Below are 56,027 nucleotides of genomic sequence, written 5' to 3' on the forward strand. Positions count from 1 at the left end.
ATGGGCTTTTTGCGTTTCTGTCGTTCGGCCAGCGTGCCGGCATGTCCCCCCGGTGGCGCTGCGCTTGCCGGGGCTACGGATCCGACACGGGGCTACGTCCCTGTGGCCGGACAAGGTGCGCAGCACCGCCTCCGGGAAAATCCCTCCTATATCACCGTCGATAAATGACTATTGCCTCTCTAACCAACTCACAATAAATGTCGCGATCTGTGGTACATCATTTAAATCCAGCAGCGGAAGTGAGGTCGCGATCGATACATCGCTGGCCACGGCGATGGTATGCTCATCAATTACCAGCTCTTCTACACGATGGCCGCTGTTTTGCCGAAAAAGCAGGATCTTCGGCACGGGTTCATGTTTGAACCCCTCCACTAAAACCAGGTCCAGTTTGCTGGCATCCATTCGACTGACCAGCCACGTGAGATCTAATTCCGGCTTCTCTGGCGTCTCGGTCATCAATGCCCACCGCTGTTCGCTGGCGACAATAGTTTGCGCAGCGCCCGCCTTACGCAGTTCATAGCTATCTTTGCCCGGCTTATCCACGTCCATATCATGATGGGTGTGCTTTATCAGTCCCGGGCGTAATCCTAGAGCGCAAAGCTCAGGGATAAGACGCTTTAATAATGTTGTTTTTCCGGTACCGCTCCATGCGGCGATCGCCAGTAATGGGATCATGATGGCTCCTGCATCTGCTGCAAATCTTCGAGCGTATTTACATTAATGAAAGCAGTTTTCACATCGCTGAAATTCACCGGGCGCCCACCCATTTGTCGCATAAAAACCATCACCCTGCGCTCTCCATGTGCCAGATAAGCCTCCAGTTCCGGAATGATTTGACGATGAACTAATGCAACGGCAGGATGATCCCGTTCGCCGTCATGGGCCCAAACGACCGGTGCGTCCCCTCTCTGCTGGATAAAGCGCTCCACCAAAAAGGACGGAATGAACGGCGTGTCGCAGGGGCAAAAAACAAACCATGGGCTCGCGACCTGCTGCATCACAGCAAGCATTCCGGCCAGCGGCCCCTGATAACCCTCCTGTATGTCTCGAAAGACCGGATATCCGCTGGCACGCCACTGTTCAAGATGACGATTGGCGCTAATGACTAACTCATCTACCTGCGGGGCTAATGCTTCCGCGACGTGTCGCCAGAGAGGGCGACCATTTAGCGCCTGTAATCCTTTATCAATGCCGCCCATCCGCGTGGCCCTGCCGCCCGCCAGCACGACGCCGGTTATCGCCTCGCTTTGCATATGAATATCGCCTCTTTCATTGTGGGATTGACCCTGTTAACTTGTCCCTATCAAGAGTAAGGAGCATGACCATGAAATGTAAACGTCTGAATGAAGTAATTGAACTCCTCCAGCCAGCCTGGCAAAAAGAGCCTGAACTGAACCTGATGCAATTTTTGCAGAAGCTGGCGAAAGAGGCCGGCTATGATGGCGAACTGAGCGATCTTTCCGACGATATTCTGATCTATCACCTGAAGATGCGCGACTCTTCCAAAGATGCTGTCATCCCGGGTATTCAGAAGGATTATGAAGAGGACTTTAAAACCGCGCTGCTGCGCGCCCGCGGGGTAATAAAAGAGTAAAAGGTTGTAAGCGCTACCGCGTAAAGTGCAATGAGATGATATCCTGAACTATTCGTACGATTATCGGATGTCAGGATGCACGATAAGGCTTTTACTTTTCAGACGCTTCGCCCGGATACCATTATCGATGGGTTATTCGATCTGGGTATGCGGGTGGACTCCGGTCTCACCCCGCTAAACAGCTATGAGAACCGCGTTTATCAGTTCCAGGACGAAGAGCGCCATCGCTATGTGGTAAAGTTCTATCGTCCTGAGCGCTGGTCCGCAGAACAGATCCTTGAAGAACACCAGTTTGCGCTTCAGCTTGTAGAAGATGAAGTGCCCGTTGCTGCGCCGCTCTTATTTAATGACAGCACGCTTCATCAGCATCAGGGATTCTACTTTGCCGTTTTCCCAAGCCTTGGCGGTCGTCAGTTCGAAGCGGATAACCTTGATCAGATGGAATGGGTTGGCCGCTATCTGGGGCGCCTGCACCAGACGGGCTGCAAACAGCGCTTTACTGCCCGCCCGGAAATTGGCGTGCAGGAGTACCTGCTGGAACCGCGTCAGGTGTTTGAGCAGGCGACGCTGATCCCCTCTGGCCTGAAGGCCGATTTCCTGAAGGCGACCGATAAACTCATTGCTGCCGTCATGGAGCAATGGCACGGCGGTGGGAACACGTTGCGCCTGCACGGTGACTGCCATGCCGGTAATATCCTCTGGCGCGACGGACCACTGTTTGTCGACTTAGACGATGCGCGTACCGGCCCGGCGATTCAGGATCTGTGGATGCTGCTCAACGGCGATAAGGCTGAACAGCGTATGCAGCTGGAGACTATTGTCGAGGCCTATGAGGAATTCAGCCCCTTTAACAGCGATGAAATCGCGCTGATTGAACCTTTACGCGCTATGCGACTGGTTTATTATCTGGCGTGGTTGCTCAGACGCTGGGACGATCCCGCTTTCCCGGTCAATTTCCCCTGGTTAACCGGGGAGGATTACTGGCGGGGGCAGACGTCGACTTTTCTTGAGCAGGTGAAGGTTCTACAGGAACCCCCGCTTCAGTTAACGCCAATGTATTAATGTGATATATCCAGGAGAGAGTAAATCATGAAAAAAGTTTGGCTGGCGCTGGCTGGTATGATTCTGGCTTTTAGTGCATCCGCTGCCCAGATCACCGACGGCAAGCAGTACATCACCCTTGATAAGCCGATTGCTGGCGAGCCGCAGGTGCTCGAGTTCTTTTCGTTCTACTGCCCGCACTGCTACCAGTTTGAAGAAGTGCTGCATGTCTCTGACAATGTGCGCCAGAAACTGCCGGAAGGCACTAAAATGACCAAATACCACGTTGAGTTCCTGGGTCCGCTGGGCAAGGATCTGACGCAGGCATGGGCGGTGGCCATCGCGCTGGGCGTTGAAGACAAAATTACTGCGCCGATGTTCGAAGCCGTGCAGAAAAACCAGACTGTGCAGAGTGTGGCTGACATTCGTAAAGTGTTTGTCGACGCTGGCGTGAAAGGGGAAGACTACGATGCCGCATGGAATAGCTTCGTGGTGAAATCTCTGGTCGCTCAGCAAGAGAAAGCGGCAGCCGATCTGCAGCTGCAGGGCGTACCGGCTATGTATGTTAATGGTAAATACCAGCTGAATCCGCAGGGGATGGACACCAGCAATATGGATGTCTTCGTCGCTCAGTATGCGGATACCGTGAAGCAACTGGTAGAGAAGAAATAAAAAAAACGCCGGTCACTGACCGGCGTTACTTTATCTGTTTTGCAATAGCTACCGTTCTTTGTCCCTCATGATGTCAGTCAACTGACGGTCTTTCTCTTCCCATAGGCCATTCAGCCAGCGCTGGAAGCTGCGCTTAAAGTTCTTATCGTTAACGTAATCGCCGTGCAGCTCTTCGCCAATAGGGACCAGATTGATACGGACCACAATGCGCGTCAGGCGGCCGCTTAACATATCGTAAAATGGTCTTGTATGATTATCCGGGTAGCACAGCGTGACGTTCAGCAGTTTATCGAACTGCGAACCGAGTACGTTGAGCGCCATGGCGATACCAGCGGCTTTCGGCGGTAACAGGTTGTGGTAAGGAGAGCGCGTTTCGCGCTTTTTTTCTTCGGTAAAACGCGAGCCTTCCACAAAATTGACGATAGTCGTCGGATGCGCGCGAAATTTTTCACACGAACGGCGGGTGGTTTCGACATCTTTACCGCGGCGCTCCGGGTGACGAATAAGATAGCTGCGCGAGTAGCGGCGCATAAAAGGCATATCCAGCGCCCAGCAGGCGAGGCCAATGAAGGGTACCCACGCCAGCTGTTGTTTAAGGAAGTACTTATTCATCGGAATATGCTTGCGGAACAGCACGCACAGCACCACGATGTCTGCCCAGCTGTGGTGGTTGCTGATCAGCAGATACCAGTTCTTTTTGTTCAGGCCTTCCAGACCCTGGACGTCCCATTTTAGCCAGGGATTGAGATGCAACAGCAGCGCCAGCCCTTCGCACCAGCAGTACATCATAAAATTGCAAAAAACGGATATAGAGCGCCATACCGCTGGAATGGGGACCAGCAGTTTAATCAGCCCGGCGACGATGATCGGTACAGAGCAGATAATGGTGACTAAGATGGTTAAGGCGATACTCAGCGGAAGTGTTATCGCAGCGAGTAATCTCGACATAGTTAGTTTATTCAGAAAGTTAGGCTGACAAAGAGCGCCTTTAAGCTGCGCAAGAGGCTGATTTTACCAGAAAACGCGGCAAATGACGGGTCTTACCAGAACAGAAAAAAACAAGGATCTTCTATCCACATGGAAGATTAGGTCATCAAATTAATGCCAGGATCGTTGATCTGTTTTTAAGTGGTTGATAAATAGTAAATAATACTATTTATTCATTTATTTTCAGGGGCGGATAAGCTGACGTTGTAAAACTATACACAAAGTTATCCACAAGCTAAGTTGTCGCGCGATCGCGACGATCGTTGAATCTTTTCCGCGAATTGCGGGAAAAATTCAGGATTTCATGCCCGTCTGTGGCATCCTTTATCCATAATCTGATAAACAGGCACGGAAATTATGGTTCAGATCCCAGAAAACCCTCTCATCCTCGTTGACGGCTCCTCCTATCTTTATCGGGCGTATCATGCGTTTCCGCCGCTGACTAACAGCGCAGGGGAGCCCACCGGGGCTATGTACGGCGTACTGAATATGCTGCGCAGTTTGATACTGCAGTATCAACCGACTCATGCCGTCGTGGTCTTTGATGCGAAAGGGAAAACCTTCCGTGATGAATTGTTCGAGCATTACAAATCTCACCGCCCGCCGATGCCGGACGATCTGCGCGCGCAGATTGAGCCGTTGCATAAGATGGTGAAAGCGATGGGGCTGCCGCTGATGGCTGTCCCGGGCGTCGAAGCTGACGATGTGATTGGCACCCTGGCGCGGGAAGCGGAAAGGGCAGGTCGCCCAGTCCTGATCAGCACCGGCGATAAAGACATGGCCCAGCTGGTGACGCCGGGCATCACCCTGATCAATACCATGACCAACACTATCCTCGGACCGGATGAGGTGGTTACTAAGTACGGCGTCCCGCCGGAGCTGATTATTGATTTCCTGGCGCTGATGGGCGACTCCTCGGATAACATTCCCGGCGTGCCGGGCGTGGGCGAAAAGACCGCCCAGGCGCTGCTGCAAGGCCTCGGCGGCCTTGATACGCTGTATGCGGAACCGGAGAAGATCGCTGAACTGAGCTTCCGCGGCGCGAAAACGATGGCGGCGAAGCTCGAGCAGAACAAGGACGTGGCTTATCTCTCTTATCAGCTGGCGACCATCAAAACCGACGTCGAGCTGGAGCTCACCTGTGAAGAGCTGGAGGTGCAGCCGCCGGCGGCAGACGATCTGCTGGCGCTGTTCAGACAGTATGAGTTTAAGCGCTGGACTACCGACGTTGAGGCCGGAAAATGGCTGCAGGCTAAGGGGGGCAAACCGGCTGCGAAACCTGCAGCGCCTGCAGCAGCGGCAGAAGCGGAAGAAGAGGTTGAAGCCGCTACTGCACTTTCAGCAGAGCATTATGTCACTATCCTTGATGAGGCTACGCTGCTCACCTGGATCGATAAGCTGAAGCAGGCGCCGCTCTTTGCCTTTGATACGGAAACCGACAGCCTGGATAACATCTCCGCCAACATGGTTGGTCTTTCATTCGCTGTTGAGCCGGGCGTGGCCGCCTATGTCCCGGTAGCGCATGATTACCTTGATGCGCCGGATCAGATCCCGCGCGAGCGCGTGCTGACGCTGCTTAAACCGCTGCTGGAGGATGAGAAGGTGCTCAAGGTCGGGCAAAATCTCAAATACGATCGCGGCATTTTGGCTAATTACGACATTGAGCTGCGCGGGATTGCGTTCGATACCATGCTCGAGTCTTACATTCTCGACAGCGTGGCGGGCCGCCACGATATGGACAGTCTTTCCGACCGCTGGCTGAAACATAAAACCATTACCTTCGAAGAGATCGCTGGCAAGGGTAAGAATCAGCTCACCTTTAACCAGATTGCGCTGGAAGAGGCTGGTCGCTACGCGGCGGAAGATGCCGACGTTACGCTCCAGCTGCATCTGAAGATGTGGCCGAAGCTACAGCAGCATGAAGGCCCGCTGAATATCTTCCAGCACATTGAAATGCCGCTGGTGCCGGTGCTGTCTCGCGTTGAGCGCAACGGCGTTAAAATCGACCCCGCCGTGCTGCATGCGCACTCGCAGGAAATTGCCCAGCGCCTGGTTGAGCTGGAGCAGCGAGCACATGAGATCGCCGGGGAAGCGTTTAATCTCTCCTCCACCAAACAGCTGCAAACGATCCTGTTTGAAAAACAGGGTATCAAGCCGCTGAAGAAGACGCCGGGCGGTGCGCCGTCCACCTCTGAAGAGGTGCTGGAAGAGCTGGCGCTCGATTATCCGTTGCCGAAAGTGATTCTGGAGTATCGTGGGCTGGCGAAGCTGAAGTCGACCTATACCGATAAGCTGCCGCTGATGATTAACCCCAAAACGGGCCGCGTGCATACCTCCTATCATCAGGCGGTCACCGCCACCGGCCGTTTGTCGTCTACCGATCCAAACCTGCAAAACATTCCGGTGCGTAACGAAGAAGGGCGCCGTATTCGCCAGGCGTTTATCGCGCCGGAAGATTACGTCATTGTCTCGGCGGACTACTCGCAAATCGAGCTGCGCATTATGGCGCACCTGTCGCGGGATAAAGGCCTGCTGACCGCCTTCGCGGAAGGGAAGGATATTCACCGGGCGACGGCGGCTGAAGTATTTGGCTTACCGCTGGACAGCGTCAGCAGCGAACAGAGGCGCAGTGCGAAAGCCATCAACTTCGGTCTGATCTACGGCATGAGCGCCTTTGGCCTGGCCCGCCAGCTGAACATCCCGCGTAAAGAAGCGCAGAAGTACATGGATCTTTATTTCGAACGTTATCCGGGCGTCCTGGAGTATATGGAGCGCACCCGCGCACAGGCGAAGGAGCAAGGGTATGTTGAAACGCTGGATGGCCGTCGACTCTATTTGCCGGATATCAAGTCCAGCAATGGCGCTCGTCGTGCCGGCGCGGAGCGTGCGGCGATTAACGCCCCGATGCAGGGGACGGCTGCGGATATTATCAAGCGGGCGATGATTGCCGTTGATGAATGGCTGCGGAGCGAGAAACCTCGCGTGCGGATGATCATGCAGGTTCACGATGAACTGGTCTTTGAAGTGCATAAGGATGAGCTCGATGCCGTATCGAAAAAAATCCACGAACTGATGGAGAACAGTACTACGCTGGCGGTACCGTTGCTGGTGGAAGTGGGCAGCGGCGAAAACTGGGATCAAGCGCACTAAGTATACAAAGCGCAACGCGATTTTCTGTAAGTAAGCAACATAACTTATAGAGTTTTGTGAGGATCATTTGAATTTGCTATGTACATAGTGAAAAAAAACTACAAAAAATGCTTTATCCGTGAGCGAAAGAAGAGTAAAGTTATTCGCGTAGGGTACAGAGGTAAGATGTTCTATCTTTCAGACCTTTTACTTCACGTAATCGGATTTGGCTGAATATTTTAGCCGCCCCGGTCATTTATGACCGGGGCGTTTTTTATTGCGCGAAAGAAAAGTTTTACGCTGTGAAAACAACGTAGTATGAACGTCCGGATAGGGCGCTACGCGCCGTTATCCGGAAAAAGCGGGGGTTACTCGGCGTCTTCGACGGCTTCTTGCGGCGGGATTTCGTTAAACCAGCTATCCAGCTTCTGTCGCAGCTTATCGACGCCAGATTTTTTCAGCGAAGAGAAGGGTTCAACCTGGACATCGCCATTGAAGGCCAGTACCGCTTCACGCACCATATTCACTTGCGCTTTACGCGCGCCGCTGGCGAGCTTATCGGCTTTGGTGAGCAGTACCAGCACCTGAATATCGCTCTCTACCGCCCATTCGATCATCTGCTGATCGAGATCTTTAAGCGGATGACGTATGTCCATCAGCACCACGAGACCCTTCAGGCACAGACGTTTTTCCAGGTATTCCCCCAGCGCGCGCTGCCACTTGATCTTCATCTCTTCGGGTACTTGCGCATAACCATAGCCGGGCAGGTCGACAAGGCGCTTGCCCTCAGCGACTTCGAACAGGTTAATCAGCTGCGTACGCCCCGGGGTTTTGGAGGTACGCGCCAGGTTCTTCTGATTAGTCAGCGTATTCAGCGCGCTGGATTTTCCCGCGTTGGAGCGGCCGGCGAACGCCACTTCAATACCGGTATCGGCAGGAAGATGGCGGATATCTGGCGCGCTAGTGACAAAGTGCGTCAGTTGATAATTCCAGTTGGTCAAGACGGTCGTCTCCGTTAAAACAGGCTATGGCAGGGATTATACCTGAACAGCAGAAAAAGGCTGTTTTTACCGCACGCCGTTCCTGTAAGTAAAAACCATATGGTTTGTGAGACATTGACTATTCTTTGTATAGGACATACCTGAGGAAAATAAGACAAAACATATTTAAAATATTGAAAATTAATCAATTATAGAAATAGAGAATTCTGAAAATAGATTTTTAACTGCCAGACTGGTTGTCGATTTTTGTCAACAAGGTAAAGTAATACACAACGGCGGGGATGCTGAAAGGATTAGGACTCAGGACGAGGAGTCAGGAAGCGCCAGGAGGCGAAGACCACAGGATAGTCAGGATGACGCGCGTCTTGGAGACGTTTTACAGGGAAAAGGAAGAAACAGGGACCGTTGGACGCTAAGGGAAAGACAGGGTGAGTCGTTAGCGAACAGGGAAAGAAGCGCCCGTTAAGGGTGGTCAGTGAGGAAAAAGGCGACAGAGTAATCTGTCGCCTTTTTTCTTTGCTTGCTTTCTGCTAGATTCCGCCTCAATTCTATACTGAATACTACTGTCTGAAGATTACACATCATGAAAAAACCGACATCCGCCACCCGTGGCAAATCCGGCCGCAAGTCGCGTGAAGAGTTAAATCAGGAAGCTCGCGATCGCAAACGGCAGAAGAAACATCGTGGCCACGCGGCAGGCAGTCGCGCGAACGGCGGCGATGCGGCTTCAGCGGGTAAAAAACAGCGTCAGGCGCAAGATCCGCGCGTGGGTAGCAAAAAACCGATCCCGCTGGGCGTGAGCGAAAGCAGCGCTCCAGCCCCCAAGCAGCATAAACCAAAGAGCGAGAAACCTATGCTTTCACCGCAGGCTGAGCTGGAGTTGCTGGAGAATGATGAGCGCCTGGACGCGCTGCTGGAACGTCTGGAAGAGGGCGGCACCCTGAATGCTGAAGAGCAGAGCTGGGTGGACGCCAAACTGGATCGCATTGATGAGCTGATGCAGCAGCTCGGCCTCTCTTACGATGATGAAGATGAAGAAGAGGAAGAGCGTCAGGAAGATATGATGCGTCTGCTGAAGGGTGGAAACTAACATTTGCATCCCATCGGATTCCCGGTACTCCTTATAATCCTTCTGGTTATATGTTATCTGCTGTGGTTATTCGTTAAACTACGACGGTTGTCGCGGCGTCAGAAATGGCTGCGCAACCGGCTCATGACCCGCGGTGCGGTGGGGCCGGGACGGCGTACCCGTCGGCGGCACCATCGGAAGGAGTGAGCATGTCTGAGCAGATAATCGACTGGGATCTGGCCCTGATCCAGAAATATAACTATTCCGGGCCGCGCTATACCTCGTATCCCACCGCGCTGGAGTTTTCACCGCAATTTGGCGCGGCGGAATTCGATGCCGCTGTGGCCCGTTACCCACAGCGTCCCCTGTCGCTGTACGTGCATATCCCGTTTTGCCATAAGCTGTGTTATTTCTGCGGCTGCAATAAGATAGTCACCCGCCAGCAGCATAAGGCCGATCAATATCTCGATGTCCTTGAGCAGGAGATCATCCACCGCGCGCCGCTGTTTGCCACTCGCCAGGTGAAGCAACTGCACTGGGGGGGCGGCACGCCAACTTATCTCAATAAGGCGCAAATCAGTCGCCTGATGGATCTGTTGCGCAGCCATTTCCATTTCAGCGCGGAAGCCGAGATCTCCATAGAGGTCGATCCGCGTGAGATCGAACTGGATGTCCTCGATCATTTACGCGCTGAGGGTTTCAACCGCCTGAGTATGGGCGTACAGGACTTCAATAAAGAGGTTCAGCGTCTGGTTAACCGTGAGCAGGACGAAGCGTTCATCTTTGATTTGCTCAACCATGCGCGGGAGATTGGTTTTACCTCGACCAATATCGACCTCATTTATGGCCTGCCGAAGCAAACGCCGGAGAGCTTCGCCTTTACCCTGCAAAAGGTCGCCGAGCTCAATCCTGACCGCCTGAGCGTGTTTAACTATGCGCATCTGCCCACGCTCTTTGCCGCTCAGCGGAAGATTAAAGATGCCGATCTGCCCTCCGCTGAGCAGAAGCTGGAGATCCTGCAGGAAACCATCGGCTCGCTGACGACGGCAGGCTATCAGTTTATCGGCATGGACCATTTCGCCCGTCCCGATGATGAATTAGCGGTCGCGCAACGTCACGGCGTACTGCATCGTAATTTCCAGGGCTACACCACTCAGGGCGATACCGATCTGCTGGGGATGGGCGTTTCGGCGATCAGCATGATTGGCGACAGCTACGCCCAGAACCAAAAAGAGCTCAAGCAGTACTACCAGCAGGTAGCAGAGCAAGGGAACGCCCTGTGGCGCGGGATCGCGTTAACTCGCGATGACTGTCTGCGTCGCGACGTGATTAAAGCGTTGATCTGTAACTTCCAGCTGGATATCGCGGCGGTCGAGGCGCAGTGGGACGTGGATTTTGTGTCTTATTTCGCCGAGGATCTGAAGCTGCTGGCGCCGCTGGCGCATGACGGGCTGGTGGCTGTGGATGATAAGGTCATTCAGGTGACGGCGAAAGGCCGCCTGCTGATCCGCAACATCTGTATGTGCTTTGATGCCTACCTACGGCAAAAGGCCCGGATGCAGCAGTTCTCACGGGTTATTTAATATTTTCCCCCTCTCCCGCAGGAGAGGGGGAACAATTAGCTGAACAGCCCGACCAGCGCAGCGCACAGCACGGCAGCGACTGCCGTTTGTGGCGTGTGACTCGCAGCGGCGCCGCTCGATATCATACTCACCAGTGATTCAAACATGATGCTCTCCCCTAATGCCGGGCACGATCATACTCAACTCATCGGAACAGTAAAGTACAAAATAGCAGCACTTTGCGCCGATCGGCTATTTTTCATCATGCTGTTGAACCCTACTCCATACCCAACTCTTTTAGCTTACGCGTCAGGGTATTACGTCCCCATCCCAGCAGGCGCGCAGCCTCCTGCTTGTGCCCCTGAGTATGGCGCAGGGCGGTCGTTAGCAGCGTGCGCTCCATTTCGGGTTGCGCTTCTGAGAGCAGGTTTTGATGACCGGATCGCAACGCCCGATCGGCCCACTGACCCAGCAGCGTAGCCCAGCTGTCAGGCTGCATCTGCGTTGGGCTATCAGGAATCGTGGTCTCAAACAGTTCGCTCGGCAGATCCTGCGTCAGCACCTCCTGGCCGGCGGCCATGACGGTGAGCCAGCGACAGGTGTTTTCCAGCTGACGGACGTTGCCTGGCCACGCCAGGCGGGTCAGCGCTGTCTCCGTTTCCGGATGCAGCTGTTTGGCTTCAACGCCGAGCTCGCGGGCGGCTATCTGCAGAAAATGGCGGGCCAGGCGTGGAATATCTTCCCGGCGCTCACGCAGCGGCGGTAAATGCACCCGGATGACGTTCAGGCGGTGGAACAAATCTTCACGAAATTTCCCCTCCTGCACGCGCTGTTCCAGGTTCTGGTGGGTAGCGGCGATGATCCGCACATCGACCTTCACCGGCGCGTAACCGCCCACGCGATAAAACTGACCATCCGCCAGCACGCGCAGCAGACGAGTCTGGACATCAAGCGGCATATCGCCAATTTCATCCAGGAACAGCGTACCGCCGTCAGCCTGTTCAAAGCGACCCTGACGGACGGTATTGGCGCCGGTAAAGGCTCCTTTTTCATGGCCGAACAGCTCGGACTCAATCAGGTCCTTGGGGATCGCCGCCATATTCAGCGCGATAAACGGCGCTTTTGAGCGTGGACTATGGCGATGCAGGGCATGTGCGACAAGCTCTTTACCGGTACCGGATTCGCCATTGATCAGCACGCTGATGGATGAGCGCGACAGGCGGCCAATAATGCGAAAGACATCCTGCATAGCTGGCGCTTCGCCGATGATGTCGGCAGTTGGGCTACTTATCGGCGCATTTCGCGGCTGCTGCTGCTCTTGATAGTGGCTTATCGCCCGGTCGACGAGGGCGACGGCTTCATCGATATCAAAAGGTTTGGGCAAATAATCAAAAGCGCCCTGCTGATAAGCGCTGACCGCGGCGTCCAGATCGGAATGCGCGGTCATTATGATGACCGGAAGCATTGGATGGCGCTGCTTAATCTGTTTGAGCAGCGCCAGACCATCCATTCCCGGCATACGGATATCTGACAGCAGTACATCCGGGGTTTTGGTGGTGAGGGCATCTAGCACCTCATTGCCGCTTTCGAACGTTGTGCAGCTCAAGCCGGCTCCGGTGAGCGCGCGTTCAAGCACCCAGCGGATGGAGCTATCGTCATCAACGATCCAGGCTATCCCTCGTTGCATAAACACCTCTACTTCCGAATAGGCAGGTATACCGAAAATTCGGTATGACCCGGCCAGCTGGTGAATTCAATTTTGCCGGAGTGCTGATCGATAAGGCTACGGGCGATAGATAAGCCCAGGCCGGTACCGCCTTCGCGGCCGCTGACCATCGGATAGAACAGCGTATCCTGGAGATGGGGCGGAATACCCGGGCCATTATCTTCAACGTCGATGCGGGCGGCGAGGCGATAACGCACCCCGTGCAGCGTCAGCTGGAAAGCGGTGCGGGTGCGAAGAATAATTTCGCCCCCTTCCGGCCCCAGCGCCTGCAGCGCATTACGGACGATGTTCAGCAACACCTGTTCAATTTGATCCGGGTCGTGGGGTAGCTCTGGTAGGCTGGGGTCGTAATCGCGGATCAACTTCACGTTGTCCGGCAACTCCATGGAAACCAGTTTAACTACCCGTTCGGCGACTTTGTGGATGCTTTCGGTAACGTGCATGCCCGGATGCTGTGGTCCGAGCAGGCGGTCGACCAGATTTCTTAGCCGGTCGGCCTGCTCAATGATCACTTTGGTATATTCCGTTAGCGCCGGGTCGGGCAGCGCTTTGCTGAGCAGCTGGGCCGCGCCGCGCAGGCCGCCTAACGGGTTTTTTATCTCATGCGCCAGGCCGCGGACGAGGTCGCGAGCGGCGACCTGCTGCGCATGCTGCAGCTGCTCCTGGCTCAGGCGGCGCTGATTATCCATCGGCGCCATTTCCAGCAGAATAAAGCCTTCCGGCAGCCGCTGGGCGGTCAACGACAGGATGTGCGAACGGCCATCGATAACCAGCGTCACTTCGTTATCGGTAAACCCCTGGCCCGCCTGCAGACTCTCCTGCATCAGCCCGATATTCAACGAAAAATAGCTCAACAGCTCAGGTAATGGGGTGCCAAACAGTTTGCGCGAGCTCTGCGCCAGCAGCTGCTGCGCCGCAGGGTTGGCAAAGTGCACCGCCAGGTCATCATCGACCAGTAAAATACTGTTGATAAGGGAGTTAAGGATCTGCCCAGCATCGGGCAGTGTGCCTGTTGCCATTCGACAGTCTCCTGAAAATGAGTGCACCAATTTAGTGCAGTATAGCTTTTTATCGGTAAAAAGCTCGCGAGATCAGCGTGTTGGTGGAGAAAAAAGCCCATCCTGAGATGGGCTGAAAGTTTCCACGGCAACAAAATATCCCGGGCATCTCGCGCCACAACACGACATACCCTGGATTTACAGCAAAATTAGACGCTGTAGTACAGTTCGAACTCAACCGGATGCGGAGTCATGCGTACGCGGTCGTTCTCTTCCATACGCAGGGCGATGTAGGCATCGATAGCGTCATTGGTGAACACGCCGCCAGCGGTCAGGAACTCGCGGTCAGCATCCAGGGCCTGCAGGGCTTCTTCCAGAGAACCGGCAACCTGCGGGATCTCTTTCGCTTCTTCCGGCGGCAGGTCATACAGGTTTTTATCCATTGCTTCGCCCGGATGGATTTTGTTCTTGATACCATCAAGGCCAGCCATCAGCAGCGCCGCAAAGCACAGGTACGGGTTGGCAGCCGGGTCCGGGAAGCGCACTTCGATACGACGCGCTTTCGGAGAGGTCACCACCGGAATACGGATAGAGGCAGAGCGGTTACGGGCAGAGTAAGCCAGCATAACCGGCGCTTCGTAACCCGGGACCAGACGCTTGTAGGAGTTGGTGGTCGGGTTCGCCAGGGCGTTGATGGCTTTAGCGTGTTTGATTACGCCGCCGATGTAGAACAGCGCCTGCTCAGACAGACCGGCGTATTTGTCGCCGGAGAACAGGTTGGTACCGTTTTTCGCCAGAGACATATGGCAGTGCATGCCGGAGCCGTTGTCGCCGAACATCGGTTTCGGCATAAAGGTCGCGGTTTTACCAAAGCGGTGAGCGACGTTGTGAACAACGTATTTGTAAATCTGAATTTCATCCGCTTTTTTGGTCATGGTATTGAAGCGGGTTGCCACTTCGTTCTGACCTGCGGTTGCTACTTCATGGTGATGGGCTTCAACAACCAGACCCATCTCTTCCATGATCATACACATGGTGGAACGGATGTCCTGAGAAGAGTCTACTGGCGGAACCGGGAAGTAACCCCCTTTCACGCCCGGACGGTGACCTTTGTTACCGCCTTCGTATTTGGTGGAGGAGTTCCACGCACCTTCAATGTCATCGATCGCGACATGGGAGCCCGAGATAGAGGCGCCAAAACGGATGTCGTCGAACAGGAAGAATTCTGGTTCTGGCCCGAACAGGACGGTATCAGCGATGCCGGTGGCGCGCAGGTACTCTTCAGCGCGTTTCGCGATGGAGCGCGGGTCACGGTCATAGCCCTGCAGGGTGCCTGGCTCGAGGATATCGCAGCGGATGATCAGGGTCGGTTCTTCGTAGAACGGGTCAATGACCGCGGTGGACGCGTCCGGCATCAGGACCATGTCAGATTCGTTGATACCTTTCCAGCCACCAATCGAGGAGCCATCAAACATTTTGCCTTCTTCGAAGAATTCGGCATTTACCTGATGAGACGGAATCGTGACGTGCTGTTCTTTACCTTTGGTATCGGTGAAGCGCAGATCGACAAACTTCACTTCGTGCTCGTTCAGCATCGTCAAAACGTGTTCAGCGGACATACTTAAACTCTCCCGGATTGGTCATTGTCGTCGTGGTAACGAAAACTTCATACTGCTTAAAAGTGGCGTTGTTGCCTTAAAAAATATAAAGCGAAATCTGTGCCAACTTTTAAATGCCCTATAAAACGCTGTATCATGCGCACCATAGTGCAAAAGGACTGCACCATGATGGAGATAATGCACCAAAATAGTGCTTCAGTGTGAACATTGAGCACCATTTTGGTGCAATTTTTGTTACGGTGCCCTTTTATCGCTCCGTGAAAGCGGTCACAAAGAAACTCTGCAATACTTGTTTGCGGAGGATGTTTGTGATCCTGTTCAGTCCTTCGCTTAATACGTGTACAATAACGCGCTATTTCTAATGCCTGAGGCAAAGTTGTGATCGAAAATCTGCGTAATATCGCCATCATCGCGCACGTTGACCATGGTAAAACTACCCTGGTTGACAAGCTGCTACAGCAATCCGGTACGTTCGACGCACGTACTGAAGCACAAGAACGTGTGATGGACTCCAACGATTTGGAGAAAGAGCGTGGGATTACCATCCTCGCGAAAAACACCGCAATCAAATGGAATGATTACCGTATCAACATCGTTGATACCCCAGGGCACGCCGACTTCGGAGGTGAAGTTGAGCGTGTTATGTCCATGGTTGACTCTGTGCTGCTGGTGGTAGATGCCTTTGATGGCCCGATGCCGCAAACGCGCTTCGTGACCAAAAAAGCTTTTGCCCACGGTCTGAAGCCGATCGTGGTCATCAACAAAGTTGACCGCCCGGGCGCGCGTCCGGACTGGGTTGTCGATCAGGTGTTCGACCTGTTCGTTAACCTCGATGCGACCGACGAACAGCTGGACTTCCCGATCGTTTACGCGTCCGCGCTGAACGGTATCGCGGGTCTGGATCACGAAGACATGGCTGACGACATGACCCCGCTGTACCAGGCGATTGTCGATCGCGTGCCGGCGCCGGACGTTGATCTTGACGGTCCGCTGCAGATGCAGATCTCCCAGCTGGACTACAACAACTACGTTGGTGTTATCGGCATCGGCCGCATCAAGCGCGGTAAAGTGAAGCCGAACCAGCAGGTCACTATCATCGATAGCGAAGGCAAAACCCGTAACGGTAAAGTCGGTAAAGTGCTGACTCACCTGGGTCTGGAGCGAATTGAGAGCGACGTAGCTGAAGCTGGCGACATCATCGCGATCACCGGTCTGGGCGAGCTGAACATCTCCGACACCATCTGCGACCCGCAGAATGTCGAAGCGCTGCCGGCCCTGTCCGTTGATGAGCCGACCGTTTCCATGTTCTTCAACGTCAACACCTCTCCGTTCTGCGGTAAAGAAGGTAAGTTCGTTACCTCTCGCCAGATCCTGGACCGTCTGAATAAAGAGCTGGTGCACAACGTGGCGCTGCGCGTTGAAGAAACCGAAGACGCTGATGCGTTCCGCGTTTCCGGCCGTGGTGAACTGCACCTGTCCGTTCTGATTGAAAACATGCGTCGTGAAGGTTTCGAGATGGCGGTTTCCCGTCCGAAAGTTATCTTCCGCGAAATCGACGGCCGTAAACAAGAGCCGTTCGAGAACGTGACGCTGGACGTCGAAGAGCAGCATCAGGGTTCTGTCATGCAGGCGCTGGGCGAGCGTAAAGGCGACCTGAAAAACATGAATCCGGACGGTAAAGGCCGCGTACGTCTCGACTACGTGATCCCAAGCCGCGGTCTGATCGGCTTCCGTTCAGAGTTCATGACCATGACCTCCGGTACCGGTCTGCTGTACTCCACCTTCAGCCACTACGACGACGTTCGTCCGGGCGAAGTGGGCCAGCGTAACAACGGCGTACTGATCTCCAACGGTCAGGGTAAAGCGGTAGCGTTCGCGCTGTTCGGTCTGCAGGATCGCGGTAAGCTGTTCCTCGGCCACGGCGCTGAAGTTTACGAAGGCCAGATCATCGGTATTCACAGCCGTTCCAACGACCTGACGGTAAACTGCCTGACCGGTAAGAAACTGACCAACATGCGTGCGTCTGGTACTGACGAAGCCACGGTTCTGGTTCCGCCGGTTAAGATGACCCTGGAGCAGGCTCTGGAGTTCATCGATGACGACGAACTGGTAGAAGTTACTCCGACCTCTATCCGTATCCGTAAACGTCACCTGACCGAGAACGACCGTAAACGCGCGATGCGCGGTGCAAAAGAAGAGTAATTTTTTCTTCTTGTTGTTCGCTAAACCCCGCCTCTCCGGCGGGGTTTCTTTTTTTCATTCCTGCATCACACGCCAATAGTCAAATCCAGCCTTTCCCGCTAAAGTTAATTTTCCACGGCGCGGAAGGAGACAAAAATGCTCTATATCTTTGATTTAGGTAATGTGATTGTCGACATTGACTTCAACCGGGTATTGGGAGCCTGGAGCGATTTAACCCGCATCCCGCTGGCGACGCTGAAGCAGCATTTCACCATGGGTGAGGCTTTCCATCAGCATGAGCGCGGCGAGCTCAGCGATGAAGACTTTGCCGCCGCCATGTGCCATGAAATGAATATGCCCCTCAGCTATGAACAGTTTGCTCACGGCTGGCAGGCGGTGTTTGTCGCGCTGCGCCCGGAGGTGATTACCATCATGCATAAACTTCGTGCCCAGGGGCATCGGGTGGTGGTGCTCTCCAATACCAATCGTCTGCACACCACGTTCTGGCCCGATGAATACCCGGAAGTGCGCGCGGCCGCCGATCGCATTTATCTGTCGCAGGAGATGGGATTGCGTAAGCCTGAAGCGCAAATTTATCTTCGAGTACTGGAAGAAGAGGGGTTTTCCGCCGCAGATACGGTCTTTTTTGATGATAACGTCGATAATATAGCAGGGGCCAACCGGTTGGGGATCACCAGTATCCTGGTGACTGGTAAGGAGACCATCCCTGACTATTTCGCGAAACAGCTATGCTAAAAACCGTTCATCAAAAATTACTCCACCATACCCGGCCGCTGCTGGCGTGGCTAAAGCTGCTGTGGCGGCGCATTGATGAAGACCATATGACCACTCTGGCGGGGAACCTCGCCTATGTGTCATTACTGTCCCTGGTGCCGCTGATTGCCGTCGTGTTCGCGCTGTTTGCGGCCTTTCCTATGTTCTCCGAAGTCAGCGTGCAGATCCGTCATTTTATCTTCGCCAATTTTATTCCGGCGACCGGGGATGTAATCCAGGGATATATCGAGCAGTTCGTGGCCAACTCCAGCCGCATGACCGCCGTAGGCGCCTTTGGCCTGATCGTCACCTCGCTGCTGCTGATGTACTCGATCGACAGCGCGCTAAACACCATCTGGCGCAGCACGCGCAGCCGCCCCAAAGTTTATTCCTTTGCCGTTTACTGGATGATCCTGACCCTCGGCCCGCTGCTGGCGGGCGCCAGCCTGGCGATCAGTTCCTATCTGCTGTCGCTGCGCTGGGCAAGCGACCTGGACGGCGTAATTGATAATCTGCTCCGCCTATTTCCGCTGATCCTCTCCTGGGCAGCGTTCTGGCTGCTCTATAGTATTGTACCGACTACCCAGGTACGTAACCGCGACGCGGTGATCGGGGCGCTGGTGGCGGCGCTGCTGTTTGAGGCAGGTAAAAAGGCGTTTGCCCTCTATATCACCACCTTTCCGTCCTATCAGCTAATTTATGGCGTGATTTCGGTGGTGCCGATTTTGTTCGTCTGGGTGTACTGGACCTGGTGTATCGTCTTGCTTGGCGCTGAAATTACTGTCACTCTCGGTGAATACCGCAAACTTAAAACAGAAGAAACAGAACAACCATGATTGCATTAATTCAACGCGTATCCCGTGCAAGCGTTACCGTGGCGGACGAGGTGACGGGCGAAATTGGCCCGGGGCTTCTGGTGCTGCTGGGCGTCGAGAAAGACGATGATGAACAAAAGGCGAATCGCCTTTGTGAACGCGTGCTGGGCTACCGCATCTTCAGCGATGCGGAAGGGAAAATGAACCTGAATGTCCAGCAGGCGGGCGGCAGCGTGCTGGTGGTTTCGCAATTTACGCTGGCGGCCGATACCGAGCGGGGGATGCGACCGAGCTTCTCGAAAGGCGCTGCCCCTGACCGCGCTGAGGCGCTGTATGAGTATTTCGTCGCCCGCTGTCGCCAGCAGGAAATGCACACCCAGACCGGAAGATTCGCTGCGGATATGCAGGTTTCTTTGGTCAATGATGGTCCCGTGACCTTTTGGTTGCAGGTATGACCCAGCTTCCGGGCAGGCTGCGGGTAACAAAAGAGAGTACGACTATGTATCACCTTCGTGTACCGCAAACAGCAGAAGAGTTAGAGAGCTACTACCAGTTCCGCTGGGAGATGCTGCGTAAGCCGCTGCATCAGCCTAAGGGATCGGAACGTGACGCCTGGGATGCGATGGCGCATCATCAGATGGTAGTGGATGAAGAGGGCAACCTGGTTGCCGTCGGCCGGCTATATATCAATGCGGAGAATGAAGCCTCCATCCGCTTTATGGCTGTGCATCCCTCGGTGCAGGATAAAGGGCTGGGTACGCTGATGGCGATGACCCTGGAGTCCGTCGCGCGTCAGGAAGGGGTTAAGCGGGTTACCTGCAGCGCGCGCGAAGATGCGGTGGAATTTTTCGCCAAGCTCGGATTTGTCAATCAGGGTGAGATCACCACCCCGACCACCACGCCGATCCGTCATTTTCTGATGATCAAACCGGTCGCGTCGCTGGACGATATTTTGCACCGCGGCGACTGGTGCGCACAGCTCCAGCAGGCGTGGTATCAGCATATTCCGCTGAGTGAAAAAATGGGCGTACGTATTCAGCAGTACACCGGGCAGAAATTTATTACCACCATGCCGGAGGCGGGGAACCAGAATCCGCACCATACGCTGTTCGCCGGCAGCCTGTTTTCGCTCGCTACCTTAACCGGATGGGGGCTTATCTGGCTGATGCTGCGCGAGCGGCACCTGGGAGGCACCATTATTCTGGCGGATGCGCATATCCGCTACAGCCAGCCTATTAGCGGCCGCCCCAGCGCCATCGCCGACCTCGGTTCTCTGAGCGGCGATCTCGACCGACTGGCGCGCGGGCGTAAAGCCCGCGTGCAAATGCAGGTGGAGCTTTTTGGCGACGATAAACAGGGCGCCGTTTTCGAGGGGATCTACATCGTGCTGCCGGCGAAGCCCTTTGGCTCGTACGAAGAGGGCGGCAACGAGGAAGAGTAAGCGTCTGCGGCAGTTATCGTCCTGGCGATGCCACACGCCAGGCGATATCCCGCATGGCATCACGCGCGGCGTTGCTGACGCCTCCCAGCTGAAAGAAGCCGTGGATCACCCCCAGATAGCGCTGACAGGAACTCTCCACCCCTTGCTCCGTCAGCCTTCGGTACAGCACTTCGCCCTCATCACGTAAAGGATCGAACTCCGCCGTCAGGATGTGGACCGGTGGCAGACCGTGAAAATCTTCGCGCCACAGCGGACTGGCATCCGGATGGGTAGCGGGTGTGGCCGCTAAATACATTTCGTAGCCGCTAAGCAGCGTGTCTCGGGTAATGATGTAATCCTCGCCGTTGCTGGCGTAGCTTGCCATGCTGGCGGTAGCGTCGAGCATCGGGTAAATCAGGATAAGCTGTGCAGGCTGCCATGTTCCCGCCGCTTTCAGGCGCAGAGCCGTGACCAGGGCGAGATGCCCGCCGGCGCTGTCGCCGGCCAGGGTGATGCGCGAAGCATCCACGCCAAGCTGTTTTGCGTGCCGGTGGATAATCATGGCACCTCGTTCTGCATCATCGTGCGCCGCCGGAAAAGGGTACTCCGGGGCCAGACGATACTGCACGGCGATCACCCGGCACCCACTGAACCAGGCAAGCTGGCGCAATTGATTGTCATGGGTGGCAAAGCCGCCGCTGACAAAACAGCCGCCGTGGTAGTAGATAAGCGTGGGTAGCAGGCCGTCGGCAGTGGGCGGTGAAACGACGCGGAAGTGCATACCCTCCAGGGTGATATCCTCCACCCGCACTCGCGTTTCCGTCTCCCCGGCGAGTACCGCACTGGCGATATAGCCGGCCCTCCGATCATCAATATGCTGATCGCGTGATGACGGACGACCTGCCGCAATAAATGCCTCAACCAGCGAAGCAATCCCTTTTTCCAGCGCCATATGAAGTTCCTTATACTGTTTTAATATCCAGTGTTATAGCCTGGATTATGGCGAAAAGACAGGCCTGTTGAGGTCGCCTGTGCATTATGGAAAGCGGCTCGCAAAAAAGAGTTTACCTGACAAAATCCTGTTTGTTTCCGATTCCAAAAGCTCTAGATTGCTCATAACTTCATCACTGGTGATATACTTGAGGTATATATGAGCATGATGGCTGAAAGGGATATGGGCAGAATTCTTCTCGATTTATCAGACGATGTCATTCAACGTCTCGATGACCTCAAAGTGCAGCGTAACATTCCGCGAGCGGAACTGTTACGTGAAGCGGTTGAACAATATCTGGAGAAACAAGATCGAGCTAAAGATACCATCTCCAGTGCGCTGGGTCTGTGGCAAGACTGCGAAGAAGACGGCATGGAATATCAACGTCAGCTACGCAAGGAGTGGTAATGACCTCCGGATCTGCGCTTTTTGATACCAATATTCTTATTGATTTATTTAGCGGGCGTCGCGAAGCCAAACAGGCGCTGGAGGCCTGGCCACCGCAGAATGCGATCAGTCTGATTACCTGGATGGAGGTGATGGTTGGCGCTAAAAAATATCACCAGGAGCAGCGCACGCGAATGGCGCTGAGCACCTTTAATATCATTAACATCTCACAGGATATTGCAGAGCGAAGCGTTGCGCTGCGGCAGGAGTATAAGCTTAAGCTGCCGGATGCCATCATTCTGGCGACGGCGCAACTCCATCGTCTGGAACTAATTACGCGGAATACGAAGGATTTTGCCGGTATTCCTGGCGTAGTCACGCCGTACGAAATCCACCCTGAATAATTCGAGTGACAGGAGGACGACAAGTGAGCGATAAACTCGTCTGAAACGAATATCTCCAGCCAAAGGTTGGCCTCTGATAACGGTCAGTGACGCGTGTGAATAATCCCTGCGCACGTTCGTGTCACAAGAAGGAAAACGGGCGACAAGAGCCGCCCGAAATCATACTGCAGAACTTACTCCCCTTCGCCGGGGAACATGAACGGGTTAATTGAGCTTCTGGCGAAGCCCTCCTGTTCCATGCGGGCGTCGAGCACCAGGGAGGCCAAATCGTCGGCGACGGCTTCGACTTTCGGATCCTTTTCCTGATACATAATCTTCAGGTAGGTTCCGCAGTCGCCGCAGCTTTCGGCTTTCACCGCCGCCTGCTCGTTGTCCAGCGACCAGTAGTGCAGGTCGCGGCTCTGCTCGCAGTTGCTGCACTTGACGCGTACTACGTGCCACTCAGTTTCGCACAGGTTGCAGTGCAGATAGCGCAGCCCCTGAGTGGTGCCGATTTGCACGATGCTGGAGACCGGCATCGAGCCGCACACCGGGCAGAACTGGCGCTGTTCGCCGTATTCGGCGCGCGCTTTTCCTGGGATCAGACTGGCCATCTGCGCCCAGTAGAGCGACAGCGCAGCCCAGATAAACGGCGCTTTGTCGCTACTGACGGAGGCGAAATCGGAAACAAACAGCGCGCTGGCCATCTGCTCCAGCTCCTGCTCAGAGGCTTTTTCCAGATTCTCAATGACCGCCAGCGCCGGGCCGCTCATCTCCGGCTTCAGCTCGGCAATCAGCGAGTGCAACAGCTTGTGCCAGTGCTTGTCGCGCGGCAGGACGTGGATATCCAGCGGCGGCTTGCCCTGTTCGCTGGCCGCTTTAATGCGGGCGGTGAGATCCATCTGCAGCGGATGGTCGTACAGCACTACTTCCTGGGCATGGGCAATCAGCGCGGCAAAGCGCAGGTAATCGCCTAGCGGGTTATTAGCGGCCAGCTCGCGCAAGCGTTCAGCGCGGCGGTTATACAGATTTTTCAGCCTGGGGAACAGTAACGGCGGAATTGCTTCCGCCGTGCGTTTCTCGCTCGAACCCAGCTCGTCTTGCGGGATTATGCGAATACTCATTCAGATGACTTTTCCTGTTTCTGGCGGACCTCTCGGTACCAGCGCGGGTGATGTTTCTTCGCCCACGTTTTGGTAACCCAGCCTTCCACCATCGCGGTAATGGTGCCTTTCACCCAGAGGGCGGCGTAGATATGCACCATGATAACCACAATTAACGCCACTGCGGCAAATGAATGCAGCATCAGCGCAAATCGGATCACCGGGATTGAGAAAGCCGGCGCAAAATACGGACGCCAGATGATCACACCGCTCACCAGCAGCAGTACCAGGAAGATAATCGCCGCCCAGAATACGCATTTCTGGCCGAAGTTATAGCGCCCGGTATCGCCCACCTCCTCGTTGACGACGATCTTACGAATATTCTTCGCCCAAAAGATATCATCCCGATTGATTAGGTTGTGATGCCAGTAACGGAAAAACATGATGATAAACGACGCGAACATCACTACCCCGACGAACGGGTGGAGAATTCGCGCCAGCTGCGGCGTGCCGAGGATATGCATCAGCCAGTTAAAGGACGGGAAGAAAAAGCCTAACCCGCTCACCGCCGCCAGGACGAAGCAGAAGGCGGTGACCCAGTGGTTGATGCGTTCCGGCGCCGTGTAGCGCACGATGGTGTCACGTCTTTTCATTTGCGCACCTCGTCTTTCTCTTCATGCAGATTGTCCTCTTCCTCTTCCGCGCGGTTCGGACCGACGCCGACGTAGTGGAAGATACTGGCTGCGAAGGTCGCGGCGAAGCCGACGGCCGCCAGCGGTTTCCAGATGCCTTTCCAGAACTTGACGGTCTGGCTGATCTCCGGGTTTTCCGGCAGGCCGTGGTACAGATTCGGCTTGTCGGCATGGTGCAGCACGTACATGACGTGGGTGCCACCGACGCCGGCCGGATCGTACAGGCCCGCATTGTCATAACCGCGGGTTTTCAGCTCAGCCACGCGTTCGCCGGCCAGCGTTTTCATATCCTCTTTGGAGCCAAAGTGGATTGCGCCGGTCGGGCAGGTTTTCACACAGGCTGGTTCCTGGCCGACGGTCACGCGGTCTACGCACAGGGTACATTTGTAGACGCGGTTGTCTTCCGGGTTCAGACGCGGTACATCGAACGGACAGCCGGCGATACAGTAGCCGCAGCCGATGCACTGCTCGGACTGGAAGTCGACAATACCGTTGGCGTACTGAATGATCGCGCCTTCTGACGGGCAGGCCTTCAGGCAGCCCGGGTCCGCGCAGTGCATGCAGCCATCCTTGCGGATGAGCCATTCCAGCTTGTCGTTTTGTTCCACCTCCGAGAAGCGCATGACCGTCCATGACTTGGCGGTCAGGTCCGCCGGGTTGTCATACACCCCGACATTGTGACCGACTTCATCACGAATATCGTTCCATTCGGAGCAGGCCACCTGACAGGCTTTGCAGCCGATACAGGTGGTGACGTCGATAAGCTTCGCCACCTCCTGCTGGTGGTCCCGCGCCTGAGGCGCGGGGGTGAAACCGTTAGTCGCGGAACGACGAATAATATCTTGCGATTGGTAAGCCATAAGTCGTCTCCGTTACACCTTTTCCACGTTCACAAGGAAAGCTTTGAACTCCGGCGTCTGCGTATTCGCATCACCGACGAACGGCGTCAGGGTATTGGCAATAAAGCCTTTTTTCGCCACGCCCTCATAGCCCCAGTGAATAGGAATGCCGATGGTATCGATATCCTTACCGTCAACTTTCAGCGTGCGAATACGTTTGGTCACCACCGCCTTGGCTTTGATATAGCCGCGGTTGGAGGAAACTTTCACGGTATCGCCGTGGCCGATGCCGAGCTTATTCGCCAGTTTTTCCCCGATCTCCACGAACTGTTCCGGCTGGGCGATGGCGTTAAGTAGCGCATGCTTGGTCCAGTAGTGGAAGTGCTCGGTTAGACGGTAAGTGGTGCCGACGTACGGGAACTTCTCGGCCTTACCCATCTGCTCGAGATCGCCTTTGAAGACGCGAGCGGCCGGGTTAGAGACCACGTTCGGGTGCAGCGGGTTGGTTCCGAGCGGCGTTTCAAACGGCTCGTAGTGTTCCGGGAAAGGTCCTTCCGCCATCTTGTCGATAGCGAACAGACGGCCCATCCCTTCCGGCTGCATGATAAACGGACCGACGTCGCTGCCAGGCGCGGCGGCGCTGTAGTCCGGAATATCCACGCCGCCCCATTTGGCGCCGTCCCATTTCAGCAACTGACGCTTCGGATCCCACGGTTTACCCTGCGGGTCCGCGGAGGCGCGGTTATACAGGATGCGGCGGTTGAGCGGCCAGGCCCAGGCCCAGCCCAGGGTATTGCCGAGACCGGATGGATCGGCGTTATCGCGGCGCGCCATCTGGTTACCTTCCGGCGTCCAGCTCCCGGCGAAGATCCAGCAGCCGCTGGAGGTGGTGCCATCATCTCGCAGCTGCGCAAAGGAGCTCAGCTGTTGGCCTTTCTTGACGATCACCGCGCCGGTTGCCGGGTCGGTGATATCCGCCAGCGCTTTACCGTTGCTTTCCATCGCCACTTCTTCCGATGCCGGCTCGTGTGGCGTGGAGTAGTTCCACGTCATGTTGAGCACCGGCTCCGGCGCCGGGCCACCCTCTTCGGCATACATCTTACGCAGGCGAGTGAAGATACCGGCGAGAATTTCACCATCGGTGACGGCGATCCCCGGGGCGTCCGCGCCTTTCCAGTGCCACTGCAGCCAGCGGCCGGAGTTGACGATAGACCCATTCTCTTCGGCGAAGCAGGTGGAGGGCAGACGGAACACTTCGGTCTGGATTTTCGCCGGATCGACATCGTTCGACTCACCATGGTTTTGCCAGAAGGTGGACGTTTCGGTATTGAGCGGGTCGATAGTCACGAGGAACTTCAGCTTCGACAGGGAAGCGACGACCTTGTTTTTATTCGGGAACGAGGCGACCGGGTTAAAGCCCTGGCAAATATAGCCATTCACTTTGCCCTGATTCATCATCTCGAAGTACTGCAGAACGTCGTAGCTCTTATCCCACTTCGGCAGCCAGTCATAGCCCCAGCTGTTTTCCGCGGTGGCTTTGTCGCCGAAGAAGGCTTTCATCATGGAGACGAAGAACTTCGGATAGTTGCCCCAGTAGTTGACCTGGTCTTTCAGCAGCGGCTTCGGCGTGTTAGCCGTCAGGTAGGTCTGCAGGTCGGCCTGTTTTTCGTTCGGCAGCGACATGTAGCCTGGCAGGCTGGTGGAGAGCAGGCCGAGGTCGGTCAGGCCCTGGATATTGGAGTGGCCGCGCAGGGCGTTGACGCCGCCGCCCGCCATCCCCATGTTACCGAGCAGCAGCTGGATCATCGCCATGGTGCGGATATTCTGCGCACCGATGGAGTGCTGGGTCCAGCCGAGAGCGTACAGGAACGATGCGGTCTTATCCGGCGCGCTGGTTTCAGCAATGTATTCACAGACTTTGAGGAAGTCGGCCTTCGGCGTACCGCAGATGTTTTCGACCACATCCGGGGTATAACGGGAAACATGCTGCTTCAGCAGGTTCCAGACGCAGCGCGGATGTTGCAGCGTAGTATCGCGTTTGGCGAAGCCGTTTTCGTCCAGCTCATAGTTCCAGCTGGTTTTGTCGTACTGACGTTTTTCTGCGTTATAGCCGCTGAACAGCCCGTCGTCGAAGCTATAGTCCTCACGCACGATCAGGCTGGCGTTGGTGTAGGCTTCGGTGTATTCACGGTTGAATTTTTCGTTATTCAGCAGATACAGGATCACGCCCGACAGGAAGGTAATGTCGGTACCGGAACGAATCGGGGTATAGAAATCAGCCACCGACGCCGTACGCGTAAAGCGCGGATCGATAACGATGAGCTTGGCGCCGTTATGAATTTTGGCTTCCATCGCCCAGCGGAACCCCACCGGATGCGCTTCTGCGGCGTTACCGCCCATCACTACGACCAGGTTGGCGTTTTTAATATCAACCCAGTGGTTGGTCATCGCACCGCGACCAAATGTTGGAGCAAGACTTGCTACCGTTGGTCCGTGTCAGACACGCGCCTGGTTATCCACCGCCAGCATCCCGAGGGCGCGGGTGAATTTTTGCGTTAAATAGCCGGTTTCGTTACTGGAGGCGGAGGCGCACAGCATCCCGGTCGTCAACCAGCGGTTGACGGTGGTGCCGGCGTCGTTTTGCGCGATAAAGTTGGCGTCGCGGTCCTCTTTCATCAGCTTGGCGATGCGATCGAACGCTTCGTCCCAACTGATTTGCTGCCATTTATCGGAGCCTGGCGCGCGATATTCCGGGAATTTCAGGCGGCTTTCAGAATGGATAAAGTCCACCAGACCAGCCCCTTTCGGACAGAGCGCACCACGGTTGACCGGATGATCCGGATCGCCTTCGATATGGAAAATGGATGCTTTGGCGTTTTTCGCGCCGTCGCCGAGGCTATACATCAACAGCCCACAGCCGACAGAACAGTATGTGCAGGTGTTACGGGTTTCGCGCGTGCGCAGCAATTTGTACTGCCGTGTCTCCGCGAGCGCAGTTGCCGGGGCAAAGCCCAGCGCTGCTGCCGTGGTTCCCGCCATACCGCCAGCGCAGATCTTAAAGAACTGCCTTCTGCTGACCTGCATGGTTCGCTCCTTGTTTCGACATTGTCACATGTAGTTATTTGCTTTGCGGTGAAGGCCGCAAAGGTTCAGAATTAGGGCAAATTTCCCTCATTCCTGAAGGGATAAAAACAGAATACCACATTGTGTGTATGCCTGTTCCAATACGGTTAAAGCAAAGTGAACAAGAAGCCTCTCGAACAAATCAAAAATGTGACGAATGTCACAGGATATCGCCAGGTCTCTCTCTGGAAACGCGAGGATCTGCAACACCCTCAGCCAGATGAGTTAGCGGAAGAGGTGCCCGTTGCGCTGGTCTACAACGGTATCTCCCACGTGGTGATGATGGCCTCCCCGAAAGATCTGGAGCAATTCGCCGTCGGCTTCTCCTTATCCGAAGGGATTATCGAGCACCGGCGGGAGATTTTCGGCATGGACGTGGTAGCGGTGTGCAACGGCCTTGAGGTGCAGATTGAGCTCTCCAGCCGGCGTTTTATGGGCCTCAAAGCCCGGCGTCGCGCGCTGGCCGGGCGCACCGGCTGCGGCGTATGCGGCGTCGAGCAGCTCAATGATATTGGTAAGCCGGTCCAGCCGCTGCCGTTCACTCAGTCGTTCGATTTAGCCAATCTCGATCAGGCCCTGGCGCATCTTAACGACTTTCAACCGGTTGGCCGGCTCACCGGCTGTACTCACGCGGCCGCGTGGGTCCGGTTGACGGGCGAACTGGCGGGGGGGTTTGAAGACGTTGGCCGGCATGTCGCCCTGGATAAATTGCTGGGCCGGCGGGCGGAAGTCGGCGAGGGGTGGCAGCATGGCGCCGCGCTGGTCTCCAGCCGCGCCAGCTATGAAATGGTGCAGAAGGCCGCGATGTGCGGCGTCGAGATCCTGTTCGCGGTCTCGGCGGCCACCACCTTAGCAGTGGAAGTTGCCGAGCGCTGCAATCTGACGCTGGTGGGCTTTTGCAAGCCGGGCAGGGCGACAGTTTACACCCATCCGCAGCGTTTAATTGCGGGTTAAATATTGGTCAATAAATTTGAACAATGACAGCAAATCCTTCCGCTTTTTGTTTAGCGATGTGCGGGCTACTATTTAACACATCAAGGCACAGCGCCTTATCTAAACAACTAAATGAAAGGGTTTATATCATGAAAAGCATCAAAACTTTTGTCGCAGTAATCGCTATGGCCGCCTCTTTCGCTTCCTTCGCTGCTGAAACCGTGACCGCAACCGCCTCCACAATGGACGGCGCGGAAGCGAAAATCGCCGCACAGGCGCAGGCTGCCGGCGCTTCGTCTTACAAAATCACCGAAGCGTTTACCGGCAACCGCGTGCATATGACTGCCGAACTGAACAAATAAGCGTATAGCAACTGTCGAAAGAGCGCCTCAGGGCGCTTTTTTAGTTTATACCCGTCAGGCGCAGCAGCGCGGTCACCACGGCGGCGGCGATAATCACGCCGATCAGCGGGACCTTGCGCCAGGCGAGGAACACAGCGAAAGCAACGCCCAGAACGCGCGCCATACCGGCGAAATGTGCGCCCTCATAGAAAGTGGTGGCAAGGGCGACGGAAAAAAGCAGCACCGTCGCCGCATCGGAAAGCAGCGCCTGCGAGCGCTCGGAAAATGCCAGCCGATTGCCGAGCTTCGCGCCGCCGAGGCGCATCAGATAGGTTCCCAGCGACAGGATGGCGATACCGGCGATAAACAGCGTCATATTGCCCATTATTTTTTCCTCGACAGTAAACCGAACAGCGAAAGCAGCACCGGCAGCCCGGTGGGCACAAACGGTACGGCGGCAAGCGCCAGCGCGGCGCCGCTGGCGGCGCGGATCAGCGTAGTGCGGTTTTTAAAGGCCGGGATCACCAGCGCCAGCAGGATCGCCGGGAAGACCGCATCGAGCCCGATGGTTTCCGGCGCTGGCAGCAGTTTGCCGACGGCCGCGCCGGTTAGCGTACCGAGGGGCCAGATCAGCGCGACGCCAGCGCCGCACAGCCAGTAGGCCGCTTTGCGCTGCGCGGGGGTGGGCTGCGACAAGCCAAAGACCACGCTCTCGTCGTTCATAATGTGGCACCCGATAAAGCTTAAGGCGCGCCGACCAACCAGTTCGCGTACGGTCACCCCGAACGGGATATGACGCGCATTGACTAACAGGCCGGCGGCGGCGGCGGCCAGCGGACTACCGCCGCTGGCGACAATGCCGATAAACATGAATTCAGAAGCGCCTGCCAGCACGGACACCGAAAGCAAGAGTGGCACCCATAAAGGGAAGCCGTAAGCCACCGCCAGCGACCCATAGGACATGCCCACCACCCCGACGGCAAGGCAGACCAAAACAATCGCTTTTATCGTGTCTCCGCTGAGACTGGAGAGAGTTTGTTTCATATCACTTAGCCATATCGAACGAATTTCCATTATAATGAACACATAATAATCGTTTTTCAAGGCGAACGAATTGTTCGATATAAAAAACAAGGGGCGGGTATGACACAGCCAATCAGCGTTATCGCCAAAAGTCTGGTGCGGGAGCGGGCGCGGACCGGGCTTTCGCTGGCGGAAGTCGCGCGTCGGGCGGGTATCGCAAAATCCACGCTATCGCAACTGGAGTCCGGCAACGGCAACCCGAGTCTGGAAACGCTGTGGTCGCTCTGCGTAGCGCTGGATATTCCATTTGCCAGGCTGCTTGAGCCGCAGGTGAACAAAACGCAGGTGATCCGCCGCGGCGAGGGGACCAAAGTGGTGGCAGAGCAGGCGAACTATCAGGCCATTTTGCTGGCCGCCTGTCCGCCCGGCGCGCGTCGGGACATCTATTTGCTGCTCACCCAGCCCGGCGCCGACCGCATTTCGCATCCGCATCCGCCAGGCTCGGTGGAACATATTATCGTCACCCAGGGGAGGGCGCGGGTAGGGCTGACGTCGGCGCCGGAAGAGCTCGGCGAGGGCGACTATATCTGCTACCCGGCGGATCAGGAGCATGTTTTTCAGGCGCTGGAGCCGGATACGCAGGCCCTGCTGATCGCTGAGCAAAACTGACATCGCGTCGGCGGGGGACGCGCGCTCGCTGGACGTCATAGCGATATTGCGGGAAACTAGCTTTCCTATGCGAAAACAGGGATTTTTATGTCGCTGAAAGCCATTGCCAAACAACTTGGGATTTCCGTCACGACCGTCAGCCGGGCGTTGAACGGCTACGACGATGTGTCGCAGGAGACCCGCGCCCGGGTTGAGGCTGAAGCGCAGCGCCGGGGCTATCGCCCCAACACTTTCGCCCGCCGTCTGAAAATGGGCACCATCGATGCCGTTGGTCTCGTCTTTCCTGTCCGCCCCGCGCCGCTCAACAATAACGTTTTTCTCGAGATGGTCGGGGAGATCAGCCATGAGCTGGCGCGCCATGACATTGATTTGTTGCTGATCGCCGATGATGAGCAGGCGGATAAACATGGCTATATGCGCATGGTGCAGGGCCGTCGCGTCGATGCATTAATCGTGGCCCATACTCTGGATGACGATCCGCGGCTGGCGCAGCTGCAGGCCTCCGGCTTTCCGTTTCTGGCGCTCGGCCGTAGCCGCCTGGCGCAGCCCTACGCCTGGTTTGATTTCGATAACTATGCCGGCACCTGCCGCGCCACCCGCCATCTGATTCAACAGGGCCACCAGCGTATCGCTCTGCTGGGCGAGAACAACAATCAGGCGTTTATTTTGCAACGGCGTAACGGCTACCTCGATGCCCTGCGCGAGGCGGGGTTATCCGATGCATGGCTGCGTAGCGTGCCGGCGACGCGCCGCGGCGGCTATCAGGCCACGCTGGAGCTGCTGCGTCTGCCTGAGCCGCCTACCGCGATTATCACCGACTGCAACACCCATGGCGATGGCGCCGCGATGGCGCTCGCCCACCTGGGGCGTTTAACCGGCGACAACCGCGTCGCCCTGGTGGTGTACGACGGGTTGCCGCAGGACAGCATCATTGAGACCGATGTCGCCGCGGTGATCCAGTCCACGCGCCAGGGCGTGGGACGGCAGATTGCCGATATGGTGCGCCGCTTAATCGCCGGGGAGGATCTCGCCACGCTGCAGGTGCTATGGCAGCCGGAATTTATCCCGGGTGAAACCGCCTGATCTTACCCCTTTTTAACCCGTAATTCTGAAGCCGATCACGGATCCGAAACGTTTTGGTTGGCATCCGAAACGTTTCGGATCAACAGTAAGACATTCCTTGTGATGGAGATGTCTGATGTCTGATTCGCTGATTCACCTGCAAAGCGCCGGTGCCGATATTGTAATTAAAAGCCGCCCTTTCGCCGAAATTGTCTACTGGGGACCGCATTTAAGCCACTTTTCGCCGCAGGATGCCGACAGCCTGACGCGCCCGGTCGCCAACGGTAGACTGGATGTCGATTCGCCAGTGACCTTAATGGCGGAGCTGGGCCATGGTCTGTTTGGCGCGCCGGGCATTGAAGGCCATCGTCAGGGGCTGGATGCCTCTCCGCTGTTCACCACCAGCGAAGTGCGGCACGAGGGCCAGACGCTGACCCTGGTCAGCGAAGATCCGCAGGCCGGCCTGCGCCTGCAGAGCGAGATCGCGTTGGATGCCAGCGGCGTGCTGAGCGTGCGCCATGGCGTGACCAATCTGCGCGCCAGCCCATGGCAGGTGGATCGCCTGGCGGTCACGCTGCCGGTCGCCGAACGCGCTCGCGAGGTGATGGCTTTCCATGGCCGCTGGATCCGCGAGTTTCAGCCTCACCGCCTGACGCTTGAGCACGACAGCTTTGTGCTGGAGAACCGCCGCGGGCGCACCTCTCACGAACATTTCCCGGCCCTGATCACCGGCAGCCGCGCCTTTAGCGAGATGCAGGGTGAAGTCTGGGGCGTGCATCTGGCCTGGAGCGGTAACCATCGCCTGCGGGCGGAGGTGAAAACCGATGGCCGTCGCTATCTGCAGGCCGAGGCGCTCTATCTGCCGGGCGAAATGGCGCTGGCGGAAGGGGAAACCTTGTGGACGCCGTACCTGTATGCCAGCTACTCGGCGAATGGGCTGAACGGCATGAGCCAGCAGTTCCATCGTTATCTGCGCGAACGGATTATTCGTTTCCCGGGCAACAAACCGCGCCCGGTGCATCTCAACACCTGGGAGGGGATCTATTTCGACCACGACCCGGACTACATCATGCGTATGGCCGACGAAGCGGCGGCCCTGGGCGTCGAGCGCTTTATTATCGATGACGGCTGGTTTAAAGGGCGCAACGACGACTGGGCGGCGCTTGGCGACTGGTATCTCGATGAGAAAAAATACCCCTACGGCCTGACGCCGGTTATCGATCACGTGAAGTCTCTGGGTATGGAATTCGGTATCTGGGTGGAGCCGGAAATGATTAACCCGGATTCCGATCTGTACCGGGCGCACCCGGACTGGGTGCTGGCGCTGCCGGGCTATACCCCGCTGACCGGCCGCCATCAGTTTGTCCTGAACCTCAACATTCCCGAAGCGTTTGATTATCTGCTGGAGCGGATGAGCTGGCTGCTGGGCGAGCATGCGGTGGACTACGTGAAGTGGGATATGAACCGCGAGCTGGTGCAGCCTGGGCATCAGGGACGCGCCGCTGCGGACGCGCAAACGCGCCAGTTTTACCGCCTGCTGGATACGCTGGTGGCCCGTTTCCCGCACATTGAATTTGAATCCTGCTCCTCCGGCGGCGGACGGATCGATTATGAAGTCCTCAAACGCAGCCATCGCTTCTGGGCGTCTGACAACAATGACGCCCTTGAGCGCAACACCATCCAGCGCGGCATGAGCTACTTCTTTCCACCCGAGGTAATGGGCGCGCATATTGGCAATCGCCACTGTCATGCCACCTTCCGCCAGCATAGTATCGCCTTCCGCGGCCTGACGGCGCTGTTCGGTCATATGGGCCTTGAGCTGGATCCGGTGAGCGCCGATGAAGAAGAGCGCGCCGGATACCGAAAATATGCGGCCCTGCATAAACAGTGGCGCGACGTGATCCATCACGGCGTGCAGTGGCGAATAGATATGCCGGACGCCACCACCCTTGCCCATGGCGTCGTCAGCCCGGATAAAGCGCAGGCGATCTTCCTCGTTAGCCAGCTGGCGATGCCGGACTACACCCTGATGGCGCCCCTGCGCCTGGCGGGCCTGGAGGCGAGCGCCCGCTATCAGGTGACGCTCCTCGATCATCCGAACATTCAGATCACCGGTGAGGGCGGCCACACCATGCGTAAGCTGCCGGCATGGATGACGACGCCGCAGACGGTGAGCGGAGAGTGGCTGCAGCAGGCGGGGCTGGCGCTACCCATCCTCGACCCGGAAAGCGCCATTCTGATTGGTCTGCAACGCGTGTGATGGTATCGGGCCGCGCTGCGGCCCTTCTTGAGGAAAATATAATGAACCCGACCGTCTGTACCCACAAAAACAACCCCAACTTCTGGATTTTCGGGCTGTTCTTCTTTCTCTACTTCTTCATCATGGCCACCTGCTTTCCGTTTCTGCCGATCTGGCTGTCGGACGTCATCGGCCTGAATAAAACCGAAACCGGCCTCGTTTTCTCCAGCCTGTCGCTGTTCGCCATCTGTTTCCAGCCGATCCTCGGAGTGATCTCTGACAAGCTGGGGCTGAAAAAACACCTGATGTGGATCGTGACCGTTCTGCTGGTGCTGATTGCTCCCTTCTTCCTTTATGTTTTCGCTCCGCTGCTGAAAACCAATATCTGGCTCGGGGCGCTGAGCGGCGGCGCCTATATCGGCTTTGTATTCTCCGCAGGCGCCGGCGCGATGGAGGCCTATATCGAACGGGTAAGCCGCAACAGCGGGTTTGAATACGGCAAGGCGCGCACCTTTGGCTGCCTGGGATGGGCGCTGTGCGCGACCACCGCCGGAATGCTGTTCAGCATTAATCCCGAATGGGTGTTCTGGATGGGGTCGGCCGCCGCGCTGCTGCTGGTGGTGCTGGTGGCCATCGCCAAACCGCAGGCCAGTCAGTCCGCGCAGGTAATGGACTCGCTCGGCGCCAATCGCCCGGCGATCGATTTAAAAACGGCGGTGCGCATGTTCCGCCAGCGTAAGATGTGGATGTTTATTCTGTATGTTATCGGCGTGGCCTGCGTGTATGACGTTTTCGATCAGCAGTTCGCCACCTTCTTCAAATCGTTCTTCGCGACCCCGGAAGCGGGCACCCGCGCCTTTGGTTTCGCCACCACCGCGGGAGAAATATGTAACGCCATCATTATGTTCAGCTCGCCGTGGATTATTAACCGTATCGGAGCGAAGAATACCCTGCTGATCGCCGGGATGGTGATGGCGGCAAGAATGATTGGCTCTTCCTTCGCCACCACCGCCGCGGAAGTCGTAGCGTTGAAAATGCTCCATGCGCTGGAGGTGCCGTTCCTGCTGGTGGGCGCCTTTAAATACATCACCGGCGTGTTTGACGTCCGGCTGTCGGCGACCATTTACCTGGTGGGCTTCCAGTTCGCCAAGCAGGTGGCAGCGATCTTCCTCTCCGCCTTCGCCGGCAATATGTACGATCGGATCGGTTTCCAGGAGACCTATATGATCCTCGGTGGTATTGCTCTGACGGTTACCTTAATATCCGCGTTTACGTTAGCGGGTAAGACGAAAACCGAGCCGCTGCGCGATAATGCAATGACCGTTTAATCGACCGGCCTCCCGTCTGGAGGGAGGCCAGTTATTTTTACGCCAGATAAAACACTTCTTTGAGCTCCGCGCTCAGCGGGCTGTTGTCCGGGTTGCTGGGCATCACCTCGCGCATGTATTTCCACCAACGCTGGCATACTTCCGTGCTGGCGACCGCTTCCCAGCGGGCTTCCGATTCAATCTCCACCGTCGCGAACAGGAGATGGCGTTCTTTATCGAGATAGATGGCGTAGTGGTGCGCGCCGTGCGCTTTCAGCACTGCTTCCAGCTCTGGCCAGATGGGGTTATGGCGGCGCTGGTACTCCTCGTGCGCGTCGGGGTTCACCTGCATGACGAAGGCTTTACGGATCATAAGGCCTCCAGATAGAGCTCGCGAACCTCATCGCGGCTGGCGGGGCGCGGGTTACACGGCGCGCATGGGTCGGCCAGCGCTTTATCCAGCCAGCCTTCGATATCGGCTTTGCTGACGCCAAGCTGGCTAAAACCCTGGGGGATCCCTACGCGTTTGCTCAGCGTGCGGATGGCATTGATGGCCTCCATGCTGGCAGCTTCATCGCTCATGCCGCGAGTATCGACGCCCATCGCCTCCGCCACGCGGGCAAAGCGCGCCACCGCGTTCGGGCGGTTAAAGTTTTCGATGATCGGCAGCAGGATGGCGTTGCATACCCCGTGCGGCAGGTTGTGGGTGGCGCCAGGCTGATGGGCCAGGGCATGTACCAGCCCGAGGCCGGCGCTGTTGAACGCCATGCCCGCCAGATACTGGCCAAACGCCATCTGCTCGCGGGCCTGCAGATCGTGTCCATCGTCTACCGCTTTCGGCAGCCACAGGTTGATCAGGCGGATGGCTTCGAGGGCGTTGGCGTCGGTCAGCGGATGGGCGCCAACGGAGACAAAGGCCTCGATGGCGTGGGTCAGGGCATCCATGCCGGTGGCGGCGGTAACGGCTGGCGGAATGTCGAGCATCACGCTGGCGTCGTCGACGGCGATATCCGGGATCAGGTTCGGGTCGATAATCACCTCTTTCACCTGCCGCTCGCTATCGATAATTACCGCGTTGCTGGTCATCTCCGCCGCCGTGCCGGCGGTGGTGTTGATGGCCACCAGCGGCACGCCAGCGTTTTTCACTTTGCCGACGCCGGAGTAGGCGGTGGAGGGGCCTGGGTTGGCGGTGAGGATTTTTATCGCTTTGGCGGTATCAATCGGGCTACCGCCGCCGAAGGCGATCAGGTAATCGCAGCGGGCCGCCTGGTAAGCCGCATAGCCTTGCTGCACCAGCGCTTCGGTGGGGTTGGGGAATACCTCGTCAAATAGCTGATAAGCCATCTGCTGTTCATCCAGCGCGGCGAACAGGCTGTCCAGCAGGCCCAGCTTCACCAGCTGACCGTCGGTGACGATCAGCGCCTTGCCCCACTGTTTGCCCGCTACCAGCTTGACCATATCACCGATCGCGCCTGCGCCGTGGAGGCTGATTTTAGGTAGTGCCAACATAAAACTCATGATAATTCTCCTTAATGTTGATTTTGGGAAATCCGTTTCCCCTCACCCCGACCCTCTCCCGCAGGGAGGGGGCCAGGGTGAGGGGGAAATTAACATCGTCTTCGCTGCATCATCCGCCGGGTAATAATCGGCAGGGAGATCACCACGATCAGCATGGCGCCGATAATCACCGACATCACGATGCCGGGGACGTTCAGCAGGCTCAGGCCGAAGGTCACCAGCCCCATCAGAAAGGCGGCGATGATCACCCCGGGCATGCTGCCGGAGCCGCCGAGAATATTGACGCCGCCGAGCACCGCCATGGTGACAACCGCCAGCTCCCAGCCCATCGCCAGGGTGGGGCGGGTACTGCCGAGCCGTGAGGTCAGCAGGACCGCCGCCAGCCCGGCCATCAGCCCAACCAGCGCGAACAGCACCAGGTTATGACGCTTAACGTTGATCCCAGAGAACCAGGCGCCGGTCGGGTTATTGCCGATGGCGTAGGTCCGGCGACCAAAGTTGGTTTTATGCAGCAGGAAGGTGAAGGCGGCCGCGAGGAGGATAAATAGCGCAAACTCAAAAGAGAGCGCCCCCCACACGTACCCCTGGCCGAACCAGGCAAAGCTCTCCGGATAGTGATTGAGTGCCTGATCGCCCAGCAGGATATAGGTGATGCCGCGATACAGGCTCATGGTGCCGATGGTGATCACAATGGACGACAGGTTAAAGCGGGTCACCAGCAAGCCGTTGAACAGGCCGCACAGCAGACCTACGCCCAGGCCGATGACCACCAGCAGCGGAGTGTCCATCCCCGCCGCCGCGCAGAAGCCCATCACCGTTGAGCTGAGCGCCATCGTCGAGGCTACCGACAGATCGATTTCCCGGGCGATAATCAGCATCGCCATCGGCAGGACGACGATCGCCTTCTCGGTAAAGGTAAAGGTGGCGTCCGACAGGTTCCAGATATTGAGGAAGTACGGGGAAGCCACGGCGTTGCCGATAAATACCGCCAGGGTGACCGCCAGTAAAAACCCTTCCCAGCACAGCAGGCGGCGCAGCGGCGACGGCGCGGCCGGGGCGTTTTTCATCTCTTCAGATACCATCATTTTGCTCATGATTTCACCGCCTGTTTCTGTCGGGCTAACGCCGCGTTGCGCAGGATTAACCGCCCGTGACCGCGATTGCCGCGCTCGTTGAGCAGCACCGCCATGACGATCACCGCCCCGGAAATCGCCATCTGCCAAAAGGGCGAGATGCCGATCACTGGCAGGGCGTTATTGATGACCCCGAGGAACAGCGCGCCGCACAGGCAGCCCAGCACCCGTCCGCTTCCGCCCATGGTGCTGATACCGCCGATCACGCAGGCGGCGACCACCTGGAGTTCAAAACCGTTGGCGACGTCGACATAGGCGACGGCGAAGCGCGAGATCCACAGATAGCCGCAGAAGCCGGCCAGCGCGCCGGAGAGACAGAAGCTGACGAACTGCATTTTCCCGGCGTTAATGCCGGTGTAGTATGCCGCCGTCGCGTTGCCGCCCGCGGTGTATAAGGCCCGGCCGGTGCGGCTGTAGCGCAGGAAATAACCCACCAGCAGCAGCGCGGCGATGGCGCACCAGCTCAGTAGCGGCAGCCCCAGGAGGGGGCTGCGCGGCAGACTGAGAAAATCAGCGCTCATCTGATGTGAGTTAACCCAGCCGCCGTCAGTCAGCAGGAAGATAATGCCGCGATAAATGCTCATAGTGCCCAGGGTCACCACAATGGCGGGAATGCCGAGGCGCCAGACCAGCAGGCCGTTAATTACTCCCATCAGCAGGCCCAGCAGAGTCGCCAGCGCCAGCAGCGCTACCACCGGAATACCCGGATAGTGGGCGTTAATCAGGGCGACGATCATCCCGGTCAGCGCCAGGTTGGCGGCCATCGACAGATCAATGCCTTTGGTGAGCAACACCATCATCTGGCCGAGGGCGAGGATGATAAGGATGGCGGTATCGTTAAACATCTCCACCAGATTGCCCGGTGAAACGAACGACGGCGCCCGGCTGCCGATGGCTCCGATCATCAAAATAATGACCACCGCCAGCAGCGCTTCGCGATGTTTCAGCCATGCGTGTCCCATCATGCCGCCTCCTGGCCGATGCCGCTGGCGGCGCTAACGATGGTTTCCGCCGTCGCTTCCCCGGCCCGGTACTCGGCGACCATCAGCCCTTCGTGCATTACGATAATCCGGTCGGCCATGCCCATCACTTCCGGCAGCTCTGACGACACCATAATCACCGCCAGCCCCTGGCTGACCAGCTCGGACATAAACTGATGCACGGCGGCCTTTGAGCCGATATCGATGCCTTTGGTCGGCTCATCGAGAATGATCACCTCGGGCTGGGTCGCCAGCCATTTGCCAATCACCACTTTCTGCTGGTTGCCGCCGGAGAGGGTCTCCACCGGCTGCCGCCAGCTGAAGGCTTTTACCTGCAGGCGCGAGGCGTACTCGTCGGCCAGCCGCCATTCCCGGGCGTCGTTCAGGACGCCGTTAGGGTTGAGCTTGCTGAGCTGCGGTAAACTGATGTTCTGGGCGATAGGCAGGGCGATGATCGCTCCCTGTTTCTGCCGCTCTTCCGGCACGCAGACGATGCCCGCGCGGATGGCGTCGGCGGGCTGGTGAAAGCGCATGGTTCTGCCGTTCAGGCGGATCTCGCCGGAGGAGGGGCGCGAGACACCGGAGAGCGCCTGCATCAGCTCGGTGCGTCCGGCGCCCACCAGGCCGTAAAAGCCGAGAATTTCTCCCTTGCGCAGGCGGAAGCTGATATGGGCAAACTCGGTAGGATGACAGAGATCGGTCACCTCCAGCACCGTTTCTCCGGGTGTGCAGTCGACTTTCGGGTAGGTTTGGCTGATCGCCCGGCCCACCATCATCGACACCATCCGCTCTTCGGTGATGTCGCTTATCGCCCCGGAGCTGACGTACACCCCATCGCGCAGGATGGTGTAATAATCGGCCAGCTCGAAGATTTCATCGAACTTATGCGAGATAAACAGGATCGCTTTGCCGTCCTGCTTCAGACGCTCAACGATGTGATAAAACTCGAGGATTTCATGCTGGGAAAGCGCGGCGGTCGGCTCATCGAGGATCACCACCTGGGCGTCGAAAGCCAGCGCCCGGGCAATCGCCACCATGTGACGCTGGGCGATGCTGAGGGTTTTCAGCGTGGCTCGCGGGTCGATCTGGACTTCCAGCCGGGTGAGGATCTCGTTGGCTCTGCGGTGCATCGCCGGCCAGTCGAGCGTTTTGAGCAGTCCCTTATACAGATACTGGCCGACGAAAATGTTTTCGCTGACCGAGAGTTCGTCAAACAGCACGGTTTCCTGGTGAATGGCGGTGATCCCTACCTTATGCGCCGACTCCGGCGTTGGCAGATGAATGGGGATCGCTTTATAGAGGATCTCGCCCTCTTCGGGCTGATAAATACCGGTCATCACTTTGACCAGCGTGGATTTCCCCGCGCCGTTTTCGCCAATTAAGGCGGTCACTTTGCCGGGCCAGAGATCAAGCTGCACGTTCTCAAGGGCGCGCACACCGGGAAAAATCTTGGTGATCCCCTTCAGCGACAGCAGTGGCGTTGATGCTGACATGATAGTTCTCCACAAAAATCACCCCTCACCCTAACCCTCCCCCACAGGGGCGAGGGAACGGTCCGGCGTCCGCTGGCCGCATCGCGCAGAGGGCCAGCCGTTCCCCCTCTCCCTCCGGGAGAGGGCCGGGGTGAGGGAACAAGGATTAGAAAATTTTCGAGAACTTATCGATGTTGCTCGCATCGTAGACAAACGGCTTGGCCATCGCGCCATTCCCCTCGGCGTCCAGCTTCACTTTGCCCAGCTTGCCCATACTGGCTTCGGTTTTGGTCGCCGTGCCTTTGACTAAATCGTCGGCCAGATAGGTGGCGGCGTAGCCCAGGTCAATCGGGTTCCAGATGGCGAAGCTTTTGCTGGCGCCGGACTTGATCGCGCCGGCCATTTCCGACGGCAGCCCCAGCCCGGTGACATACACTTTGCCGATTTTGCCCTGGTCCTTCACCGCCTGCGCGGCGGCAACAATCCCCACCGACGACGGCGAGACAATGACTTTCAGGTCCGGATATGATTTCAGCAGACCCACCGCTTCGCGGTAGCTTTTATCCGACAGATCGTCACCGTAGGCGACGGTGACCAGCTGCACCGACGGATACTGCGGTAGCACCTTTTTCATCTCCTCAATCCAGATGTTCTGGTTCGTGGAGGTTGGGGTGGCGCTTAACACGGCCACCTCGCCTTTCTCAACGTTCAGCGCCTGCAGCGCATCGGCGGCAAGCTTGACGTTGGTTTCGCCAATTAAGGCGTTATTTGAGGGGTTAAGATGGATCTGACGGCCTGCCGGCGCCACGCCGGAGTCCCATGAGACCACCTTGATGCCGCGCTGCATCGCTTTTTTCAGCACCGGCACCACCGCGTCCGGATCGTTGGCGGAAATGGCGATCGCATCCACCCCCTGGGCGATCAACCCGTTCAGCACGTCGATCTGCGCCTCGGCGGTGGTAGTGGTCGGGCCGGTGTAGATCACTTTGACATCACCTAACTCCTTGGCTGCCTGTTGGGCGCCAACGTTGGCGGCTTCGAAGAAGCCATTTCCCAGCGATTTCGCCACAAGGGCGATTTTAACTTCGGCTAAGGCGGAACCGGACAACGCCAGGGCGGCAACGGTGAGGATCAAGCTTGTCTTTGTTTTCATTGCTTTTACTCCACATGAGTTAGTTTTGTAGGGTTTGCAGGTGATATTTCGCCCCGTCTCGGTGAGCGGGGCGCGATGTTGTTATGGATAAAGATCTAAAGCGGACTGTAGCGGCTGCACGTTGAAGCGTTTGCCAAGGGCGATAAGCTCGTCGCGGGTGATGGTCTGCTTCATCCCGCCCATCGACAAGACTTTCACCAGCACCTCGGCGGACTTCTCGGCGGTATCGATCAGGCCGAAGGTCTCATCCAGCGTGGGGCCGCTGCCGAAGACGCCGTGGAACGGCCACAGCACCAGCGAGTGTTTTTGCATGGTTTCGGCGGTCGCCTGGCCGATTTCATCGGTGCCCGGCACCATCCACGGCAGAATGCCGACGCCATCCGGGAAGACCACCAGACATTCGGTGCTACCTTCCCACAGCTTACGGGTGAAAAGATCGCTGTGGTTCTCCAGAACATAGGTCAGGGCGATCAGGTTGGTGGCATGGCAGTGCATGATCACCCGGTCTTTGCCGCCGGTCAGTTTGATGCGCTCGCTGTGCGACAGGAAGTGTGCCGGCAGCTCGGAGGTCGGGACGGCATCCTCCGTCAGGCCCCACAGGATATGGTATCCCGCGCCGTCGCTGTCGACCTTCACCACGCCGAGGTTAGCGGCCGGGTCGAGCTGGACGTTACGGAAGAATTTGCCGGAGCCGGTGACGATAAACGGCTGGTTGGCCAGGGTTGGCATCGGCTGGCTGAGGGCGATATAGCGCGGTTTGGCGTGGAAATCCGCCGCGTAAGGTTCGATATCCGCTTCATCCAGACGCAGCGTCAGGTTGCCGCCGTTGCGTTCGTCCCAGCCTTTCAGCCAGGCGTCGGAGGTGGCTTTGATCATGCCCTGGACGAACCAGGCGTCGATAATGGTCTGCATAGTCTTGTCTTTCCTGTTGATTCGGTGCGGGGTTGACCCCCTCACCCTAAATATGTGCGTGCCCCCGGATTGCGCCGTAAACGGCTTATCCGGGCTACCGGTTCGTAGCCCGGGTAAGGCGTCAGCCGCGACCCGGGGAAGCTCGTGCATTACCCGCGCTGGCTCAGAACCGCATTCTCATAAGCCCGTACGCTGTCCAGCCACTGGCTGCCCGCCGGCGTGTCGTGACGCTGACAGTACATCTCCCAGATGGCCTGCCACGGCAGCGATTTTTGCTCTTCGAGCAGCGCCAGGCGGGCGGTGTAATCGCCGTCGTTCTCCAGCTGGCGCAGCTGGGCGGTCGGTTCCAGCAGGGCGCGCAGCAGCGCTTTTTTCATATTGCGGGTGCCAATCACCCAGGCCGCGATGCGGTTGATGGAGGCATCGAAGAAGTCGAGGCCGATGTGCACGCGGTCAAACAGGTTATGGCGAATGATTTCGCTGGCGATGGCCTGGGTTTCATCATCCAGCAGCACCACGTGGTCGCTGTCCCAGCGCACCGGGCGGCTGACGTGCAGCAGCAGGCGCGGGATGTAGAGCATGGCGGCGGAGATCTTGTCGGAGATCACTTCCGTCGGATGGAAGTGGCCGGCATCGAGGCACAGCGCCGTCTGACGGCTGGTGGCGTAACCCATATAGAACTCGTTGGAGCCGACGGTGTAGCTTTCGGCGCCGATGCCGAACAGCTTGCTCTCCACGGCGTCGATATGGTGCGCCGGGTCGAGCTTCTCGCTGATCACCTCATCAAGGGCGTTCAGCAGCCGCTGGCGCGGGGCGAAGCGGTCAACGGTTATATCCTTCATGCCGTCCGGCACCCAGATATTCATCACCGACGGCGTGCCCAGCTGTTCGCCAAAATAAGCGGATACGCGGCGGCTGGCTTTGCAGTGGTCGATCCAGAACTGGCGGATCTCATCGTTGGCGTGCGACAGGGTAAAGCCGTCGGCGCTCAGCGGATGCGAGAAGCAGGAGGGGTTGAAATCCAGCCCCAGTTTGTTGGCTTTCGCCCACGTAACCCAGTTTTTAAAGTGCTCCGGCTTAATCTCATTGCGCGCTACCGGCGCGTCGGATTCCAGGTAAATAGCGTGCAGATTGAGACGCTTTGGCCCCGGGATCAGGCTCAGCGCCTGCTCAAGGTCGGCGCGGAGTTCTTCTGCATTGCGCGCTTTGCCCGGGTAGTTGCCGGTCGCCTGGATGCCACCGGTCAGGCTTCCCGCCGGGTTTTCGAAACCGGCGACGTCGTCACCCTGCCAGCAGTGCATGGAGACGGGCAGACGGTCCAGCTGGCGCAGGGCCTCCTCGACATCCACGCCGACGGCGGCGTAGCGCTGCTTAGCAATTTCCCAGGCTTGTTCAAGTTGAGTGGTCATGCGCAAAGCTCCTTGGTCTGTTGTGGCTGAAACTGCGCCACGAAACGGGCAATTTCACTATCAGGATTGGGGGTAAAAGTGGTGAGCGCCGCGTTGCCGCGCACTACCTGACGAAACTCATCGACATTGGCCAGCTCGTCGAGGGTCATTAACTGGATGCCGATATTGCCGAGGGTGGAGGCCTCTATCGGGCCGGCCACGACGGCGATCCCGCAGGCGTCAGCGCACAGCTGGTTGAGCAGCGTGTTCTGACAGCCGCCGCCGACGATATGCAGCTGGCTGAAGGGCTGGCCGCGCAGCGCCGCCAGCTCGTTAAGCACCCGGGCGTAGAGCAGCGCCAGGCTGTCGAAAATGCAGCGCGCCAGTTCGGCATCGCTTTCAGGAACCGGCTGCCCGGCGTCGCGACAGGCGGCCTGGATCTCGGCGCTCATACTGGCCGGGTTGATAAAGCGGTCATCGTTGCAGTCAATTATGAAGCGGCACGCCGGTAGCGCGGCGGTGCGGGCGATCAGCCCCTGCAGGTCGCTGATGTTTTGCTCTTTTAGCACCCGCTGCAGCAGCCACAGGCCCATGATATTTTTCAGCACCCGATAGCGGCCTTCGGCTCCGCCTTCGTTGGTGATATTGGCCTGCAGCGCCGCGTCGCAGGTGTACGGCGTCAGGCTTTCAAACCCCATCAGCGACCAGGTGCCGGAGGAGAGATAGGCGGCATGGCGGTCGGCCAGCGGGGAGGCGATCACCGCGCTGGCGGTGTCGTGGCTGGCGACAGCGACTACCGGAATTCGGTTACCCTGCGGGCAGATCCAGTGGCCTATCACATTGCCGGGGTGGGTCGGCTTTCCGAACCACGCCAACGGCGCGCCGGTCCAGTTCAGCAGCGTCTCATCCCAGCTATCGCTGTTAATATTGACCAGCTGGGTGGTGGTGGCGTTGGTATATTCCCAGTTCAGATTGCCGGTCAGGCGGAAGCTGAAATAGTCGGGGATCAGCAGGGCATGGGCAGCCTGACTGACCAACTCCGGCTGCTGCTCCACCAGCGCGCGCAGCTGATAAAGCGTGTTAAACGGCAAAAACTGAATGCCGCTGCGGCGATAGATTTCCGCCCGGCCCAGCTGCGCTTCAGCGTGACGCAGCAGGCCCTGGGTGCGGTCGTCACGATAGGCGATCGGCAGCCCGACGCGCTGGCCCTGCTTATCCAGCAGGACATAATCTACCCCCCAGGTATCGATGCCGATACTGTCTATCAGAATGCCCTGCTCACACACTTTCTCCAGCCCGCGGCGGATCTCGCCTTCCAGGCTATCTACATCCCAGCAGTCGAAGCCGTCTACTTTCTGCAGACTATTGGTGAAGCGATGAATTTCGCGCAGCGTCAGGGCGCGCGGCCCGGGCTGATAGCTGGCGAGCATCACCCGCCCGCTGGAGGCGCCTAAATCGACAGCGACACAATGACGAATACTCATGAAACGATCCTTCTTAAAATCATTGTCCGCAGTCTAAAAAAGGCCGTTTACTGACACCTTCTCGTTACGGACAGCCAAAACTGGCCGCTGGCAAGAAAGCAAAGGTGACCGTGAGGGACATCACAGTTTGCGGTTTTAGGGGATGGCGAGGGGGATGTGATGGCCTCCGCAGTTCCGCATCTTTCCGGCTGATTCTTGAAAAAGCGGCAGGATTTACGAATTTCGCGGTCAAAAATTGAAGGCCGGATAGCCAACCCTTCATTACTATCAGCCGGTGACTGATAATTTTTCTCATTACGAGGGTGGCATCATGACCATATTGCACAGTACGGATTTCTTTAAGGCCGGGATCTCGACGGTGGCTATTGAACCCCGCCTCCCTCAGTCGGCCTTTCCGGAACATCACCATGATTTCCATGAAATAGTTATCGTGGAGCAGGGATCGGGTATTCACGTCTTCAATGGCCAGCCCTACACCATTGGCGGCGGTTCGGTCTGTTTTATCCGCGATCACGACCGCCATCTTTACGAGCACACGGATAATCTGTGTCTGACCAATGTGCTCTATCGCGCGCCGGATGCGTTTCGCTTTCTCGCCGGGGTCAGTCAACTACTGCCCCAGGAACAGGAAGGAAACTACCCCTCGCACTGGCGGGTGAATCAAACCGTCCTGCAACAGGTGCGGCATATCGTGGCGCAGATCGAGGCCGTGGGGAGCGATACGGATACTCATGCCGTCGCCAGCCGTGAGATCCTGTTTATGCAGCTGCTGGTGCTGTTACGTAAAAGCAGCCTTGCGGAAGAGGCCACCAACAACGATGCGCGGCTGAATCAGCTGTTGGCCTGGCTCGAAGACCATTTTGCGCAGGAGATCTGCTGGGAGGAGGTGGCGGCGCAGTTTTCGCTGTCGCTGCGTACGCTGCACCGCCAGCTGAAGCAGCAGACCGGTCTGACGCCACAGCGCTATCTTAATCGGGTGCGCCTGATGAAAGCCCGCCACCTGCTGCGCCACAGCGATGAAAGCGTGACTGATATCGCTTATCGCTGCGGCTTCGGCGACAGTAACCACTTTTCGACGCTTTTTCGCCGGGAGTTCGACTGGTCGCCGCGCGATATCCGTCAGGGGCGCGACGCCATTCTTCAGTAACGCGAGAAGAGTCAACGTATTGCAGACTAAAAACGCGAATAATGCGCCGTTATCCGCGTTTGGAGTGTGAGCCGTGGCCGGTCTGATTTTACGTAAAGAGGAGTTTTTCCCTTCCGCCACACAGGCAGTGGCGGTGGCAGACCGCTACCCGCAAAATGTCTTTGCCGAACATACCCATGAGTTCTGCGAGCTGGTGCTGGTGTGGCGAGGCAACGGGCTGCACGTCCTTAACGATCGCCCCTGGCGCATTACCCGCGGCGATCTGTTCTACATTCGCGCCGAAGATAAACACTCCTATGCTTCCGTTAACGATCTGGTTCTGCAGAACATCATCTATTGCCCGGAGCGGCTGCAGCTCAATTTTGACTGGGCCGGGGCGATCCCTGGCCTCTTCGGCACGCCGTGGAAGCCCCACTGGCGCATGGGCAGCACAGGTATGGCGCAGGCGCGCCAGGTGATTAGCCAGCTTGAGCATGAGTGCGCCCGGCGCGACGCGCAGGGAAATGCGATGGCCGAACTGCTTTTTGCCCAGCTGGCGCTGACGTTGCAGCGCCATCGCTACGCGACGGATGATCCCGCGGCGACGCAGCGCGAAGCGCTGCTGGACAAACTGCTGGCCGCGCTGGCGGCCAGCCTTAGCCGCCCCTTTGTTCTGGAGCGTTTCTGCGAGCAGGAGGGCGGCAGCGAGCGGGCGCTTCGCCAGCAGTTTCGCCAGCAAACCGGGATGACCATCAATCACTATTTACGCCAGCTGCGGATCTGCCATGCGCAGTATCTGCTGCAGCATACCGAGCGCTTAATCGGCGATATCGCCATGCAGTGCGGCTTTGAGGACAGTAACTACTTTTCGGTGGTTTTTAGCCGGGAAATCGGCATGTCGCCGGGGCAATGGCGGCAGCGCAGTCGCGCCGCCGCCTGAAGAGCGTCGTTGTCAGGCAGATGATCCGGTGATTAACTGGCCATTCCCAGACCGACGATATTGGCGGCGATGATAATCACCACGCAGCCGAGGCTCAGGACGCTCACCGGACGACGGCCGGCATTGTTCCACTCCTTCAGCACCAGACCCACCACACCGCCGCACAGCACGTAGAAACTCATGTGCAGCATCCAGCTCATATAATCATACTGCGCCGGAATGCTGGCGTGGCCCCAGGCATAGAAGAAGAACTGGAGATACCACATCAGACCGCCGAGGGCGGAGAGCAGAAGGTTGCTGATGATAAGCGGTTTGGCCAGCGAGAAATCGGCTTTGACTGACAGGTTCTTCACTTTCGCCAGACGAATAAAGCAGAAGCCAAGGTTAACCAGCGCCCCGCCGCCCATAATCACCACGTAGCTTGGCAGCGCTGCGTACAGCGGGTCGACGCCGAGCGCCGCGGCGGCATCATGCATCGGTTTGGCGGCGTTCATCGCGAACGACATCCCTGCGGAGAAGATACCGCACATTACCGCCAGCAGAAGCCCTTTCTTCAGATTGAACTCTTCGGCTTTGATGCCCATTTTGCGCTCTTTCAGCTGGCCTGCGCGGGTGACGATGCCGACGCCAATCACCGCCACCAGCACGCCGAGCAGCGTCATTTGACCGCCCTGGGTGTGCATCAGCACTGCAAACTGACCGTTAATAATCGGCGTCATCAGCGTGCCGACAATCAGCGTGATGCCAATGGCGATGCCAATCCCCATCGACATGCCAAGATAGCGCATGGTCAGGCCATAGTTGATATTACCAATGCCCCACATGGCGCCGAACAGAAAGACCGGCAGCAGCGTGGAGGCGCTAAAAGAGCGGTAGTAGGCCCAGAAGTCGGGTAACAGCGTGGCGCTGATGGCCCAGGGCAGAATCAGCCAGGAGACGATCCCCCCGACCGACCACATGGTTTCCCACGACCAGTGTTTTACTTTCTTGAACGGGGCATAGAAACAGGCGGCACTGGCGGCCCCTATCAAATGCCAAAAAATACCCATCGTAATCGCGTGGTTCATTGATTTTATCCTCATCTTTTTTATCGGAGACGGCGGCTTCCGATGGGATGAGTGTAAAAATTGGCCGCTTTGGCCGCCTTCAGGACGTTGCCACAGGATGGCGAACCCTGGCAACCATGGGCTTAATTAGTTGTTCTACATCACAAAACGACGGGTATTTCTTCTGGTTATATCCATATGAAAAATACGGCATTGATAAGCATTTTCAATACCATTTAATTAACTATAATGGACAAACTGCTTACGCGGCGTTAACACTTGAGCCGCTCGACAATAATGGAGATGATTATGAGCTATACCCTGCCATCCCTGCCTTACGCTTACGATGCTCTGGAACCGCACTTCGACAAGCAGACGATGGAGATCCATCACACTAAACACCACCAGACCTACGTGAACAATGCCAACGCCGCGCTGGAAAGCCTGCCGGAGTTCGCTAACCTGTCCGCTGAAGAGCTGATTACCAAGCTGGATCAGCTGCCGGCTGACAAAAAAACCGTACTGCGTAACAACGCCGGCGGCCACGCGAACCACAGCCTGTTCTGGAAAGGCCTGAAAACCGGTACCACCCTGCAGGGCGACCTGAAAGCGGCTATCGAGCGCGATTTCGGTTCCGTGGAGAACTTCAAAGCGGAATTCGAAAAAGCCGCTGCTACCCGTTTCGGCTCCGGCTGGGCGTGGCTGGTCCTGAAAGGTGACAAACTGGCCGTTGTCTCCACCGCCAACCAGGATTCCCCGCTGATGGGCGAAGCCATTTCCGGCGCTTCCGGCTTCCCGATTATCGGCCTGGACGTCTGGGAACACGCTTACTACCTGAAATTCCAGAACCGCCGCCCGGACTACATCAAAGCCTTCTGGGACGTAGTGAACTGGGACGAAGCTGCAGCGCGTTTTGCCGCCAAAAAATAAGGTTGCATTGCGCTAAAAGAGAAGCGAGTCTGATGACTCGCTTTTTTTATATCTGTAGCAAGGAGAGCAGCCATGCATTATCCGGTGAATGTCTTTGTCGGCAAAATCAGGGACTACGTGGGCAGTCGCCCCAGCGCGATCGACAAAATCCAGGTCGACGGAGAATTGCAGCTCGGCGATCTCGGTCTCGATGGGGACCAGCAGGCGGAGAAGAAAATCCACGGCGGGCCGGACCGCGCGCTGTGTCATTATCCGCGTGAACACTATGCCGACTGGATCCGTGACTTCCCCCAGCAGGCCGAGCGGTTCTGCGCGCCGGCGTTCGGCGAAAACCTCTCCACCACCGGGCTTACCGAGCAAAACGTTTATATCGGCGATATTTTTCGCTGGGGCGAGGCGCTGATCCAGGTCACCCAGCCGCGATCGCCGTGCTTCAAGCTCAACTTTCATTTTGCGATCAATGATATGGCGCAGCTGATGCAAAACAGCGGAAAAACCGGCTGGCTGTACCGGGTGATTGCCGGAGGGCAAGTTTCCAGCGATGCGCCGCTCGAGCTGGTTTCCCGGCTGAGTGATGTCAGCGTTCATGAGGCCGGGGCGATTGCCTGGCAGATGCCGTTTGATGATGATCAGTACCACCGCTTATTGTCGGCAGCGGGCCTGTCTGTTAGCTGGAGCCGAACGATGCAGAAACGGCGTTTAAGCGGCAAGATAGAGGATAGTTCGCGGAGATTATGGGGGAAATAATCCCCCATATTAAGTATTCCCGGGATGCTCCCGGCGCAGCGCCGCACAGCGCAGGCCGGGTCGGCGTCAGGTTCGTTTATACAGCGGCAGCCAGATTGTTAAACGCAGACCACCCAGCGGGCTGTCGTCGGCCTTCACCCAGCCGCGGTGCTGCTGAATAGCGGTTTCGACAATCGCCAGCCCCAGGCCGGTGCCGCCGGACTCGCGGTCGCGCGCCTCGTCGGTCCGGTAGAATGGCCGGAAAATCTGTTCGCGATCCTCCGGGCTGACTCCCGGGCCGTCGTCATCGACGTTAACCGTAATCCCGTCTTTATCCACCGAGAAGCTGACGGAAATTTTCGTATGCGAGTAGCGCAGGGCGTTGCGCACGATATTCTCCAGCGCGCTTTCCAGCGCATTAGGGTTACCGTACAGCGGCCATGGGCCCGGCGGATACTCAACGGTGAAAGATTTCCCCATCTGCTCAGCTTCAAAGGCCGCATTGTCCAACACTTCGTTCCATAGCTGATTGGCTTTCACCGTCTCGCTGACCAGGGCGTTTTTCGCCTGATTGCGCGACATCACCAGCAGGTCGTTGATCATGCTGTCCAGCCGGTGCGCTTCAGTTTCGATACGCTCCAGCTCCTTACTCTCTCCGCTGCGGCGACGCAGCAGGGCGGTACCTAATTGCAGGCGCGTAAGCGGCGTGCGCAGCTCGTGCGAGATATCGGACAGCAGCCGCTGCTGGCTGGTCATCATCCGCTCCAGGGCCGTCACCATCTGGTTAAAACTGGCGCCAGCGGCTAAAAACTCCTGCGGCCCGGCTTCCAGCTCCGGATGCTGGCGCAGGTTGCCCTGGGCGACTTCATCGGCGGCATTTTTCAGCTTACGCGCCGGTTTCGCCAGGCTCCACGCCAGCCACAGCAGCAGCGGGGCGCTGACCAGCATCGTGACGATCAGCAGCAGCAGCGGCCGGTCAAACAGCAGGTTGATAAAGTCGGATTGTGAGGTGCTGGCGGGACGAATCAGATAGAGCTGATAGTTATCCTCCCCGTCCCGGACGGAAAACGGGCCCACCATTTCCAGGCGGCCATAGCGTTTTTTCTGCGGATGATCGGCGTTATCGGCCTGGCCGATAAAGTTACGAATGATCTGCATTTCGTTGCGTTCTGCGCCGATCACGCGGCCTTCGCTGGTCACCAGCAGCAGGCGTTGTCCCGGAGGCGCCCATTTATCGATGGCGCGAAACAAACGACGCCACCACATCAGGTCGTTTGGCGGATCGTTGGCCAGCTCGGCCTCGACGTGCTGCTCGATCATGATGCCCTGACGCTGCTCGCTTTCCAGCAGCTCGGTCATCTGCCGGGAATCCAGTTTGGGCAACATCAGCACCAGCATCAACACCAGCGCCAGCGTGAGCCAGAAGATGGCGAAGATGCGTGCAGTCAAACTTCCAATCATGAAGCGGAAACCATCAGATACCCGCGGCCACGCAGCGTTTTAAACCACGGATGGCCATCTTTGCGCTCCGGCAGCTTACGCCGCAGGTTGGAAATATGCATATCGATGGCGCGGTCGAACGGCGTCAGGCGCTTGCCTAACACTTCCTGGCTTAAATGCTCACGGGAGACTACCTGACCGAGATGCTGCGCTAACAGATAGAGCAGGGTGAACTCGGTGCCGGTGAGCTCCAGCGTCTGGCCATCGAAATTGGCTTCCTGGCGGCCCGGATTGAGGCTTAAGGCATCCACTTCCAGGGTTGGTGAGCCGGCTTCGGTCGTCTGCTGCTGCTCGCTCCAGTGGGAACGGCGCAGAATCGCGCGTATACGGGCCACCAGCTCGCGATCGTTGAATGGCTTAGGCAAATAGTCATCCGCGCCCAGCTCGAGGCCGAGAACGCGATCCAGCTCGCTTCCGCGCGCTGTTAGCATGATAACCGGAGTCTGGTGTGTCTGACGCAGCTCTTTCAGCGTATCGATACCGTTTTTCTTCGGCATCATCACGTCGAGCAGCAATAAATCAACGCTGTCGTCCAGAAGGGCCAGCGCCTGTTCCCCATCATGGGCCACCAGCACGTTAAAACCTTCCATATCGAGCAGCTCTTTTAACAGGGAGGTGAGCTCCCGGTCATCATCAACTAACAGGATTTTATTCATTGTTTAAATACCTCCGAGGCAGAAATTACGTCATCAAGGCCCGCTAATCCATGACTTTACGTTGTTTTACACCCCCTGACGCATGTTTGCAGCCTGAATCGTAGACTGTCTCTCGTTGAATCGCGACACAAACGTTTTGGGAGTATGTGATGCGCAATGTTATCGCTGCCGTCATGGCCTCAACGCTGGCGCTAAGTGCATATAGCCAGGCCGCTGAAGTCGTTACCAGCGTTAACTGGCTCCCCGGAGACGAAGGGGGACAGCGCGGTAGCCAAAGCCATATGTTTGACGGCATAAGTTTAACCGAGCAGCAACGTCAGCAGTTACGGGATCTTATGCAACGGGCACGCCACGACAGGCTCCCCGTTAATGTTAGCGAAATGGAGACAATGCATCGCCTTGTCACCGCAGAAAATTTTGATGAAAACGCTGTGCGCGCTCAGGCAGAAAAGATGGCGCAGGAACAGGTTGCCCGCCAGGTCGAGATGGCTAAGGTTCGCAACCAAATGTACCACCTGCTTACGCCAGAGCAGCAAGCGGTTTTAAATGCTAAGCACCAGCAGCGTATGGATCAGTTGCGTGAGGTTGCAAGGATGCAGAAAGGCTCAGCGATGATGCTTTCGAGTAGTAGCAACACCCTGCAACCCCAGTAACAAACCCTGTTTTCCTTGCCATAGACACCATCCCTGTCTTCCCCCACATGATGTGGGGGTTTTTTTTGCCCTTTTTACGGTAAATCAACTCCTTCGCCTATCCCGTGAGCGTCACAAGTTCGGGTTATACTAAGCGCATTGCAGGAGAAGGAGCCTATATGAATCAATCTTATGGCCGGTTGGTGAGCCGCGCCGCTATCGCCGCGACGGCTATGGCCTCCGCGTTACTTTTGATCAAAATTTTTGCGTGGTGGTATACCGGTTCTGTCAGTATTCTGGCTGCGCTGGTGGATTCGCTGGTGGACATTGCCGCCTCGCTGACCAACCTGCTGGTGGTTCGCTATTCGCTACAGCCTGCTGATGAAGAACATACCTTTGGTCATGGCAAAGCGGAGTCGCTGGCGGCGCTGGCGCAAAGCATGTTTATCTCCGGCTCGGCGCTGTTCCTGTTTCTCACCGGCATTCAGCACCTGGTGCGCCCGGAGCCGCTGCAGGCCGCCGGCGTCGGGGTCGTCGTCACATTGATCGCCCTCGTTAGTACGCTGGCGCTGGTGACTTTCCAGCGCTGGGTGGTGCGAAAAACCCAGAGCCAGGCGGTGCGGGCGGATATGCTTCATTATCAGTCTGATGTTATGATGAACGGCGCCATTCTGGTGGCGCTGGGCCTATCCTGGTACGGCTGGCATCGCGCCGACGCGTTGTTTGCCCTGGGGATTGGCATCTATATTTTATATAGCGCGCTGCGGATGGGCTATGAGGCGGTTCAGTCACTACTCGACCGCGCCTTGCCTGACGAGGAGCGTCAGGACATTATCACCATCGTGACCGCATGGCCCGGCATCCGCGGGGCGCACGATCTACGAACGCGGCAGTCAGGGCCGACCCGCTTTATTCAGATTCATTTGGAAATGGAAGATAACCTCCCGCTGGTGCAAGCCCACGTGATTGCAGACCAGGTGGAGCAGGCGATTCTGCGCCGTTTCCCGGGGTCCGATGTCATTATCCATCAGGATCCCAGCTCTGTGGTGCCAGCGGCGCAGCAGGGCTTTTTTGAGCGTTAGGTTATAGTCTGTAAACTCGATGTAAAAATGTGGGGCAGATCGGCATTTTTTGTATAAATTACCGCCGTTTGGTCTGACCTGAATCAATTCAGCTTGAGGCGTTTGATATACTATTGTCATTAGCGTCGTGCACTCCTGGTGAGGGAGCGCTTCAGGCAACAGAATTATTTTTTGCTTCCTAAGTTCAGAGGTAGTCATGATTAAGAAAATCGGTGTGTTGACAAGTGGCGGTGATGCGCCGGGCATGAACGCAGCAATTCGTGGCGTTGTGCGCGCGGCATTAACGGAAGGTCTGGAAGTTTTTGGAATCTATGACGGTTACCTCGGATTGTATGAAGACCGTATGGTTCAGCTCGACCGTTACAGCGTTTCCGACATGATCAACCGCGGCGGCACCTTCCTGGGCTCCGCTCGCTTCCCGGAATTCCGCGAAGAACACATCCGCGCTGTGGCTATCGAAAACATGAAGAAGCGCGGCCTGGACGCGCTGGTGGTTATCGGCGGTGACGGTTCCTATATGGGGGCGATGCGCCTGACCGAGATGGGCTTCCCATGCATCGGCCTGCCGGGCACCATCGACAACGATATCAAAGGCACTGACTACACCATCGGCTTCTTTACTGCCCTGAGCACCGTGGTGGAAGCGATTGACCGTTTGCGCGACACCTCCTCTTCGCACCAGCGTATCTCCGTGGTGGAAGTGATGGGCCGTTACTGTGGCGACCTGACCCTGGCGGCGGCGATTGCCGGCGGCTGTGAGTTCATCATGGTGCCTGAAGTGGAATATACCCGTGACGATCTGGTGGCAGAAATCAAAGCCGGTATCGCGAAAGGGAAAAAACACGCTATCGTGGCCATCACCGAGCACATGTGCGACGTTGACGAGCTGGCAAGCTACATCGAGAAAGAGACTGGCCGTGAAACTCGCGCCACCGTCCTCGGCCACATTCAGCGCGGCGGTTCCCCGGTTCCTTACGACCGCATCCTGGCTTCCCGCATGGGCGCCTATGCGATTGAGCTGCTGCTGCAGGGCCATGGCGGCCGTTGCGTCGGCATCCAGAACGAGAAGCTGGTGCACCACGACATCATCGATGCCATCGAGAACATGAAGCGTCCGTTCAAGAACGACTGGCTGGATTGCGCGAAGAAACTGTACTAAGTTACGCGCCGGATAAACAAAAGGCCTTCTCATGGAGAAGGCCTTTTTTATGGCGGAAGGTTTATTCGATATCCAGCGGGTCTTCCGACAGGATCATCCCGGTGTTATCGGCATACAGATGGTCGCCGGAGAAGAAAGTCACCCCGCCGAAATTGACGCGCACGTCGCTTTCGCCGATGCCTTCGCCAGCCGCGCCGACCGGAATCGCCGCCAGCGCCTGAATACCAATGTCCAGCTCCTCAAGGTCGTCAACCTGGCGCACCGCGCCATAGACCACCAACCCTTCCCATTCATTCTGGACGGCCAGACGCGCCAGGTCTGCGTCAATTAACGCGCGTCGTACTGAGCCGCCGCCGTCGATCAGGAGAATATGACCACGGCCATTCTGCTCGAGCAGATCGTAGAGCAACCCGTTATCCTCGAAACATTTAACCGTAATGATCTGTCCACCAAACGACGACCGTCCTCCAAAGTTAGAGAACAGCGGTTCCACGACGTTGACATCTTCCT

General features: G+C 57.1%; 54 protein-coding genes (1 of these 54 running past the window's edge). 26 read left to right on the forward strand and 28 right to left on the reverse strand.

Translation table 11 applies throughout. The features are described from left to right. Nucleotides 1–168: 168 nt before the first annotated feature. On the reverse strand, nucleotides 169–675 hold the full coding sequence (gene mobB, locus KHQ23_RS08650; RefSeq protein ID WP_002882596.1) for a molybdopterin-guanine dinucleotide biosynthesis protein MobB: 507 nt from the start codon (nucleotides 673–675) through the stop codon (nucleotides 169–171). Next, nucleotides 672–1,253 (reverse strand): molybdenum cofactor guanylyltransferase MobA, encoded by a 582-nt coding sequence (gene mobA / locus KHQ23_RS08655; RefSeq protein ID WP_004178039.1) that lies wholly within the window; start codon nucleotides 1,251–1,253, stop codon nucleotides 672–674. Before mobA ends, mobB begins: the two co-directional genes overlap by 4 nt. Nucleotides 1,254–1,324: 71 nt before the next feature. On the opposite strand from mobA, the gene KHQ23_RS08660 reads away from it, so the two are divergent. The 3 genes from KHQ23_RS08660 (at nucleotide 1,325) to dsbA (ending at nucleotide 3,307) form a co-directional block, all read left to right on the forward strand. Further along, nucleotides 1,325–1,594, forward strand: a complete 270-nt coding sequence (locus tag KHQ23_RS08660; RefSeq protein ID WP_002882612.1) for a YihD family protein — start codon at nucleotides 1,325–1,327, stop codon at nucleotides 1,592–1,594. A 75-nt stretch (nucleotides 1,595–1,669) separates the two neighbouring features. After that, nucleotides 1,670–2,656 carry a serine/threonine protein kinase gene (locus tag KHQ23_RS08665; protein ID WP_047694017.1) on the forward strand — a complete coding sequence of 329 codons (987 nt, stop codon included), beginning with the start codon at nucleotides 1,670–1,672 and terminating at the stop codon, nucleotides 2,654–2,656. A gap of 27 nt (nucleotides 2,657–2,683) precedes the next feature. Next, nucleotides 2,684–3,307, forward strand: a complete 624-nt coding sequence (gene dsbA, locus KHQ23_RS08670; RefSeq protein ID WP_004146224.1) for a thiol:disulfide interchange protein DsbA — start codon at nucleotides 2,684–2,686, stop codon at nucleotides 3,305–3,307. Between the two features lie 48 nt (nucleotides 3,308–3,355). Here dsbA and KHQ23_RS08675 read toward each other — a convergent pair whose 3' ends face one another. Beyond that, complete coding sequence (locus KHQ23_RS08675; RefSeq protein WP_004150336.1) at nucleotides 3,356–4,255, reverse strand: acyltransferase; 900 nt, start codon at nucleotides 4,253–4,255, stop codon at nucleotides 3,356–3,358. 396 nt (nucleotides 4,256–4,651) lie between these two features. Between KHQ23_RS08675 and polA the strand changes: the two genes are divergently transcribed. Further along, a complete protein-coding gene (gene polA / locus KHQ23_RS08680; RefSeq protein WP_004895180.1) occupies nucleotides 4,652–7,444 on the forward strand; it encodes a DNA polymerase I in 2,793 nt (930 codons plus the stop codon). Between the two features lie 347 nt (nucleotides 7,445–7,791). Here the strand turns inward: polA and yihA are convergent, their stop codons facing one another. Continuing rightward, the gene (gene yihA / locus KHQ23_RS08685; RefSeq protein ID WP_002882734.1) at nucleotides 7,792–8,424 is read right to left on the reverse strand and encodes a ribosome biogenesis GTP-binding protein YihA/YsxC; all 633 of its coding nucleotides are present in this window, start codon (nucleotides 8,422–8,424) and stop codon (nucleotides 7,792–7,794) included. Between the two features lie 583 nt (nucleotides 8,425–9,007). On the opposite strand from yihA, the gene yihI reads away from it, so the two are divergent. Further along, complete coding sequence (yihI, locus tag KHQ23_RS08690; protein WP_002882743.1) at nucleotides 9,008–9,514, forward strand: Der GTPase-activating protein YihI; 507 nt, start codon at nucleotides 9,008–9,010, stop codon at nucleotides 9,512–9,514. Between the two features lie 188 nt (nucleotides 9,515–9,702). Next, on the forward strand, nucleotides 9,703–11,076 hold the full coding sequence (hemN, locus tag KHQ23_RS08695) for an oxygen-independent coproporphyrinogen III oxidase (RefSeq protein WP_038991308.1): 1,374 nt from the start codon (nucleotides 9,703–9,705) through the stop codon (nucleotides 11,074–11,076). A gap of 35 nt (nucleotides 11,077–11,111) precedes the next feature. On the opposite strand, the gene KHQ23_RS08700 is transcribed toward hemN, so the two are convergent. The 4 genes from KHQ23_RS08700 to glnA form a co-directional block, all read right to left on the reverse strand. Beyond that, nucleotides 11,112–11,222 (reverse strand): YshB family small membrane protein, encoded by a 111-nt coding sequence (locus tag KHQ23_RS08700; RefSeq protein ID WP_004152951.1) that lies wholly within the window; start codon nucleotides 11,220–11,222, stop codon nucleotides 11,112–11,114. A gap of 110 nt (nucleotides 11,223–11,332) precedes the next feature. Next, on the reverse strand, nucleotides 11,333–12,742 hold the full coding sequence (glnG, locus tag KHQ23_RS08705) for a nitrogen regulation protein NR(I) (protein WP_002882749.1): 1,410 nt from the start codon (nucleotides 12,740–12,742) through the stop codon (nucleotides 11,333–11,335). Nucleotides 12,743–12,750: 8 nt separating this feature from the next. Continuing rightward, a complete protein-coding gene (gene glnL, locus KHQ23_RS08710) occupies nucleotides 12,751–13,800 on the reverse strand; it encodes a nitrogen regulation protein NR(II) (RefSeq protein WP_004146229.1) in 1,050 nt (349 codons plus the stop codon). A 188-nt stretch (nucleotides 13,801–13,988) separates the two neighbouring features. Beyond that, complete coding sequence (gene glnA, locus KHQ23_RS08715; RefSeq protein WP_002882753.1) at nucleotides 13,989–15,398, reverse strand: glutamate--ammonia ligase; 1,410 nt, start codon at nucleotides 15,396–15,398, stop codon at nucleotides 13,989–13,991. Nucleotides 15,399–15,776: 378 nt separating this feature from the next. On the opposite strand from glnA, the gene typA reads away from it, so the two are divergent. From typA to fabY, 5 genes are all read left to right on the forward strand, one after another. Beyond that, nucleotides 15,777–17,600: a ribosome-dependent GTPase TypA gene (typA, locus tag KHQ23_RS08720; protein ID WP_002882755.1), complete on the forward strand. Its 1,824-nt coding sequence runs from the start codon at nucleotides 15,777–15,779 to the stop codon at nucleotides 17,598–17,600. Nucleotides 17,601–17,735: 135 nt separating this feature from the next. Next, the gene (yihX, locus tag KHQ23_RS08725; protein WP_004151865.1) at nucleotides 17,736–18,335 is read left to right on the forward strand and encodes a glucose-1-phosphatase; all 600 of its coding nucleotides are present in this window, start codon (nucleotides 17,736–17,738) and stop codon (nucleotides 18,333–18,335) included. After that, entirely contained in the window at nucleotides 18,329–19,189 is an 861-nt protein-coding gene (locus KHQ23_RS08730; RefSeq protein ID WP_004146232.1) for a virulence factor BrkB family protein, read from the forward strand. Before yihX ends, KHQ23_RS08730 begins: the two co-directional genes overlap by 7 nt. Beyond that, entirely contained in the window at nucleotides 19,186–19,623 is a 438-nt protein-coding gene (gene dtd / locus KHQ23_RS08735) for a D-aminoacyl-tRNA deacylase (protein WP_002882809.1), read from the forward strand. The genes KHQ23_RS08730 and dtd overlap by 4 nt, the downstream gene beginning before the upstream one ends. Nucleotides 19,624–19,667: 44 nt before the next feature. Next, a complete protein-coding gene (fabY, locus tag KHQ23_RS08740; RefSeq protein WP_004178031.1) occupies nucleotides 19,668–20,609 on the forward strand; it encodes a fatty acid biosynthesis protein FabY in 942 nt (313 codons plus the stop codon). A 13-nt stretch (nucleotides 20,610–20,622) separates the two neighbouring features. Here fabY and KHQ23_RS08745 read toward each other — a convergent pair whose 3' ends face one another. Beyond that, complete coding sequence (locus KHQ23_RS08745; RefSeq protein WP_032422045.1) at nucleotides 20,623–21,540, reverse strand: alpha/beta hydrolase; 918 nt, start codon at nucleotides 21,538–21,540, stop codon at nucleotides 20,623–20,625. Between the two features lie 204 nt (nucleotides 21,541–21,744). Here KHQ23_RS08745 and KHQ23_RS08750 point away from each other — a divergent pair, with 204 nt between their 5' ends. Together KHQ23_RS08750 and KHQ23_RS08755 are read left to right on the forward strand one after the other, a co-directional pair. Then, nucleotides 21,745–21,987 carry a CopG family transcriptional regulator gene (locus KHQ23_RS08750; RefSeq protein WP_004150355.1) on the forward strand — a complete coding sequence of 81 codons (243 nt, stop codon included), beginning with the start codon at nucleotides 21,745–21,747 and terminating at the stop codon, nucleotides 21,985–21,987. Beyond that, nucleotides 21,987–22,370 (forward strand): type II toxin-antitoxin system VapC family toxin, encoded by a 384-nt coding sequence (locus KHQ23_RS08755; protein WP_002882817.1) that lies wholly within the window; start codon nucleotides 21,987–21,989, stop codon nucleotides 22,368–22,370. Before KHQ23_RS08750 ends, KHQ23_RS08755 begins: the two co-directional genes overlap by 1 nt. A gap of 173 nt (nucleotides 22,371–22,543) precedes the next feature. On the opposite strand, the gene fdhE is transcribed toward KHQ23_RS08755, so the two are convergent. Genes fdhE through fdnG form a run of 4 tightly spaced genes read right to left on the reverse strand, consistent with a single transcriptional unit; the run spans nucleotide 22,544 to nucleotide 28,067 of the window. Further along, a complete protein-coding gene (fdhE, locus tag KHQ23_RS08760) occupies nucleotides 22,544–23,473 on the reverse strand; it encodes a formate dehydrogenase accessory protein FdhE (protein ID WP_004150358.1) in 930 nt (309 codons plus the stop codon). Beyond that, nucleotides 23,470–24,105 carry a formate dehydrogenase cytochrome b556 subunit gene (gene fdoI / locus KHQ23_RS08765; protein WP_002882818.1) on the reverse strand — a complete coding sequence of 212 codons (636 nt, stop codon included), beginning with the start codon at nucleotides 24,103–24,105 and terminating at the stop codon, nucleotides 23,470–23,472. Before fdoI ends, fdhE begins: the two co-directional genes overlap by 4 nt. Next, a complete protein-coding gene (gene fdxH / locus KHQ23_RS08770; RefSeq protein WP_002882822.1) occupies nucleotides 24,102–25,004 on the reverse strand; it encodes a formate dehydrogenase subunit beta in 903 nt (300 codons plus the stop codon). Before fdxH ends, fdoI begins: the two co-directional genes overlap by 4 nt. Nucleotides 25,005–25,016: 12 nt before the next feature. Beyond that, nucleotides 25,017–28,067, reverse strand: a complete 3,051-nt coding sequence (gene fdnG, locus KHQ23_RS08775; RefSeq protein WP_085921749.1) for a formate dehydrogenase-N subunit alpha — start codon at nucleotides 28,065–28,067, stop codon at nucleotides 25,017–25,019. 156 nt (nucleotides 28,068–28,223) lie between these two features. Here fdnG and fdhD point away from each other — a divergent pair, with 156 nt between their 5' ends. Then, nucleotides 28,224–29,060, forward strand: coding sequence for a formate dehydrogenase accessory sulfurtransferase FdhD (gene fdhD / locus KHQ23_RS08780; protein WP_002882828.1), 837 nt, complete (start codon nucleotides 28,224–28,226; stop codon nucleotides 29,058–29,060). A gap of 128 nt (nucleotides 29,061–29,188) precedes the next feature. Further along, nucleotides 29,189–29,401: a YdgH/BhsA/McbA-like domain containing protein gene (locus KHQ23_RS08785; RefSeq protein WP_002882830.1), complete on the forward strand. Its 213-nt coding sequence runs from the start codon at nucleotides 29,189–29,191 to the stop codon at nucleotides 29,399–29,401. A 40-nt stretch (nucleotides 29,402–29,441) separates the two neighbouring features. Here the strand turns inward: KHQ23_RS08785 and KHQ23_RS08790 are convergent, their stop codons facing one another. Further along, entirely contained in the window at nucleotides 29,442–29,765 is a 324-nt protein-coding gene (locus KHQ23_RS08790; protein WP_025368579.1) for an AzlD domain-containing protein, read from the reverse strand. Further along, nucleotides 29,765–30,424 (reverse strand): AzlC family ABC transporter permease, encoded by a 660-nt coding sequence (locus tag KHQ23_RS08795; protein ID WP_004195589.1) that lies wholly within the window; start codon nucleotides 30,422–30,424, stop codon nucleotides 29,765–29,767. Before KHQ23_RS08795 ends, KHQ23_RS08790 begins: the two co-directional genes overlap by 1 nt. Before the next feature lie 99 nt (nucleotides 30,425–30,523). Between KHQ23_RS08795 and KHQ23_RS08800 the strand changes: the two genes are divergently transcribed. The 4 genes from KHQ23_RS08800 (at nucleotide 30,524) to KHQ23_RS08815 (ending at nucleotide 35,701) form a co-directional block, all read left to right on the forward strand. Continuing rightward, the gene (locus KHQ23_RS08800) at nucleotides 30,524–31,072 is read left to right on the forward strand and encodes a helix-turn-helix domain-containing protein (RefSeq protein ID WP_002882865.1); all 549 of its coding nucleotides are present in this window, start codon (nucleotides 30,524–30,526) and stop codon (nucleotides 31,070–31,072) included. 87 nt (nucleotides 31,073–31,159) lie between these two features. Next, entirely contained in the window at nucleotides 31,160–32,155 is a 996-nt protein-coding gene (locus tag KHQ23_RS08805) for a substrate-binding domain-containing protein (RefSeq protein ID WP_002882866.1), read from the forward strand. Nucleotides 32,156–32,270: 115 nt separating this feature from the next. After that, nucleotides 32,271–34,394, forward strand: a complete 2,124-nt coding sequence (locus KHQ23_RS08810; protein WP_025368578.1) for an alpha-galactosidase — start codon at nucleotides 32,271–32,273, stop codon at nucleotides 34,392–34,394. 41 nt (nucleotides 34,395–34,435) lie between these two features. Continuing rightward, nucleotides 34,436–35,701 carry an MFS transporter gene (locus tag KHQ23_RS08815; protein WP_004178015.1) on the forward strand — a complete coding sequence of 422 codons (1,266 nt, stop codon included), beginning with the start codon at nucleotides 34,436–34,438 and terminating at the stop codon, nucleotides 35,699–35,701. Between the two features lie 37 nt (nucleotides 35,702–35,738). Here the strand turns inward: KHQ23_RS08815 and rhaM are convergent, their stop codons facing one another. The 9 genes from rhaM to rhaB all read right to left on the reverse strand — a co-directional run bounded on the left by rhaM (nucleotide 35,739) and on the right by rhaB (nucleotide 45,720). Continuing rightward, a complete protein-coding gene (gene rhaM / locus KHQ23_RS08820; RefSeq protein WP_004181618.1) occupies nucleotides 35,739–36,053 on the reverse strand; it encodes an L-rhamnose mutarotase in 315 nt (104 codons plus the stop codon). Then, nucleotides 36,050–37,198 carry a lactaldehyde reductase gene (fucO, locus tag KHQ23_RS08825; protein WP_025368577.1) on the reverse strand — a complete coding sequence of 383 codons (1,149 nt, stop codon included), beginning with the start codon at nucleotides 37,196–37,198 and terminating at the stop codon, nucleotides 36,050–36,052. The genes rhaM and fucO overlap by 4 nt, the downstream gene beginning before the upstream one ends. A gap of 89 nt (nucleotides 37,199–37,287) precedes the next feature. Continuing rightward, on the reverse strand, nucleotides 37,288–38,292 hold the full coding sequence (locus tag KHQ23_RS08830; RefSeq protein ID WP_002882873.1) for an ABC transporter permease: 1,005 nt from the start codon (nucleotides 38,290–38,292) through the stop codon (nucleotides 37,288–37,290). Further along, the gene (locus KHQ23_RS08835) at nucleotides 38,289–39,296 is read right to left on the reverse strand and encodes an ABC transporter permease (protein WP_004181621.1); all 1,008 of its coding nucleotides are present in this window, start codon (nucleotides 39,294–39,296) and stop codon (nucleotides 38,289–38,291) included. Before KHQ23_RS08835 ends, KHQ23_RS08830 begins: the two co-directional genes overlap by 4 nt. Further along, complete coding sequence (locus KHQ23_RS08840; protein ID WP_004150373.1) at nucleotides 39,293–40,804, reverse strand: sugar ABC transporter ATP-binding protein; 1,512 nt, start codon at nucleotides 40,802–40,804, stop codon at nucleotides 39,293–39,295. Before KHQ23_RS08840 ends, KHQ23_RS08835 begins: the two co-directional genes overlap by 4 nt. 145 nt (nucleotides 40,805–40,949) lie before the next feature. Then, entirely contained in the window at nucleotides 40,950–41,936 is a 987-nt protein-coding gene (gene rhaS / locus KHQ23_RS08845; protein WP_002882880.1) for a rhamnose ABC transporter substrate-binding protein, read from the reverse strand. Between the two features lie 81 nt (nucleotides 41,937–42,017). Further along, nucleotides 42,018–42,848, reverse strand: coding sequence for a rhamnulose-1-phosphate aldolase (gene rhaD / locus KHQ23_RS08850; RefSeq protein WP_002882882.1), 831 nt, complete (start codon nucleotides 42,846–42,848; stop codon nucleotides 42,018–42,020). Between the two features lie 149 nt (nucleotides 42,849–42,997). Further along, the gene (gene rhaA, locus KHQ23_RS08855) at nucleotides 42,998–44,257 is read right to left on the reverse strand and encodes an L-rhamnose isomerase (protein ID WP_004150375.1); all 1,260 of its coding nucleotides are present in this window, start codon (nucleotides 44,255–44,257) and stop codon (nucleotides 42,998–43,000) included. Then, entirely contained in the window at nucleotides 44,254–45,720 is a 1,467-nt protein-coding gene (gene rhaB, locus KHQ23_RS08860; protein WP_032435724.1) for a rhamnulokinase, read from the reverse strand. Before rhaB ends, rhaA begins: the two co-directional genes overlap by 4 nt. Before the next feature lie 310 nt (nucleotides 45,721–46,030). Between rhaB and rhaS (KHQ23_RS08865) the strand changes: the two genes are divergently transcribed. Both rhaS (KHQ23_RS08865) and rhaR read left to right on the forward strand, forming a co-directional pair. Next, nucleotides 46,031–46,867 carry an HTH-type transcriptional activator RhaS gene (gene rhaS, locus KHQ23_RS08865; RefSeq protein ID WP_002882888.1) on the forward strand — a complete coding sequence of 279 codons (837 nt, stop codon included), beginning with the start codon at nucleotides 46,031–46,033 and terminating at the stop codon, nucleotides 46,865–46,867. 73 nt (nucleotides 46,868–46,940) lie between these two features. After that, nucleotides 46,941–47,786 (forward strand): HTH-type transcriptional activator RhaR, encoded by an 846-nt coding sequence (rhaR, locus tag KHQ23_RS08870; RefSeq protein WP_002882891.1) that lies wholly within the window; start codon nucleotides 46,941–46,943, stop codon nucleotides 47,784–47,786. Between the two features lie 32 nt (nucleotides 47,787–47,818). On the opposite strand, the gene rhaT is transcribed toward rhaR, so the two are convergent. After that, nucleotides 47,819–48,853, reverse strand: a complete 1,035-nt coding sequence (gene rhaT / locus KHQ23_RS08875; RefSeq protein WP_002882892.1) for an L-rhamnose/proton symporter RhaT — start codon at nucleotides 48,851–48,853, stop codon at nucleotides 47,819–47,821. Between the two features lie 288 nt (nucleotides 48,854–49,141). Between rhaT and sodA the strand changes: the two genes are divergently transcribed. Both sodA and yiiM read left to right on the forward strand, forming a co-directional pair. Then, nucleotides 49,142–49,762: a superoxide dismutase [Mn] gene (gene sodA, locus KHQ23_RS08880; RefSeq protein WP_002882894.1), complete on the forward strand. Its 621-nt coding sequence runs from the start codon at nucleotides 49,142–49,144 to the stop codon at nucleotides 49,760–49,762. A gap of 72 nt (nucleotides 49,763–49,834) precedes the next feature. After that, complete coding sequence (gene yiiM / locus KHQ23_RS08885; RefSeq protein ID WP_004187194.1) at nucleotides 49,835–50,509, forward strand: 6-hydroxyaminopurine reductase; 675 nt, start codon at nucleotides 49,835–49,837, stop codon at nucleotides 50,507–50,509. A 66-nt stretch (nucleotides 50,510–50,575) separates the two neighbouring features. Here yiiM and cpxA read toward each other — a convergent pair whose 3' ends face one another. Next, nucleotides 50,576–51,949, reverse strand: a complete 1,374-nt coding sequence (gene cpxA, locus KHQ23_RS08890) for an envelope stress sensor histidine kinase CpxA (RefSeq protein ID WP_002882898.1) — start codon at nucleotides 51,947–51,949, stop codon at nucleotides 50,576–50,578. Continuing rightward, nucleotides 51,946–52,644, reverse strand: coding sequence for an envelope stress response regulator transcription factor CpxR (gene cpxR, locus KHQ23_RS08895; protein ID WP_002882901.1), 699 nt, complete (start codon nucleotides 52,642–52,644; stop codon nucleotides 51,946–51,948). The genes cpxA and cpxR overlap by 4 nt, the downstream gene beginning before the upstream one ends. Before the next feature lie 149 nt (nucleotides 52,645–52,793). Here cpxR and cpxP point away from each other — a divergent pair, with 149 nt between their 5' ends. The 3 genes from cpxP (at nucleotide 52,794) to pfkA (ending at nucleotide 55,517) form a co-directional block, all read left to right on the forward strand. Continuing rightward, nucleotides 52,794–53,297, forward strand: coding sequence for a cell-envelope stress modulator CpxP (gene cpxP, locus KHQ23_RS08900; protein ID WP_004178004.1), 504 nt, complete (start codon nucleotides 52,794–52,796; stop codon nucleotides 53,295–53,297). Between the two features lie 158 nt (nucleotides 53,298–53,455). After that, nucleotides 53,456–54,358 (forward strand): CDF family cation-efflux transporter FieF, encoded by a 903-nt coding sequence (gene fieF / locus KHQ23_RS08905; RefSeq protein WP_002882907.1) that lies wholly within the window; start codon nucleotides 53,456–53,458, stop codon nucleotides 54,356–54,358. A 196-nt stretch (nucleotides 54,359–54,554) separates the two neighbouring features. After that, nucleotides 54,555–55,517: a 6-phosphofructokinase gene (gene pfkA / locus KHQ23_RS08910; protein ID WP_002882911.1), complete on the forward strand. Its 963-nt coding sequence runs from the start codon at nucleotides 54,555–54,557 to the stop codon at nucleotides 55,515–55,517. A 61-nt stretch (nucleotides 55,518–55,578) separates the two neighbouring features. On the opposite strand, the gene rraA is transcribed toward pfkA, so the two are convergent. Beyond that, nucleotides 55,579–56,027 carry the 3' portion of a ribonuclease E activity regulator RraA gene (rraA, locus tag KHQ23_RS08915; RefSeq protein ID WP_002882913.1) on the reverse strand. Its footprint extends 37 nt past the window's final position, so only the last 449 of its 486 coding nucleotides appear in the window; its start codon lies beyond the right edge, outside the window; it ends in the stop codon at nucleotides 55,579–55,581.

This window comes from Klebsiella sp. 64 (assembly GCF_018223915.1).
Taxonomy (GTDB): domain Bacteria; phylum Pseudomonadota; class Gammaproteobacteria; order Enterobacterales; family Enterobacteriaceae; genus Klebsiella; species Klebsiella pneumoniae.

What these genes read in the sequence shown, in the direction of transcription:
- rhaA (WP_004150375.1), bottom strand. Translation starts at nt 44,257, where the DNA reads ATGACCACTCAACTTGAACAAGCCTGGGAAATTGCTAAGCAGCGCTAC.
- KHQ23_RS08815 (WP_004178015.1), top strand. Translation starts at nt 34,436, where the DNA reads ATGAACCCGACCGTCTGTACCCACAAAAACAACCCCAACTTCTGGATT.
- glnL (WP_004146229.1), bottom strand. Translation starts at nt 13,800, where the DNA reads ATGGCAACAGGCACACTGCCCGATGCTGGGCAGATCCTTAACTCCCTT.
- fieF (WP_002882907.1), top strand. Translation starts at nt 53,456, where the DNA reads ATGAATCAATCTTATGGCCGGTTGGTGAGCCGCGCCGCTATCGCCGCG.
- rhaB (WP_032435724.1), bottom strand. Translation starts at nt 45,720, where the DNA reads ATGAGTATTCGTCATTGTGTCGCTGTCGATTTAGGCGCCTCCAGCGGG.
- fucO (WP_025368577.1), bottom strand. Translation starts at nt 37,198, where the DNA reads ATGAGTTTTATGTTGGCACTACCTAAAATCAGCCTCCACGGCGCAGGC.
- sodA (WP_002882894.1), top strand. Translation starts at nt 49,142, where the DNA reads ATGAGCTATACCCTGCCATCCCTGCCTTACGCTTACGATGCTCTGGAA.
- KHQ23_RS08835 (WP_004181621.1), bottom strand. Translation starts at nt 39,296, where the DNA reads ATGATGGGACACGCATGGCTGAAACATCGCGAAGCGCTGCTGGCGGTG.
- KHQ23_RS08675 (WP_004150336.1), bottom strand. Translation starts at nt 4,255, where the DNA reads ATGTCGAGATTACTCGCTGCGATAACACTTCCGCTGAGTATCGCCTTA.
- KHQ23_RS08800 (WP_002882865.1), top strand. Translation starts at nt 30,524, where the DNA reads ATGACACAGCCAATCAGCGTTATCGCCAAAAGTCTGGTGCGGGAGCGG.
- rhaT (WP_002882892.1), bottom strand. Translation starts at nt 48,853, where the DNA reads ATGAACCACGCGATTACGATGGGTATTTTTTGGCATTTGATAGGGGCC.
- cpxR (WP_002882901.1), bottom strand. Translation starts at nt 52,644, where the DNA reads ATGAATAAAATCCTGTTAGTTGATGATGACCGGGAGCTCACCTCCCTG.
- KHQ23_RS08750 (WP_004150355.1), top strand. Translation starts at nt 21,745, where the DNA reads ATGATGGCTGAAAGGGATATGGGCAGAATTCTTCTCGATTTATCAGAC.
- KHQ23_RS08805 (WP_002882866.1), top strand. Translation starts at nt 31,160, where the DNA reads ATGTCGCTGAAAGCCATTGCCAAACAACTTGGGATTTCCGTCACGACC.
- mobB (WP_002882596.1), bottom strand. Translation starts at nt 675, where the DNA reads ATGATCCCATTACTGGCGATCGCCGCATGGAGCGGTACCGGAAAAACA.
- pfkA (WP_002882911.1), top strand. Translation starts at nt 54,555, where the DNA reads ATGATTAAGAAAATCGGTGTGTTGACAAGTGGCGGTGATGCGCCGGGC.
- KHQ23_RS08755 (WP_002882817.1), top strand. Translation starts at nt 21,987, where the DNA reads ATGACCTCCGGATCTGCGCTTTTTGATACCAATATTCTTATTGATTTA.
- KHQ23_RS08665 (WP_047694017.1), top strand. Translation starts at nt 1,670, where the DNA reads ATGCACGATAAGGCTTTTACTTTTCAGACGCTTCGCCCGGATACCATT.
- yihI (WP_002882743.1), top strand. Translation starts at nt 9,008, where the DNA reads ATGAAAAAACCGACATCCGCCACCCGTGGCAAATCCGGCCGCAAGTCG.
- KHQ23_RS08830 (WP_002882873.1), bottom strand. Translation starts at nt 38,292, where the DNA reads ATGAGCAAAATGATGGTATCTGAAGAGATGAAAAACGCCCCGGCCGCG.
- fdhE (WP_004150358.1), bottom strand. Translation starts at nt 23,473, where the DNA reads ATGAGTATTCGCATAATCCCGCAAGACGAGCTGGGTTCGAGCGAGAAA.
- rhaD (WP_002882882.1), bottom strand. Translation starts at nt 42,848, where the DNA reads ATGCAGACCATTATCGACGCCTGGTTCGTCCAGGGCATGATCAAAGCC.
- fdxH (WP_002882822.1), bottom strand. Translation starts at nt 25,004, where the DNA reads ATGGCTTACCAATCGCAAGATATTATTCGTCGTTCCGCGACTAACGGT.
- dsbA (WP_004146224.1), top strand. Translation starts at nt 2,684, where the DNA reads ATGAAAAAAGTTTGGCTGGCGCTGGCTGGTATGATTCTGGCTTTTAGT.
- KHQ23_RS08785 (WP_002882830.1), top strand. Translation starts at nt 29,189, where the DNA reads ATGAAAAGCATCAAAACTTTTGTCGCAGTAATCGCTATGGCCGCCTCT.
- cpxA (WP_002882898.1), bottom strand. Translation starts at nt 51,949, where the DNA reads ATGATTGGAAGTTTGACTGCACGCATCTTCGCCATCTTCTGGCTCACG.
- yiiM (WP_004187194.1), top strand. Translation starts at nt 49,835, where the DNA reads ATGCATTATCCGGTGAATGTCTTTGTCGGCAAAATCAGGGACTACGTG.
- rhaS (WP_002882888.1), top strand. Translation starts at nt 46,031, where the DNA reads ATGACCATATTGCACAGTACGGATTTCTTTAAGGCCGGGATCTCGACG.
- KHQ23_RS08745 (WP_032422045.1), bottom strand. Translation starts at nt 21,540, where the DNA reads ATGGCGCTGGAAAAAGGGATTGCTTCGCTGGTTGAGGCATTTATTGCG.
- KHQ23_RS08660 (WP_002882612.1), top strand. Translation starts at nt 1,325, where the DNA reads ATGAAATGTAAACGTCTGAATGAAGTAATTGAACTCCTCCAGCCAGCC.
- rhaS (WP_002882880.1), bottom strand. Translation starts at nt 41,936, where the DNA reads ATGAAAACAAAGACAAGCTTGATCCTCACCGTTGCCGCCCTGGCGTTG.
- cpxP (WP_004178004.1), top strand. Translation starts at nt 52,794, where the DNA reads ATGCGCAATGTTATCGCTGCCGTCATGGCCTCAACGCTGGCGCTAAGT.
- KHQ23_RS08790 (WP_025368579.1), bottom strand. Translation starts at nt 29,765, where the DNA reads ATGGGCAATATGACGCTGTTTATCGCCGGTATCGCCATCCTGTCGCTG.
- glnA (WP_002882753.1), bottom strand. Translation starts at nt 15,398, where the DNA reads ATGTCCGCTGAACACGTTTTGACGATGCTGAACGAGCACGAAGTGAAG.
- dtd (WP_002882809.1), top strand. Translation starts at nt 19,186, where the DNA reads ATGATTGCATTAATTCAACGCGTATCCCGTGCAAGCGTTACCGTGGCG.
- KHQ23_RS08810 (WP_025368578.1), top strand. Translation starts at nt 32,271, where the DNA reads ATGTCTGATTCGCTGATTCACCTGCAAAGCGCCGGTGCCGATATTGTA.
- fabY (WP_004178031.1), top strand. Translation starts at nt 19,668, where the DNA reads ATGTATCACCTTCGTGTACCGCAAACAGCAGAAGAGTTAGAGAGCTAC.
- KHQ23_RS08840 (WP_004150373.1), bottom strand. Translation starts at nt 40,804, where the DNA reads ATGTCAGCATCAACGCCACTGCTGTCGCTGAAGGGGATCACCAAGATT.
- hemN (WP_038991308.1), top strand. Translation starts at nt 9,703, where the DNA reads ATGTCTGAGCAGATAATCGACTGGGATCTGGCCCTGATCCAGAAATAT.
- KHQ23_RS08730 (WP_004146232.1), top strand. Translation starts at nt 18,329, where the DNA reads ATGCTAAAAACCGTTCATCAAAAATTACTCCACCATACCCGGCCGCTG.
- fdoI (WP_002882818.1), bottom strand. Translation starts at nt 24,105, where the DNA reads ATGAAAAGACGTGACACCATCGTGCGCTACACGGCGCCGGAACGCATC.
- yihX (WP_004151865.1), top strand. Translation starts at nt 17,736, where the DNA reads ATGCTCTATATCTTTGATTTAGGTAATGTGATTGTCGACATTGACTTC.
- KHQ23_RS08700 (WP_004152951.1), bottom strand. Translation starts at nt 11,222, where the DNA reads ATGTTTGAATCACTGGTGAGTATGATATCGAGCGGCGCCGCTGCGAGT.
- mobA (WP_004178039.1), bottom strand. Translation starts at nt 1,253, where the DNA reads ATGCAAAGCGAGGCGATAACCGGCGTCGTGCTGGCGGGCGGCAGGGCC.
- polA (WP_004895180.1), top strand. Translation starts at nt 4,652, where the DNA reads ATGGTTCAGATCCCAGAAAACCCTCTCATCCTCGTTGACGGCTCCTCC.
- glnG (WP_002882749.1), bottom strand. Translation starts at nt 12,742, where the DNA reads ATGCAACGAGGGATAGCCTGGATCGTTGATGACGATAGCTCCATCCGC.
- rhaM (WP_004181618.1), bottom strand. Translation starts at nt 36,053, where the DNA reads ATGATCCGTAAAGCCTTCGTCATGCAGGTGAACCCCGACGCGCACGAG.
- KHQ23_RS08795 (WP_004195589.1), bottom strand. Translation starts at nt 30,424, where the DNA reads ATGAAACAAACTCTCTCCAGTCTCAGCGGAGACACGATAAAAGCGATT.